Source organism: Spirosoma profusum, from assembly GCF_014699005.1.
GTDB lineage: Bacteria > Bacteroidota > Bacteroidia > Cytophagales > Spirosomataceae > Spirosoma > Spirosoma profusum.
Window position 1 is genome coordinate 114,994 of the sequence record NZ_JACWZY010000021.1, and the last position, 45,525, is coordinate 160,518.

Genomic DNA, 45,525 nt, shown 5'->3' on the forward strand with positions numbered 1-45,525 from the left:
TATCTTTTTGGATTACGACTTCCCAGATCGGTGGCAATTGCGGAAAAGGATGAGCCTTAGATAAGTTTGTATGGTAGTCTAAGTGTTCATACCACTTTCGCGTCTTTCCTCTGGCAGCATCCTGTTTATTAGTGGCATACTGCTGAATCTGACCAAGAACTTTTGTAAATAAATCCTCACGAATATGTCGGGCGCGCTCTTGCTCTTCGGCAGTAAGTACTAAAGCAGCAGCATTTGCTCCTTCAGCAGTTAATAAGATCGCTTTTCGCTGCCCCTCAGCTTGTCGATAACGGTACGTTTGAACAGGAACATTGTTACGCAGATGCAACTCCTGCCCAATCACAAAGCAAACAGGCGCTGGAGCGGCAACAAACAAATGAATCAAATCAATACTTGGTCGTTGAAGAATAAGTGCGGCTAAAGCTTGTCTGAACTCTTCCCGAATTCTTTGCACATCCTCAGCGGACCGTACCATGCTGGCAACCGACGGAGAACGATCGCCAGCAATTTGAATTCTGACATCAGCCAGTCGGTCTTTGCCAATAACAGCTTCGATACCTTCATCGCTGATCGGTGCCGAAATCTCTACTCGTATAATTGCAGCACCACTTTGGTTAACAGCTTCAGTAGGCAAGCCAACAGTTTTTACGTTTAAAGTCGCTTTAGAAGCGGGCCAAGCCCATTGGCTTTCGCTCACATCACGTTGAAAATCTTGAACTTCTATTCGACGCTGATCACTTATATAGGCCCCCAGCGCGATCACATGTGGAATCTCGGCAAGGCCTAAATAGAAAAGTTTGACAGCACCTTGCTCATCAGCTTTCTGCTTTATCTCTCTTGCCTTTTGAAGAATATATTGTTGAGAATCATCCCAAACTCCACCATCGATGGGAAAGGACCGCATATCAACATCAACAATCTCACGAGGCAGTTTGAATTCTTCTTCCGATAACACCGACAGTATTTCCGTATTATCAATTGCTCTAAGCGAAGATTGCTGTTTTATAAATAATATACTGGTGAAGGTTGCCATAATGAGTTTAAATTTTCTTCAATTTCTGGTAAGTAAATGGCTTATGTGTAGCTTCCCAAACAGCAATGTGTTGAGTACCGACAATGACAAAAAATAAGGAGATACCATCCTGAGCGAATTTAATTAATTGCTCTTTCCAACTATTTAGATCCCGTCCTGATGGGTTTGGATTTGGTTCTGGGTGGGTATGCCACTCACCAAGGTAGTTGCACGTACCATCAGAGCTAAACCATGAATCGTTTAAAGTTTTTTGATGAGGTGTTGCGGACCGCCAAAAGCCTGTTCGATGTCGCCTGTCCCCTGTTTTTGGTACTGTTACTTCATCAATCACAACGTCATCAGCCTCCACTATGAAGCGCCCCAGTAATATACCTCCAGCTTCAGCTTGCTGAGGTTTTAATTGAGCATAGGCAGTTATCTGTTGAAGGATAGCCGAAGTAATTTTCAGCTTCCCACAACCAGCTTTGCGTTGAAATAGTAGTGCTTCAGGTTCATTCATGATTTTGCCCACAAATAGGACAGTTATCTCGATGAAATTGGTTTTTTTGTTCGTCTAAGGCAGATTCCTCCAACGAATATCGATTCGTTAATTGATAACCAGCACTTAAAAAAGTGTGACTATCCCCTTTCCACGAAACAAGTAAATTAACAGATTGACCTTGGAGTGAATGGATGAGTAAACGCGAAGTAATTTCAGCGGTACGGGCCACATCTAATGAACCAAATGGTGTAAACAAGCTACCACAGCCTGCAATGTCTTTTAAAAATGATTGGCCAGGTGCAGCAAACGAAGCTCTATTTTCAATATTCCCATCGTCAGTAACCTGGTAAAGGCATTGTAGACAGCCAGGCTCACTTGGCTCGATGTGTGCTAAACAGTGGCCGCCAATGCCATAGGGTTCTAACCAGGTATATAAAACAGGGACGCTTGACTTTTGATGAAAAAGCCATTCGTTCATATATAAGTTGATCGTAGGTTCACCCGTAGCCATGACTATAGCATCGTAGTGAGATGGATCAAATTTTTGCGTTGTTAGTAAGGTTTCAATTCGTTTTGGGATGGCCTGAACATCAACATAAGGGATTCGTTTTTCAATGTCATTTTTCAACGCATCCACCTTGAATAATCCAACTGCATATTGACCGACCGCGTGGCGATAGACATTTTCATACGTAAGTACATCAGCATCAATCAAAGTAAACTTTCCAATACCAGCTCTTGCTAATTCAAGACCAATATAACTTCCTACTGACCCGCACCCAATCAAGGCAACGTGTTTTCCATTCAAAGAAGATAATCCCCCACTTCTGGGTGTTAAATAGGCCCGGTCTAGTCGTTCAATATCGACCGGAATAATTTGTTTAACAGTTGAGCCGCTAGTAAGTGGATAAGCATTTTGGATACCTGTAAATCGTAGCCCAAATAGCGCATAGCCGCCTTTGGGTCTTGGTAAGGCAAAAATTACCAGTTCAGCTGATTTAAATTTACGGACGGATTTTTTAACAAACTGTTGGGTATCTTGTGTTGTATACTGCTCAAAAGCCTCTATAATCTGGCTTAACGTCCAGCAGTCATCAAACCAGGGAGGAATGAGTTGGGTACCTTCCTTTAAAGGTATATATAAGGCTTTTTGAATCGTAAACGATTGTTTACGCACTTGTGGAATAAACTGGCGAAGGCTGGCTTCATCATCAGCAACGTAGCAAAACGCTTTTTTATCACTTGGTGGAACGATGGCATAAGCGATCTCTTTGGCCTCGTCACCGACTTCAATAACGCTCCTTAATTCAATTACTTTCTCAAGACGCCCCCAGTATTCGGCAAAACCGTTGGTAAAATCAACGACATTACTTTTTCGATAACCCTTCTCTAACGTATCAATCGCACGCTCCAATGCAGCTTCAATGACAGCGATCGGATCCTGGTAATTGATAAACTGGCCATCCCCTTTAATATAGCAGATATATCCATCATTTTCTAAATGAGGAATTCTGCCTAACGTTTTGGCTGGATTCAAGAAAATAAACGGCAAGTTCAGCGGAAACGAAGCCTGAAAACCAATATGAATATTGACCGTAGTTTCACCTGCAATTAAAACTTCGCCTGTTAATACTGCTTGAACTCCCCGTTTTTTATAGGCCTGTGGAACGGTGGTCAGTCGATTCCACAGGCCTGTTGGGGGAAGCTTTTGAATGGCTTCTTCAAGTAACGTAGTGAGCTGATCAGTTGAAGTATAAATCATTAATTAAGCTGATTCATGTGTACCAATGATGCCAGGAGCAGCCGTGCGTTGAGCGGTTTGAGCTTTTGCTGGGACTGGAAAATCCGAACCAAATGATTTATCTCGAAGTACTTCACAAGCGGTTACTGGATCAGCGTCCTTTTCTGCTTTTTCTAAGAAATCTCGTAGATCTTTCAGTTTCTGCTCAAACGCTTCCATTTGTTTGTCAGTCATTTTTTCAAACAAATCATTGTTCGGCTCAACAGGCAAGGGAAGTTTAATTCGCCGTATCTCTGGAAACCAACTGATCGTCGAGAAATTATTTAACAGATTATTTACTAAGGCTTTCAATGCCGCCAGGTCGTTGAATTTTTGGGAAAACCGATCCGTGTAAATGGGATAAAACCAACTATATGCGGCAATAGTAAGAGCGATCCCTCGCGGAGCACCATATCCATTTGAATCAAACTGAACGTCTTTCCATCGTTTCAGATAGCGAATAATCCTGTAAAACTGAGCCCGTTCTCCAGCGTCCTTGTATTTACCAATCAACAGATCAGCCAATCGTTTAGGATTTGAAACGATCCATAACCGAAACTCAGTGGTGGAATTTTCACGACCTGTAGCCAGGTAATCCTTTTGATCACTATTACTAACACAGGACGAATAAACAGCGATATCAACATGGTAAATAGGTTCATCATTCAGTTGATAGAAAACAGTAACACAAGGTCGCCGTATTCTTACGGCCTTGGTATGACCATCTAATGCCTCATGGACCCGTTTTTTTAGTACGACAGGATCTGGATAATCAGTCGTGCTTACCTCAAAATATAAACCTTGGTCAAGATCGTAGTCACCTTTTAGTGGTACTACGCCTGTGCCTAATTCATAAGACCCTTGGTCCCTGAACCAAAATGCTGGACACTCTTCACCATACTTCTCAAAAACTTTCGGAAGGTTGGCTCTTAGTTTATCTTGAATAATTTTACGTTTATCACGTAACGTCTGTTCTTCCTCGAAGCGACCTAAACAAATCGTTTTGTTGAACTGCTCGAATGGTTTTTGAATTTCTGCCATCGTTTTTTATGGGTAAAGACTAATGTGTAGGAAATAAGAAAGATTTTGATTTGTTTCGTCCGTGCAGAGAAACGTCTCACCTGTGCAACGATTGAGATAAAGAAATTAGTTTCACCTAAGAGAATATTTTTCATGAGTGTAACGTTTATATATATATGACTGCGACGCTAAATACCGAGTTATTAGCGAATATGCTCAGAGCTAAGAGGGGAAAGACCGGTTTACGTACAGTAGCTGAGGAAATGGGAGACGTTAGTGTGGCTACGTTATCCAGAATAGAACAGGGAAAAGTTCCGGATGTTGATACGTTTATAAAGATTTGTCGATGGTTAGATGTGCCGACAGATACATTTGTGGTCCGTAATGAAGGAGAGACCTTATCACAAACAGACAATCAACAAACAATTGTGGCTCATTTACGAGCGGAACGAGAGCTGGACCCAGAGACTATACAAATGTTGGTAAAACTGGTTAACTTGGCCTACACAACCAAGTCCCCACGCCCAGTCAGTGAAAAGCAAGAATAACCTGCTCCCTAGAGGATTTACAACAAAAGCTGAAAAAATTGCTGAAGCCTTTAGAATCGATTTAAAAATCCATCCGTGTGGTCACTTATGTGCCTTTAAGTTGGCATCTCATTTAGGCGTAAGTGTATGCGAAGCAACTGATTATGGCATTGATACAAGGTTAGTAGAACGATTGATTGGTTGGTCAGGCTTATATTTGGTGAATGATTTCGGAGAAAAAATAGTCATTCATAATACTAGCCATCCCCTAGGTCGTCAGCATAGCACAATAATGCATGAGTTGGCCCATTTGGTTTGTGAACACCCGTTACCCACGGAGGTAATTCTGCCTGAATTGCCTTTTCTAAGGAGATATGATCCTCAACATGAACAAGAGGCTGAATATTTGGGATCTACACTTCAAATGACTCGCAAAGGATTGGTATGGGCAATGCGGAGAAAAATGTCCATAACGCAGATAGCGGATTATTATAAGGCAAGTGAAGATATGGTTGATTATCGCTTACATATCTCTGGTGTTTCTAAACAGTTTTCTCGAAAGTAAATTAACCACCATTTACAATATTGTTTAATTAATTTAGCCATAATCTATAAATGAAAATTGAAATAAAATTATCTGCTAATACTAAGCTGCCTGATGTAGTGGCTTTGAATGAATATATTCGAGAGCATAATATAAAAGGTGTTATTAGCACAGTTGAGGAAGCAGAGCCAACTCAAGGGTCAATGAGCTTTGATGATTATTTACCTGCAATAAAATTGGTTTTAGGATCGACTGCCACAGTTGGGGGAATCAAAGGTATATTTGATATAATAAAAAGTTATTTCGATTTGGTTAAACAAAAGTATGTATCTAAAGCCGAAACAGATAAAGAGAATTTAAAGCAGAGCAAAGTTGAATTCACTTTTGAAGAATCTGGAAAAAAAGTGACCCTAAATTTTTCCTCATTTGATGAGACAGAACGTAAAAGTTTTTTTGAGACTGTAAATAAAGTTTTAGAAAAGGACGCTTGATGAGAAAACTTTCTTTTAATACGGAGAAAACTAAGGCGCTTTTAATAGGAGTCAGTGAATATGATTACCTTCCACAAATCGGTCCGGTAAAAAACAATTTGGTTGATTTTGCCAACATACTAGCTGATTCAGAAATTATAGGTTTGCCAGTCTCTAATATTATCTCACTTATTGATTTTAGGCATGACGAAATAATAAATGCGATTGACGATTTTTTATACGATGAAAATAATGTGGATATAGAAACGCTAATACTATATTACGCTGGACATGGATATCGAGATCCGAAAGATAAAATGTTTTATTTAACTGGAACTAATTCAAAAAAAGAATCTATTAGAGTTTCTGCCTTTCTATATAAGGAAATTAAAGATAGGATTGAAAGTTCTCAAATTCAAAATCGAATTATTTTTCTAGATGCTTGCTATTCTGGACTTGCTACTATGTCTGAAGAAATAGGTATTTTGCAAAAAGAAGAATTAGATATTAAAGGTACTTATACAATTGCATCTTCTTCTGGTGACGAAAAGTCTTATTTTAACCCCGTTGAAAAACATACCTTTTTTACCTCTACATTAATAAATACTTTAAATGAAGGATTTGTACTTTCACAACAGAATTTTGTAACGCTTGATGAGCTTTACGGTGAATTGAAAAAGAAATTGTATAATCTTTCAATGCCTGAACCAAAGCGAATGTCTAATTTAAATATAACAAATTATTATTTTTTTAAAAATAAGAAAAATTTTAATCTGATACAGAATAGTGGAGTTAAAATAAATAGTACTTTTAGCGATGTACAGGAATTTAATTTAGAAGCAAAGCAAAAGTTCTTGACCTCAGACGAATGGTTTTCTGAAGTAATCAAAAAGCTTGAACGCGCTACAAATGCACATATATATTTACGAGCCTTTCAGCATCCAAACGAAGCAAAAAAAGAAAGACAGGAGGAAATAGTAAATATGATGAAAAGCTTTGCAAGGATTATTTATGAACATCCAGCTCAAATAAAAATTGTTGCATACTCTACTAAAAGTGTACAGAGGGAGAGTGCAAAAAGCTGGTTATTCAAAGAAATTTCAAACAAATATGGAATTAAAATAACTCAAGCAAAAAATCAAGTTAATTCGGCTGTTACACTTATTAATCAGCCTTGCTTTGATGATATGTTCTCAATTTATATTATAAATGAAAGATATATATATTATGCTCAAAAAGCAGTTGAAAAATATGTATTTGCTTATTACGAGTTTGATAATAGAACTATACCAAATCTAATAAAAAAAGGATTTGATTTAACTATTTTAAACTAAATAGACATGGCAACTAAAGCTTTACTTAATATATCAGGTCATCCTTTGAGTAACATTGCTATCGATGTATTTAGACAAAAGTTTGATATTATTGAAGATGTAAAATTCAATCTTATCGATTTTAATGATGATATTATTTTTCAAATTGAAGCAATTGTTAATTTAATAAAAATTCCATTAGACGGTACAGTTGGTATTACTATAATACCTCCAAGCCAATCTTTTTTCGCAGTATTATTAACTATTTACATTGAAGGTTTACTAGGTAATTACCCAAGTATTTGTTTATTAGAACCAAATGAAGATGGTGTTTACGTCCCTAATTTTAACGCTCTTATTAATGGACATAATGTAAGAAAACAAGGGAGGGAAAAACGGTTGTTTAAATGGGCTAAGTAAAGTTATAAGCCAATGTTATTATTTCAAGAATACTCTTGTATTATGACATTGTTTTATAAAAAAATACTATTTTAATAACCAACATAATATTCAGGAATACAATTTTCTGGTAATAATTCAAGAAAAACACCCAATCCATACTTATATTCACCTTCTTGATGGGTGAAATCTTCTAGCTTAATAAAGTCTATTTCTCTTGGCTCAGAATTCCACCATCCTTTAATCTCAATTACGAGAATATTTTCATTGTTATTACCTCTACTGTGAATGATTAAATCGGGTCTTACTCCTTTGGGTCGTCTAGGTGTTCTTTTAGGGCTAACACCATTTTTATTATACTCAGCATCTAATTGTAGACCATTTAACCAGTCAACTTTAGTAATAGCTTCGTTAAGGTAAACTGCAAAGCGAAATGCGATACTTTGCTCCAGACCTTTTCTTCTAATAAGTTCATTGTCGTTTTGATATAATATAAGAAGACAACTTTTGATAATTTCTTTAAGTGTTTGAATTTGTTCTTTATCTAAAATCATTGTTTCGATGCTTATTTAATATAATAATAATTAATTCTTGAAGCTATCTATTTTAAACCTTTAATTGTTATAAAATATATGAAATAGCTTTCAGCTCATTTTCAGAATAGTATACTAAGATAAAACAGGTTTCCATTTAGCGCAGCCAGTAAGTTTCATAAAATCCGGCTCATGAAATCTTATGACACGAATAATATTTTCTGCTGGAATTTTATGCTGAGCGCGGTCTTCGTGTTCTATTGGGTTATCCGGTTTCAAACCTCGGTTTCGTAAGAAATGAGCAATTAATTTAAAGTCCAGTCCACCATGATAGGCTAATGATTCGATTGGAATGTAGGCTTCAATAAGACATGGCGTGCCGATTTTTGTAAGCATATGACCAGACAATTTATCGTCCTCATGACTGTTATACAGTGCTTCACCTCCCCACGATCGAAAAAACCGTTCAATGCCTAGTTGCCCCTCAACACGGGGTGGAAAAAAGCAGAACCATATCATTCCTGCACGGTTACTGTCATCAGCTTCATTTTTACTCAGTAGATAGTTGGCGGTGGGCGAATCAATTAGCCCATTTTGCCGTAAGTTCTCAATTCGTTCTCGCAACGTAGCCGCGCTTGGCAAAGACATTCCCTTTACAAGTATAGATTGAATTTCTTCTTCCGTTAACCGAGTGCAATGATACCCCTGTAAAGTATAATCGGAGTCTCTAAGAATTGCGCGAAGGTGAGTTATTGCTTTATCGTATTCTTTGGGGTCGATTGGCTTAAATCTGGTTTTCCAATTCCGAAATAACTCTTCATTTCTTTCAAGGAAAGCTACTACCTTGACCGGCCATGTTTTCTCATCCTCAAGCTGCATTTTGTGCATGGCAAATTCTGTGGTTATGGAAACCAACTTAAAATAAGGCAGTTATCTCCATGACATCGTTTTATTTCTAAGCTGCGTGGCATATGCCATTTGTAGATTAAGATCAAGGCACACCTTAAAAACTTCCTCTGCGAACGAATTTCGCACACCGCCATTGATATCTTTACAATACTTTTTAATGATAGGTACGGCATATTCTACAAAGTCGTCGTCGTATGAGTGGTCCATTTTCAAAGCAGCTAAATCAGCTTTTAACGATGATGGAAGAGCAGCTCCATAAATAAAGTACCTCAAATACGGTAAAAAATGAGGGTGGCTAAAGATTTCTTCGCCTTTTGTGCCATTGGATTCAAAAATAGCTTCATGAGATCTTCTTGTATTACTTAGATTGTATTCAGGCTTGGTAAAATAATTTAATCTCGTTTCAGGAATGGCCTTTCTATTCAACAACGAGCGTGCCAGAAGCGCTGCCGTATTGAGTTTTGCTATTCTTAATTCATAATCTTCATCAAGGCTAATTTCGAATGACCCTAGGGCCTTAGCCCATTTGACTTCCTCTGCTGTTAACTCTATCTTATTCATGTCTTTAAAAGCACTATTCATCTTTTTTACTCTTTCGATAAAGGCGGAATAATTCCCGGCCTTGTCATATTGTTTTCCTTGGTCATAGATAGCATCCCCATCACCCTGTTTGCCCTGTACATACAACAGATTTCCGTAGTTTATGTAGGCATCCAAGTAAGTTGGGTCTATTTCAATAGCTTTCTGGAAATATTTTATAGCGATGTCTTGGTTCGTTGAATCACTTCCTTCTCTCCGGTAAAGATTAGCCAGATTATTGTATGCTTTGACTTCCTTAGGATCAAGCTTGATAATGGTTTCGTATTGTTTTTTGGCTCCTTCTATATCATTAAAATGCGTTGTCAGTAAAAGAGCCAGATTAATTCTAGCAACAGTTAACTTAGGGTCAACTTCTAAAGCCGATTCATAATACTCTCTTGCTAGTTGAAATTCATGATAATGATGATCAAATAGAAGGCCTAAATTATTTAGCGCTTCTACGTTTTTACTATTCAATCGAATAGCTTGTAAATAATTTTGCTTAGCCTGATCAGGTCGGCCACTTTTAGTATTCGTTGATCCTTTGAGGGCATAATAATAGGAATTGGGCTGATGTTTTGCCGCATATTTATCCAAAGCGATTTCACGCTCCTCCACAGATTTTATGGCGATAATTTCTAATAAGTCGGTAGCCCAGTTTACATTCTCATAGCCCATTGCGGTTAATAAGGGCAGATAATGCTCATTTTTGAGTTCATTAAATTTAACAGTCAAAATGTTACTGATATCCCGTATGCTACTAGAATAGGTTTACAAAGAAGAACAAAACTGATTATCAGCTTGATATTGCACATTTCCGAACCGCACCTTTTTATACGGGTACCATTTCAGTGGTTGATGGCCTTGATCTTGGTGAGCCTGATTAGGCGTTTTGTAGCCTAAAGATGCATGTGGTCGTACTGAATTGTAAGCACCAATGGCCTGCTCGATAGCCGTTTCGGCCAGACCAAAACTAGGAAAGCCCCAAAGATGGAAGTCTTCTTTCAAGGTTCGAAAAACCCGCTCCGCTAATGCATTCTCGTTCGGGTCACCCGACTCGGTCATACTAATGGTAATCGTCGCTTGGCGTAGCCGATCCACATAAGCGCCAGAACAATACTGAACACCCCGATCGGAGTGATGAATAAGCGGTTGATCGACCTGGCCACGCATTTGTAAAGCCATCTCTAGGGCCGCTACTGGCCCTTTGGCTTCTAACGTTTTATGGAAGGACCAGCCCACAATTTTACGTGAGTACGCATCCATAATCACCGATAGATAAGCAAAGCCAATCCCCACCCGAATGTAACTCAAGTCACTCACCCAGAGCTGACCAACTCGAGCTGGTTTGAGCTCCTTCACCTGATTGGGGTACTTCTCTAAATCATGATCAGAGTCGGTCGTTTTGATTCTTGATCGTTTCTTAGTTAGCAACAAACCATTGTCTTTAAGTAAGTTATGCAACCTATCGCGTCCTAGCTTGATCTGATGAGAAGTCAAAAAGCCTTGCATCAATTCATACAGTTTAGTCGTTCCCAAACCCGCAACCTGTTTCCGCAATCGTCTAACTTCAGCCAAGTCAATGGCTGCCTGAAAGCCCAGTTTTTCCTGACGCCGGGTAGTCGCATACCAGGCTTGTCGTGTCAACCCAAACAATCCACATAACTGCTCCATGCCCACCAGGGGATAGCGACGAGTCAGTTGGTTGACTGTTTGGTACCAGACTTTTTTAGGATCGGGATTTGAAACTGCTTTTCGGCAATTTGAATGGCCGTTTCAAAGGCTTCAGCTTTGAGTTTAAGCAATTTATTTTCCTCTTCAGTCGCGGCCAGGCGTCGTTCGAGGGCTTTGACGTAGGCATCTTGGTTGTGCTTTTTCATGGATTTATAACAGCGATAAGGATATAAATAAGGGGCTAATCGGTGCTTGAAATACCATCGGTTCAGCTGCCTCAATTCGGTCAGGGAAATGTGCAGATATCGTTCAATGTCAGGGGCTTCGGCGATCTCGGCCCGAAAAACCTCAACGACCCTTCGCTTAAAATGAAGGGATTTTCTACTTTTCTTATTTCGTTGTAATACGCTAATATACATAAGCTTACCGATTTACTGTACACAGAAATCAGTAGCATACGATACGTTGTATGTTAAACTCAGCGAGACCGTCCCCGGCCCCGCTGGTCTTCAAAACCGTGCATGCCACTTTCGCGGCACACGGCTCCTCAGTGGGTTGGTAGTTGTCACCTACACCCGGTTCAACACCCCAAGTTCAGGATATTTCCCCAGACTTTGACCATGTGTGTTTGCCGCTCAAAGAACCGAAGTTCTTACAGTCCATCATCAGGGTTGCCCCTGTGATTTTAGCCATATACACGGCTACTAACTCCTAGTCACTCCAATTCACCGCGCCTACGTCAGCCTATCCCACCCATTACAGTGGGCCTTTGCTTCTTAGGCAATCCTGCCCCTTACTGGCTTGCGGTTAGCACCTACTTGACAATTTATATTGTCGAGAGCCAGTAAAGGGTTACCGCTCGGGCGGCCCCGTTCGTTCCTGATCATCGTTGGTCGAGTGGTTAGGATGATGCTATCTGCCGGGTTTGTCGGGGATGCAACTGACGGTCGGCCGCTGCCGTCGTAAGATTACCGCCAGCCCCTTATCCGTGCCATTTTGGCCACAGCCTGTTAACCTACACGGTCCGCCGTTGCGGTTGGCTGTTCCATATTAACGACAGTTGTTGTTTTACACATCTTTGCTTTCGCTATCCGTACACTCATGCTCGTCGGGGTTCGGCGTTAGGTTCACCGTTACCGTCTTTTCATCCCGCTTTACGGATTGAGGACTAGTCGCTACCGTAGGGATGACGCTGTTACTCCTGCATCTGGAGAGAGGGACTTACACCCTCACGACTATCAAGTTGTCAAAGAGGTTTCCCCTTTTGCCACCCGTCCCTGATTTCGCAATCATTTAGGGTGAACGAATCGCACAATCTCTTATATGTTAGCTAAGGTACGAAAATATTAAACTTATTACTCATGGATTATTTGTCTCAAGTAACCCTCCTGCATGAGACGATGGCATCTTCATGTATCTGCTGCAAGAAATGGGCGTGGCTGTTGCACAACTCTGCCTGTGCATAAAATGACTGAATGGGTTGAGTTTTTGTATCTTCACTTATGCAAGGCAGAAAAGACGACCACGAAAAACTCATCACCTCGTTTCAGCTCTCCGACTGTATCCCCAAGCATAACTTCTACCGTCGGCTCAAGGAGACGCTCGATCTGACGTTCCTCTATGAACATACCAAAGACTGCTATGGCTCAACAGGTAATCCCTCAATTGACCCCGTTGTCTTCTTCAAGTTTATGCTCATTGGCTACCTGGAGAATATCACCTCTGACAGAAAATTGATTCTGCATTGCTCCATGCGCATGGATATGTTGTTTTTCCTGGGTTATAACATCGATGAGCCATTGCCTTGGCATTCAACCCTGAGTCGGACCCGCCAACTTTATCCAGAAGCACTTTTTGAGTTACTATTTGACAAAGTATTCAGCCTCTGTGTGGCCCACAATATGGTAGCCGGTCGGCGGGTCGCTATCGACTCAGCTCCTGTCAAAGCGAACGCGTCGATGGAAACGCTCTTGGAAAAACACCCCCAAAGGCCAGGCCCTAAGCTGCTTCTACAGGCTGAAGATAAGAATGGGCCAGTACAACCGACCTCCAAAATTAGCCTCCGTCAGGCAGCCTCGGTGATCACGGCTGCTGATCATCAACTGAGGAGACTGGCCAAGCGCCAGCAGAATTTGCAAAGTGCGCCGACTACTCTTGGGGCCAGTAACGAAAAGGCTCAACTGCTGAGCAACAAAACCCACTACAGCCCCACCGATCCTGATGCCCGTATCTCCATCAAGCCTGGCAAAGTCCGAAAACTCAACTACAATTGTAGCCTGGCAGTGGATACGGCCGAAGGGGTTATCAGCCATGTGCAGGCCGATTTCGCCGACGGTCGCGACAGTCAGTCTCTTCCTGCTATTACCCTGAAGCTTCAGCAACGACTGATGCACAATGCGTTGCGCTTAGACGAATTATTGGCCGATACGGGCTACTCGAACGGCAGCAACTACGCCTTGCTGGAGCAGTGGAACATCACCGGCTGGATACCTGTGTTCGGTAAATATAAGCCACAGATTGACGGCTTTCCCTATGACCCAGCCACTGACCAGTTCCGTTGTCCGGCTGGGAAGCCACTGCCCTTTAAGAATTTTGATTCGCAGGCCGATGGCGGTTTGCTGAAAATCTACCGGGCGGCTTATCAGGACTGCCAACAGTGCCCGCTTAAACCCACGTGTATTCCCAACAGTAAATGCCGACAGATTACCCGCACGGCCTATGATCCCTTCTATCGCCGAGCTCTTGAGCGCCAGCAAAGTCGTCGGGGCAAGCGGATGAAACGGCTTCGCCAACAGACGGTGGAACCGGTCTTAGGCAGTTTAGTAGAGTACTATGGCTTACGAAAGATTAATGTACGGGGCAAAGCTGGAGCCCACAAGGCGATGCTGATGGCGGCTATTGCCTTCAACCTGAAGAAGTATATGAAGTTCACCCCCAAGTCCACTCTGGGCCAGGCCATAGCCCTAAAGGTGGAGGGTCATTGTCTTCTCCAGGCGCTTTTCTAGGCTTTTGCGTGCTTTTCTCAACTAAATAGGGCAGACGATGGTAGAAAATCTTATTTGCCGATCCAGATGTTGAAAAATAGGTGTGGGAAGCAGAGTTGTGCAACAGCCACGGGCGTTTAATGTGACTCAGTCTACCTTTCGTACGATTCTAGTAAATACGAAAATAAATCCATTACAAAACGACCAACTAGTAAGTTTCATGGGGGGAAAGGTCAATCAAGTACCGATTTTCGTGCTTTAAGAAGAAATGTACGATACGGCAGAAGGGCCATAAACAGTTAATATATAGAGTCTTAAACACATAACCATTTCTGTACGAGAAGATTGTCCACTCATACCTAACCAAAGTGCCAATCAATAGCAGCCCTCCACATACGAACAGTTGATCTCTGATGCAACTACAATAGTGTTGCTAATAGGCCACTGATTTTTGTAGCTTGTATGTAGTAAATAATTTATTTTCAGGATGTTACGAACGTAACTGCTGATAAGTTAGTTATCGGTCTGCAACCTAGCCAATCCTAGGGTCTTCTCCATCCCTGTCTTGCGTTCTTAGCTGTCGGTCAAGTTTTTACTTAATCCCAGCTTTGATGATCCACGTAGAGTAAAATACCTAAGTCCACCAGCAATTCGCTATGAATTGCCCTTCTCTAAAGCATAAGTTAAGCGACTGGCAAGCCAGCAATGAGCAATCATCCCGCCAACTGCTCCACGGCACTCGAAAAGGGAAAAACGGTTCGTCAGTGATGTATTAAGCTCCTGATCACCGCAATTCAGATGACGTATTTCTTTTTCCAAACAACACGATGAAACTGACGCTAAGCTTCGTTGACATTCCGTTTGCTGATCATAGCCTACTGGACTGAATGTATTCATCCGGCTAGCGACTTATAAAAGCAATCCATTTCCATTGCGTTTCGTAGTTTGGGAAGTAAAGTACGAAAATTGGATGGTGCCTGTAACAGACAAAGGCCGTTTGCCTTAATTCCATAAAATACTCCTTCTTGAGCGCTAGAAGCTTCCTGCATTGGCTTCTTTACTGTTGTGTTTCAAGGGATACAATCTATTGTCTCTATCCCATGTCTTGAATGAATGACAAAACGTATGACTAACGTCGTACCCTTGTTAACGATCATCCGTATTACAACCCTTTAGACTTATATATCATGGAAAAACTGTCATTACTGGCTCGTGTTCAAGCAAAACCTGGCCAAGAAGCTACTGTCGAGAACTTTTTGAAAGAAGCGCTGGCCCTGGCTCAACGGGAAGCGGGCACCCTTCGTTGGTATGCCTTCAAGATCAATGAGAATACGTTTGGTATTTTCGACACCTTTGCCACCGAAGACGACCGGCAAGCCCACCTGAGCGGTGAAATTGCGAAGGGGTTGCTGGCAAATGCTGACACGCTACTAAGTGTGCCCCCTGTGATCGAACACCTTGAATTGCTTGCTGTTAAGTAACTCTTATGACAGGGTGGTGACTTTCGAAGTTTGGGAAGTAAAGTATGAACGTCACTACCCTGTTACAAATCAAGCGACATGTATTTTACTCTCAAAATACCCTCGAACTTATCGTTGGTTTATCACATACTTGGCTTGATTTAAGTGAGCTTTACTAACAATCGAACACTACCTTAATCAAGAGTAAATTACTCTTGATTAAGGTAGTAGCCATATTGATCTACTTCAGGAATTGAGTAATAACCATGAATAAGGACAGCCGATTATATAGTGTTTTGTTCAACAAATGTCCCCGTTGTCACAAAGGAAATTTCTTTGTTAGCAATAGTGCTTTTTCTCGTCACTTTGATGATATGCATCCCAAATGTCCCAACTGTGGCTTCAACTTTATGCCTGAACCTGGTTTCTATTGGGCTTCTATGTTCGTTAGTTATGCCTTCTTTACCATCTGGACATTGCTGACCTTTTTAATTGTGGTTATCTGGCTCAAGGTAGATTTGAACTACTACCTGATTGGGCTAGTGCCTACCTTGATCTTATTAACACCTTTCTTCTTCCGTATGGCTCGTCGTATTTGGTTGACCATCTTTGCTTAGTATTTTCTTTGTTTAATTCAGGCCAATTCAAAAGACGCTTAAGAAGGTTTAGAAGATATAACTTTTACAAGGGTAATGTCTTGACCCCGATCATTATAGCGAGGGTTTTTATGGGGCGATTATTTTTTACTAACTATCAACACCAGTTAGTAGCATACGGCTTTATCCGTTGCCTGATTTTGGTACAGTCTTCATCTGAATGAAGTCAACCAGAAAGGAGAAGGCCATGGCAAAGTAGATATAGCCTTTAGGTATCTCGACATGCACCCCTTCGGCCACTAACGACATCCCAATAATCAGTAAAAAGCAAAGGGCCAAAATTTTGAACGATGGGTGCCGGGTAATGAACTCGCTGATGGGTTTGGCCGCCACCAGCATGATTCCAACCGACACGACAACTGCGGTGTACATTACCCAAAGCTGATCGATCATGCCCACAGCCGTAATGATAGAATCAAGGGAGAACACCAGATCCAGTAGTAGTACCTGTAGTAGTAAATCGCGAAATGACGCCTTCCTGGTATCGGGTGTGTTGGCACTATTGCCCACTTCGGCATTGTGATAAATCTCGGCGGTGCTTTTGTAGATCAGAAACAGGCCGCCAGCCAGCAGAATAAGCCCTTTCCCGTTCATATCGATGGCTGCCACCGTAAACAGGGTGGTGTTCAGTTGCATAATCCAGGCGATCAGGGTCAGCAGGCCGAGCCGCATGAGCATCGCCAGGCCAAGCCCCCAGTAGCGAAACCGGGCCTGCTGCCCAGCGGGTAATTTGCCGGCCAGAATCGAGATGAAAATAATGTTATCAATCCCCAGAATGGTTTCCAGCACTATTAGGGTCAGTAAGGGAATTAACTGGTTGATTATGTGCATGTTATGTAGTCAAGCAGGTTAGACCCAGATTGTTTTGTGACATCGAACTGAACAAGGCAGCGGCCCAACTGAAGGCGGGTAAATTACCCGCTCAGGTGCGTTGCAGTTCCCGCCAAAACTGACGAATGAAGACCCGTTCTTTCCGTGAAATCCCGTCGTGGGCCCGCGCTACGCGCAGCAGAAGACTGACGAACCGTTTTTTGGTATCCTTCGTGAGCTCGATTCGCTTGTCGGTTATCCGACACAGGCCAAAGGCAAGCGCTTCGTCGGCGGGTTCGCCCACATTGTCCCGCAGAAACAGGGCGCAAATCGCTAAATCATTATAGGGCGATTCGGCCAGCAGGTCACGAGCCACCTTCGTTTCCAGCTGGTGGAGTTGGCCGTCGAGTTTACAGAGAGCATAGACGATACTGCCTAAACCCATGGCTACATCAGGGGAATACATAATCGGTCGAGTTAAGTGGTTGGCTACTAGTCCGGATTCATCTTAGGTGGATGTTGTGCAGTGGGTTTATTAAGTTCAGGCGTAGGCCTGAGCCGTTAAGTGATGGAACACGTCGATACGGGCCGGAAACTGGAAGTTTGCTCAGTCTATCCTAAAGAGGCCAACGCTTGGCAAAACCAGATTCCCATTTTCGCATCCTTAGCCACTGCATTACTGTGCTGTAGTTGCAACACCCGAACCAGCCTGCCTACCCCGTTTGGTTCAGTGAACGTTCGAATCAACCAGCTCATCGACCAGCCTGAATCAGCCGGTGACTTTACCCGCTAAGTGAGCCGGACATTCGCCTTTTACCTGAAGTTTATCTCAATAACCGCTACAATAAGCCTGAATACCCTACTACTTGGCGTGCTGCTAGTTTATTTACAAATAGCTATGAGCGCATTAAGTTAGACCACTACCCCCCACCGTTAGCTTTTGCAACATCTCGTCGGTAACGGCATCGCTGGAGATGCCATAACCGTTGACGAGCAACCCTTTCAGGCCATAGCGTTCCGAAGAGATGGCGTACAGAATGGCCAGATCCGACGGGTCGCTGGGGCCTTCAAATCGATAGAAGCTGTCTACCGTGAACTCATCCGCAAATACTTTATACTGACCGTTGCGGCATTCAAGGCATTGTTGTAGCAAATTAAAATCTTCTACGTAGCCTTGCTTGCGTAGTTCATTCATGGTTCCTGAAAGGGTGACGTATGGGTTTTCTGCCGGGTTAAAATCTTCCATATCTGCGTACGTTTAGAGTAATCGACGGAGCAACTTGTTCAACGGATTTTCAGGCGTTTAAAAGCTGTTTTGAGTAAAAATTGGCTGTCCTATAACAAAGCAGTAACTCCTTAATTGGACGGGCACTGTACTATAGTCTAAATTGTAAAGGCAGCGTTTTTCCGGTCGCTCTCTAGTAGAAGTTAATCCCCGGCTTTCATGATGACAACGAGCGATGACGTTCTTATAAACGGATAAAAGTATGGTTTGATGAGCTTAATTAAACGATCCACAAGTTCGCTGCCGGTGTCCATCCAGATGATTTAGATAAATCATTATTTGATATCGGCTATGGGGGTTACCAGAAACTAACTTGGTAGCGAATAGACTTGTTGTGGCGTTGATTAGGGGGAAGTTGGCGCTGGCTTCAGGCTGTTCGCCAGGAAAGGTGCCGTGCGACTCGCCTTATTCCCGGCGATCTCGGCAGGTGTTCCTGCCCCAACGATCGTGCCGCCGTTATTCCCGGCTCCGGGCCCCACATCAATGACCCAATCGCACTGGGCGACCGTGCGCATATCATGCTCGACAACGATAACGGTATTACCGGCATCAACCAAGCGATTCAGCTGAACAAGAAGACGGTCGACATCACGCGGATGCAGGCCGGTGGTCGGCTCGTCCAACACGTAGAGGGTGGTGCCCCGTTGCGTACGTTGCAGTTCGGTGGCGAGCTTGATGCGCTGGGCCTCCCCACCGGAAAGCTCGGTCGCGCTTTGTCCCAGCTTGAGATAACCCAGGCCAATATCCCTCAGCGTCTCGAGGGACCGCAACACCAACGCTTCCTGGGCAAAAAACAGGCAGGCTTCGTCAACCGTCATGCCCAGCACATCCGCAATGGATTTGCCATTCCAGGTAATCGCCAGCGTCTTTTCGTTATAGCGGGTGCCATGACAGGTCGGACAGGGGGCATACACGCTCGGCATGAACAGCAGCTCAATGCTGACCTGGCCTTCTCCCTCACAGGTTGGGCACCGCCCTTTGGCGACGTTGAAGGAAAAGCGGCCGGCATCGAAGTGTCGCCTACGGGCCTCCGGCGTGGCGGCAAAGAGTTTTCTGACCTGATCAAAAAGGCCGGTATAGGTGGCCAGGTTAGAGCGTGGTGTTCGTCCGATTGGTTTTTGATCCACCTCAACAAGTCGCTGTATGGCCTCGACATCGCCCCCCAGTCGACCGATGGTTTTTTCGGCCGGGGCTTCGTCAAGCGCATCTTCCTCGGCCTCTTCCCGGCTCATACCCAGGTGCGCTGCCACCAGATCCAGCAGCGACTGGCTCACCAGACTGGATTTACCGGACCCCGAGACACCGGTCACGGCGGTAAAGCAACCCAGCGGAAACGAAACATGAACGCCCTTGAGATTATTTCGTCGGACTCCTTCCAGGCCTAGCCAGCCTTTTGGGGGACGGTTGGGGGATGCCAGCCGGGCTGTTTCCTCAAACAGGTAGGGCCTGGTGCGGGACTCGCTGACTTCCCTAAGGCCTTGTGGTTCTCCACTGTAGAGGATCCGTCCGCCCGCGCTGCCCGCTTCAGGACCAACATCAACGAGCCAATCGGCACGGCGCATCAGCTCCACGTCGTGTTCGACCACGAAAAGCGAGTTGCCCGACGCTTTGAGCCTGTCCAGTGCGTCGAAGAGCGCGTGGCCATCGGCCGGGTGTAGCCCGGCAGTCGGCTCGTCCAGCACATAGATGACCCCAAAGAGCTGGGAGCAGAGCTGAGTGGCCAGCCGCAGCCGCTGCAACTCACCGGATGAGCAGGTGGGGGTGCTGCGGTCAAGCGACAGGTAACCAAGGCCAAGCTCGATGAGCGTGGTCAGGCGATCCAGCAGATCACCGCACAGGCGCTGGGCAGCAATGCGCTTTTCAGGCGAGAGATCATCCGTACGGCGCACATCAGGAGCGCCCTTATGCGCCGAGCCACCTGCCTGCTGGCGCTTATCCAGCGCAGCTTTTGCCGCCTGGCGACTCACCAGCGACGTTGACGGATTTATGTCGGAGGCAAACTCGCCATTTGCTGCCGGCCGGATAACGGTTGCCAGTTGGTCCAGGGAGAGGTGCGAGAGATCGGCGATGTCGTAGCCGGCAAAGGTAACCGAAAGTGCCTCGGGCTTTAAGCGCTTGCCCTTGCATACCGGGCAGGGGCTACTGATCATAAACTGCAACACGCGTTTGCGCATGGCTGCACTTTCCGTATTGGCCAGCGTGTGCTCCAGATTTCGCCGGGCGCTGCTGAAGGTTCCCTGATAGCTCGGTTCCATCTTTAGTCGCTGAGCCTGACGCGTTTCGGCTGGGGTGAGGCCTGCATAGACAGGAACCGTCGGCTGCTCGTCCGTAAAGAGAATCCACTGTCGATCGGTTTTGGGCAGGTCTTTCCAGGGTAGGTCGATGTCATAGCCCAGTGAGACTAGAATGTCGCGCAGGTTCTGACCACCCCAGGCCGTGGGCCAGGCGGCAATGGCCCGCTGGCGGATGGTCAGCGACGGATCTGGCACCATCGACTCTTCCGTCATGGTGTGCACCCGGCCCATACCCTGACAGCGGGGACAAGCCCCTTGCGGGGTGTTGAAGGAAAAATCCTCGGCATAGAGCATCGTCTGGCGGGGGGGGTATGTACCCACGCGCGAGTAGAGCAGGCGCACCAGGCTCGACAGGGTCGTCAGACTACCTACCGTCGAGCGGGCATTGGGCGTGCCGCGTTGTTGCTGTAGGGCGACGGCGGGTGGCAGGCCGTCAATGGCATCGACATCCGGCACGCCGACCTGATCGATCAGCCGTCTGGCATACGGGGAAACCGATTCAAGATACCGTCGCTGTGCTTCGGCAAAGAGGGTGCCGAAGGCAAGGGACGACTTGCCCGAACCGGAGACACCGCTGAAAACCACCAGCTGATTTCGTGGTATTGAGACGTCGATATTTTTGAGGTTGTGCTCACGTGCCCCCCGTACGCGGACATATCCGGATGCGGCTTTATCGTCCTGGTCGTTGGCGTTTGTTCGTCGAGCCATGCTAAAAAAAAATACTTAAAGAGATTGCTATAAAATGGCAACATGTACACTTTTTCGTTAACCTCGTTAGGCAAACAAAGTTGGTTTTCTGCCCATGCGCCCACGTATTGAGCGAGGCTAACAACCCTACTGGGTACGCAGGTCTTTGCTACCAAACGGGCCACCGTGCGGTTCCCCGCGTCGCTCCGGCGCACCGGCGGCCGGGACATGGCCAAAGATAAAATAGGCGTCTTTAAGTCGCTTTTTTTGTTCAATTTCAACGCGGACAAGGATAGTCAGTGGGCAAGCAATTTTTATCTTGGTCTCCCTGAAGACAACTGAGTGACAAACTAGCCGGATTGACGAGCTGACAACAGTAGCCCGGTATTGATCCTGAACGAATCGCAGTGGCAGTCGTCTCCTTTGGAGGCATACTCAGGTTGTTACTAGCGGCTCCGCCGGTGAGTATTCGGGCCGTAGTTGACTTTGCGGGTGGAGCCATGAACTGAGACCAAGCCGAATCGTTGCGCCAGTGGCTGAAATAAGTCGTGGCTCTCTTACACAAGAAGAAAATAATACCATTTAAATAACAAATTCATGAGCATTCCTTCGTCTCATTTGGTACACTTTTTAAGATTGTATAAGTGATTGATCAAGTGCTGTTTACACGTTTTTAATACAAGCTAATAAGTAGGAGCTTTTTCCTGCTGCACTGGCGAACCGGTCAAGAGGACAAAGCCTGATCTTACTAAAAACGGTAAACAGCTTCGTGAGTTTAGACGTGAGGCTGGTCAAGCGGATGGAAACCCAACGTCTTGACCAGCCGTCCAATCCCCTATTGTGGCGCAAAAACAACCCGCATCGTTTCTTTCTTGTTGAATAGATCGTAGCCTTTCATGCCCTCATCGAGCGACATTTTGTGCGTCAGCATGAAGCCTGAATTTAGCTCCCCTTTTTGCAGATGTTCCAACAACCGGGGAATATACCGCTGCCCATGTTGCTGACCCATTCGGAAGGTCAGGGCTTTGTTCATGGCCGCACCCATCGGGATGCTGTCTACCAAGCCGCCATAAACGCCAATAATCGAGACGGTTCCGCCTTTCCGACAGGCCAGGATGGCTTCCCTCAGCACGATCGGCCGATCGGATTCCAGCCGGACAAACTGCTTGGTTTTGTCATAATAATAATCCAGCCCTTCGCTGACCGCTTCCATGCCCACGCAGTCGATGCAGCGGTCGGGGCCACGCCCGCCGGTCATCTCCCGCAACGCTTCCTGAATATCGACTTTCGAGAAATCCAGCACTTCGGCTCCGCTGATGTCTTTCGCCATTCGCAGCCGATCGGGTTCACGGTCGATGGCAATCACGCGGGACGCACCCAGCAGAAAAGCACTTTGAATGGCCATCTGACCAACCCCTCCGCATCCCCATATGGCCACTATGTTGCCCGGCTGGATGTCGGCTAAATCCGCAGCCATAAAGCCCGTCGGGAGGGCATCCGATGCAAACACAGCGGCTTCGTCAGCCAACCCTTCGGGAATGACAAAGCAGCCCCGGTCGGCATACGGTACGCGAATGAAGTCGGCATGCGAACCGGCATAACCGCCAAACGCGTGGGAGTACCCGAAGATCCCGGCCGGCGAATCGCCATACGCTTTTTCCGGTATCCAGGCGTTGGGATTGGAGTTGTCGCAGAGCGACCATTGCGTACTCTGGCAATATTGGCACTCGCCACAGCCCAGAATCGAGCACACCACGACGCGGTCGCCTTTTTTCAGCTTCTTTACCTCGGAGCCTATCTCGATGACTTCGCCCATAAACTCATGGCCAATGATGTCGCCTTCGCGCATGGTTGGCACGTAGCCGTTGAGCAGGTGCAGGTCGGAGCCACATACCGAGGACAGAATAACCCGCAGAATTGCATCTTTGGGGTTGATGATTGTCGGGTCGGCAACCCGCTCTGTGCGCAGGTCGCCAACACCGTTATAACATAGCGCTTTCATGTTTTTCGTCTGCTTTAGCGTGTTCAGATACAGGTTTCTTACCGGATTGTTGCTCACTTTTTCGACCGGACGGCTGCCCGTCGATGGTCGTGATTTCGCCGGTTTCCAGCAATTGCTTGAACCGGCGTAGATCCTGTTTGATCATCTCCTCAAAAGCTGGGTTAAACAGTTTCATGATCGCACTGCCCAGTTGCCCGGCTGGTGGCCGGTACTTGATCACCGCGTGAACTTCCGTACCCTGACCATTGGGCGCATCGATAAACCGGACTTCGCCCGCGTTGTCAATCCGGGCATCGGCGAGGGATTTCCAGACCAATCTTTCGTTTTTCACCTCCTCAAGAATCTGGGCATCCCACTCCACCGTTCCCAGCGTTTTAGCGAGGAGACCATCCGAGAGCTTCGCTACCCAATGCGACCGTTTGTTGTCAAGTTGTCGAACTTCGCTCAGATGAAACATAAACCGGGGCAGGTTCTCCAGTTGCCGCCAGTAGGCGTATACCACTTCGCGCGGTTTGTTGATCGTCAGGCTTTTGACGATTTCAACCGAATCCACCGCCCTATCTTCGGCCTTCGGCTCGGCCGTATTTCGCCCCAGCGCCTGGTTCATGGGGCAATAGCCCGACGCCCCCCGGTAGACCATAAATCCGCCCAGCGTGGCCAGTAATAGCCCGCCAAACGAACCCCGTCGTAAGCCGTACGTCGCTAACAGCGCTCCACCAGCCGCCGACCAGATTCGCTCCGTATCGTCAACATTAATTCGACTGGAACCGCTGACGTCCGGTTCAATGGGTCCCATGCCCAGTACACGCGACACGGGCTGCTTTTTGTTTGCCATAGTTTTAGGGAGATATAAGGTTTGTTAAGCAGGCAACTTCATTCGGTAAATGGCATAGGGTGTTGTTCGTTTGTTTTCGCCTTCGTTGTAATCGGGCTGCTTATTGATCTGGGAGCAACTGATGTACAAATAGTCGTCCGTCGAGATGGAATAACTATCCGGCCAGATCAGCCTTTCATCGGCCACGACGTCTTCCAGCTTGTGCGCAGGCGTTAGTCGGACCAGTTTGTAGTTTTGGTAATCGCCCAGGTAGAGGTTGCCGTTTGTGTCGAAGATCATCCCGTCCGTAACGGCAACCCTGCCCAAGTCTTCCACCGCAGCCTCCCGTTGATCGTCCGAAAAGGCTTCGTCACGCAAATAATCCGTTCGAATGCGGTAGAGGTTATTGTCGGTGAGCGGTTTATAATACAGCCATTCGCCATCCGGCGTTAAGGCAATGCCATCGGATTGAAGGTGTACCGGCTGCCCCTGCTTTTTAAATTCCTTCCCGTCTACGATCAGAGTAAAGGAAGGGTCGTGTTTCACCGAAGGATGATGGTGCAATACCTGCCGGCTAGTTCCTGTTTCCAGATTAACCACCACAATGCCCCCTTCATTGGAATTGGTTAAATACGCTACTCTTCTACGGGTATCGACCCGCACATCGTTGATATAGCTTTTGTTACTCAGTATGCCCTCAAACCGGTACACGTCTTCGATGGTATCGGTGGCCAGGTTGAACTTGACTAGCTTAAAACTAGTATCATACACCTGTTCCATGTTCGGGCAGGCCGGGTCCACCACCCACAGGTAGTTCTCCGCATCAACGTACACGGCCTGCACACAAACCCATTTATTTTTTCCATTATCCCCTTCCTGCCAGCTGTTCCATTGTTCGTCCGGATACGGTTTCACCCGGTTATTGGGGAAGATTTCGACTACACTGTATTGGTGTGGTCCGGGCCATAACGGATAACAGCTAAACAAACGCCCGTCTTTTGCGATCGCCACACCGGTTAACTGGTAGGTATCGTCTGAAAACACTTCGTCAAGTTGATTGTTGCGTGTACTCATGATCGGTAAGTTTAAATGCGTTGCCAATAAATGCGTTCCTACCCCTGCTTTTTCTTACTTACTTTTTGCCTTTTTCTCACTTGCCCGTGGTAAGGCAAAATAGATGTATAGCAGTAAAACAGGCACAATGCTAAAGGGTACACTCCACCAACAAATGAGTAAGGCAACCAGGTGCAGCGCAGGGGCAATGGCATATTCCTTGGTTAACCGACGAATGAGCCGTCTATCTGTACCTTCTTCTAGAAGTTCGGGCTTTTTAATAGCGTACCACCAGGTGCAGTTATAAAAAAGTGTCATCAACACCAAGGTCGCATGATAGATCAAGGCTGCCGTTTGCTCGTCTGGTTTGCCAACATGCCTGGCCAACAAGCCGGTGGTAAACGACTGAAGTGTTACGAAGATTAAAAACAAACTATTTAGAATCAGGAGGTACTGGTCCGTCTGCTTTAAATAAATAAACATGTTGTGATGGTTGGACCAGGCAATGCATATAAACAGGAAGGAAGCAGCGAATGCAGCATAATGAGGCCACTGGTTGGCGATGGCTTGCAGCAAACCTGTATCGGTCTCTGGTTTGGGCAGTTCGGTAGCTAGTAATGTTGCTGCAATCGCTAAGACAGCGTCACTAAAATATTCAAGCCGATCGGTTGGCCGATGATTGTGCATAAGACGGGTTTAAAATCACTTTCCTTTGTAATAGAAGCCATCAAAAATGGATCAACCCAAACGTTGTTCAGGTACTACCAACTTTCGGGTTGATACAATCAAGGCTACCCTCTAGGTAAAAACTATTTACGCTTGTTTTTCTTTTTCAGCAGCAGCAGGCCAGCCGTGATCAGCAAGGCCGTAGTCGCGGCCTTGCTGATAAACGCAGGGCGGTTGTGTTTCCATTCCGCTCGCCAGCCCCTCTCAATCCAGGGGTTGGGAAGAATGCCGTGCGTTAAGTCACTCAGCTTTCCCTCAATGACGTTGATCCGGTCGGCTAGTATCAGCGTCATCCAGTGCGTGGCGGTCGCTTCACTAAACTGATAGGCATAACGACGGACAGCCCCGCTGAGACCGGAAGGCGGTGTTGAGTTGCCAAAGACCCGGGTAATGCCTGGTCGCTCCACCGAATGCAAGACCTCCATGTCGATGGGCTGCTGGGGGGCTTTTTCATAATTGAGTCGCTCGTGGTCCGCACCGTTCCAATGCTTCATGGGGTAGGTGGGGTCATTTTCCGGATCGGCATCCATGCCCCAGCCGGGTATGTCTTTGGTGCGGGTATCCAGGTTTCGATCCGCAATAATCCGGTCCTGAAATTCGGCTATTGTGTTTTCTAATTCGTTTTGCATATAAGAGTAAGATTTTAAGCCGCATGGGCACGTGGCGGAATGAGTAAGGGTTTGATAATGTGGTCGAGCTTACTGGAAAACATGCGGTAGGCATCGGACACGTCTTCCAGCGGTATCCGGTGGGTAATCATTTCCTTTGGATTGATTCGGCCGCTCATGATGTGATCAATCAGCTTGGGCAGCAGCCGTTTCACCGAGGCCTGATTGGCCCGTATGGTAATCCCTTTGTTCATCAGACTGCCAATGGGTGCCAGGTTCCAGGGAGGACCGTATACGCCAATGATGGAAACAATGCCACCTTTCTTGACCGAGTTGATCGCCCAGTGCAGGGCGGTGGCACTGCCGGCTTGCAGGAGTAGTCCTTTACCGGTAATGTCCTGCAGAAGACTGCCTGAAGCATCGCAGCCCACCGCATCGATACAGACATCCGCGCCAAAGTAATCGGTGGCTTTTTTTACGAACAACACCGGATCTTTCATGTCCCGGTAGTTGTAAGCTTCGGCAAAGGCAAACTTGCGGGCGAACTCCAGCCGGTAGTCTACATGGTCAATCACAATGACCCGGGCCGCCCCGAAAAACCAGGCAAAGCGGGCCGCCATCAGACCCACCGGGCCAGCCCCAAACACCACCACGGTATCGCCTTTCTGGATGCCGCCCTGCTCGGCAGCCTGATAGCCCGTGGGCACCACATCGGTCAGCAGGACGGCGTTTTCCAAATCCATTCCTTCGGGGATTTTGGTGGGACTCACATCGGCGTAGGGTACCCGAACGTATTCGGCCTGACCGCCATCATACCCTCCTCCCGTGTGGGCGTAGCCAAAAAAGCCGCCGACGGCTGTGGCTTGCGGATTGGACTCATTGCAGTTGCCGTAGAGCTCCTGCTTACAATGCGGGCAGCTGCCGCAGGCCACGTTAAACGGCACGAGCACGTGGTCACCCACGTTGAGTTTTTGCACGCCCGAGCCTACCGCTTCCACAACGCCGGTAAACTCATGGCCAAAGGTCATACCCACCCGGGTATCGGGCACACGACCGTGATACAGGTGCAGGTCGGAGCCGCAAATCAGGGATCGGGTGACCCGGACAATGGCATCGTAGGGATGCTTGATCTCCGGCTCGGGCTTGTTCCGGTCTAGCCTGATTTGACGGGGACCGCGAAAATTCATTGCTAACATAGCTTCCTGTCGTTAAAGGTGATTGAACTACTCTTCTGGAGACGTCAAGCTGTCATGCCGCCTTGACGCTAGCTTAAGCGTTTGCCCTAACGGCAAAACGGGTCCAGCCGCGACAAGGACGGGTTTAGATACCTACCTAAGCGGTAGGTTAATTAGGCGCAACATCAACTGGTTCTTCCAAGATAAGACCCACGCTTACCAAGTGAAGCGTTTAGGTTAGCAGCAGGGCGTGTCGTGTGGATCGGGCAAGCCCGTCAACACGATCTGTATCGTTTTTTCCTTTGGACTGAGCAACAACAGACCATTGTAGCCTTGGTTAACAGACAGATAGTGTCTGCTGTAGACAAGCCCATTCACCTTGTCGCCACACTGCAGAAGGACCATTCTGCGGTGTGGTCGTGCGTTGTTATTCTGATAACCACCGCTATCAGCATATTCTGGGCTTTACTCGCAAGTCCTGGTACCGATTTACGTAGCGTGAGATCCACCCACCTTTGTCAAACCGTCGACTCGTCTGGACACTACCTTTGTTTAACAAAAAAGTTAAAATAGAATCGAAAAAATGAGGGTACGGGCGCAGCTAAAAAAATGGACCGTGCCGTTGGGGTCCCTGGAGTAGTCTGTCCACCGGTTATTAAGAACTACAGCGAATTACTGTTAGGCAAACAGCAGCCGTTCCCAGCCTGGTCCCGTCCGTTAATGTAGCTGATGTGGGCCCGGCCTATTAGCAGGGAGCGTGCGTTTACAGGATCAAGTCCCAGTCATTACCCGTTAACTAAGGCTAACTCAAAGCCTGCTTAAGGGCTGGAAGAAACAGGAAGGGCTATCCCTACGTGGTTTGAAGGTTCACCTACCTGGTAGGGCAGCGGTGGCCTTCAAAGCTGCTTCTGAATGGACAGCCGTATCCGAAACAGGGTGCCTACGCCTGGCCTGCTGTCGATCTCCAAACTAGCCCGTAACAGTTCACACAAGCCCTTGACGATGGATAAGCCCACGCCTTCCCCTTGGTGGGCAAGCCCGGAGCGGGAGGAAAGGGCGGTAGCCGCTTGCTTAGCATCGGCGATATCAACGGCCGCGGTGGTTTCGAGGGAGGGGACTCCCAAGTGGGGGCGTGAACCCGCCTGTGTAGCGGTGGGCAGGCCCGGTCCCGAATCCTGCACGCTGACTATCCAGCGAGTCTCATTCTCTCGACTCCAGCAGACCGATACCCAACCGGTAGGCGTATGCTTAAGCGCGTTGAGCACCAGGTTCTGAATAATGCGCTGAAGCTGAAGGGGGTCACACGCGACCGGCAAGCTGGCCGGCCCGTCCGCTTTGAGTAAAAGACCCCGCTCGATGGCCAGCGGCTGGTAGCTCGCTACAAGATTGGTCAACAACTGACCCGCATCCAGGGGCTGAATATGCAGGGCTTCCTGGCCGGCCTCTAGGCGGGCCAGGTCCATCAACTGGGTAACCAGCGAGCGGCAAATAGTCAGGTTTCGCAGCAACATGTCCAATATCTTTTTACACTCCTGTTGGGAGTCCATCACCAGTTCCAGTAAAGAAGCGGCACTCAGAATAACCCCGAAGCTACCCCTGAGGTCATGGGAGGAATGGCGCAGGATCTGTGCGCGTTGCTGGCCGAGTTCCTGAAGTTCCGCCAGAGCTGTTTCCAGTACGTTGACCCGGCTGGCCGCCGCCGTGCGTTGTAAGTCGGTAAACTGGCTCACACAACCGGTGTTGATCTGATTGGCAAACGCAAAGTAGTGCTCATAGGCCTGGGTGATCATTGGGCAATCGGTTGAGGGGTAGAGTTGCCAGAAGGCCCGCAGTTCGGCCAACATGAACTGGTCTAAATAGTGCATCTCAGCCAATAGTTCGGCCAGGACATAGCCCTTATGCCAGCGAAGCAGGCCATGGTCAGCGGCTAAGCGGTCCACCTGGGCTTCTTCATCCTGCTGCTGCAACTGCTGCTGGAGCACATTGAGCATGAATGGGACTTTGTTAGTGAACTCGTCCCGGCTTAAGCCGTTGACGCTTCTCAGGTCCGGATCGGTCTCACAAGCGGTTCGCCAGTTAGTCAGCAGCGCTTGGCGCCGGGCGACCAGAAAGGAAGCGAGTTGGCCTAGTGGAGCTGACTCTGAATAGGCAGGGGACATCATGGTTGAGCAGGCAAGATCTCTACGTCCGGCAGGAGCGGTCCGTCCGGAGGAAATGATCCCAACTGGGCAACCAGGCGAAGGGAACGTATACGTAAAACCGGTATTCGTTCTGTTGGGGTAACATTTGTTTAAGGTTATTGTTTAGAAAATTAGATTTTCTTTTCGTACGGCCCTTGTCCGTTGCAGGCTATGAGCGACCCGCCAGGCGAATCGACGAATCCCCTTTCCCTACTTCGGGTATGACCACGTTCATTTAGAAGCCTTTATTCGCTCTAGCTTGACCAAACCGTACGAGTTACTCGTCCGCCCACGGATAAATTTAGGTTACGGTTAGAGCGGAGAGCCGATAGTTGCGGGAAGCTATTTCGTCCTGAGTAACAACCAGCATTAACCCGTATACGGCTTGTGCCCACCCTGGTTCTCTGGTGTGTACCCTCACCGCGGAGAGTGGCACCAATTGCCATTGCAGTTTTTAGGTAATTTCGTCTTATCCTCAAGCTATTAAAGGCGTTTATCGAGTGAACTAAAAGCCTAGAAAACAATGCCGAATGGAAAGTCAATCGTTACCGATAGGGGGTACATCGACAAAAAGGCACGGCGCAGGCCTCGCAGTGGCGCCCCACTTCTGAAAAATCACAGACCGTCCTGGATCGGCACCGCCAGGGCAAACCCAATCGATTGTGCATGGCCACAGGAGGGGTCACGGCTTCGCTATACGGCTCTTTTTCTGATAACATACCCTAGCGACCGGTACGCCGGAGCGGGACCGCAGCTCATGGTATAAACAGATTCGTATCCCATTGAGAGATAGTTGAAATAGGATGTTTGGAACCGTATCCCATTGGTTACTCCCACTGTGTTAGCTACCCCATCCATGCAACGCATCTGAACAGCAGCACACTCGCTAGCAGACCAAATCGAAAGAGCTGGTTTTTCGTCTGAACATAAAGAGCGAGAACATGAATAAGCGGGGGCCGTCTTTGGCCAAGAGCGTCGGCGTTCGAATCAAGTTTTTAAGCTTATTAAAGCGGACCAATTAACTCGATGAACGTACCGTCGGGATCCTGCACAAAAACAAAGTGCGCTTTGGCATTCAGGGGTGTAGGGGTGCTACCCAGAAACGACACTTTCAGTTGCCTAAGCCGGTCGATGATGGGTTGCAGCGCTTTCACCTGAATGGTGATATACTGCATGCCCGTGTCGTCCTGAATATGTTTGGGCTTCGGATGTGCCGGTTTACTTCCCAAACTCATCAACTTCCAGTCGGTAGCTTCAGGACTGTTTTCGAGCTTCAGTATGGTTACGTTCGTGGCTGCACCATTGGTCAGACCGGAACGTTTGCCGAACTCTTCATTGATGGTAAAGCTGCCGGTTTTGACCATACCGATGCCATTTACGTAAAAGTCCAGCGAGCGTTCGAGGTCGGCAACTACCACCCCTACGCCAATTGTTTTGCTGGCAAAATTGGACTGTCCCAGCGCGCTTAGTGCACCCCCAAGTATCATTAGTGTTATTTTGACACATTTGTAGAAAGACACCCTGGTTTTGTTCTTCTTGAAAAGAATCATTGGTTACTTCGTTATAGGTCTGATTTGATGTAAGCCAGGAGTGACCGTCCCGTTGCTAGCTATGAATTTTAGAGTAATCGCTTCATTGTCATCTGCTTTCAATCGGATCGTTTTTCCCTCGACAAAAAGAATCCCGGCTGGTTTTTCGTTGCTCAGCAAGCTCACGGTCTCCGGCTTTATCGTATCCAAAGTCCGACTATCAATATTCCTACCCGACTGGACTTGTTACCTTTTACTGGACACTACCTTACGATCGTTACTGTAGATTTCAGTAAAAGGCAGTAAATGTAATCTAGGTAATGTACCATATGAGTAGTAAAAGTTTCAACAATTAACTCAGCTATATTTATATCTTTAGTGCAAATAACGGATCAGCCATTTTCGTTCACGAAAACGCTTGGCCAACTGGCCGCAATTTGTTGAGCAAAGGAAAGTTCTTACTATTGTTTTTAGCACTTAAAAGCGTTCACGAAACCATTTCCTTTTCTGAATGATTACTATAAAAAGTACAAACGGTATTATGCAGACAGTTGTCAGTTTTATAGTCGCTGTAGCAATAAAGTGCAATTTTTAGAAAATAACGGAATAGGCGACACCTAATACTATAGCGCCTATGTTCACTGGCAAACGAACGTGTATAGTCGGGCAAGATGAGCAAAGCAAACGCCCCATAAGAGTCTTCCGTAAAATGGCTAATCGACTCGGGTGACGGAGCCAATACGTATAGTAGCGCCATCAATCCTGACCGATGGATGGCTACTCTAAATCCAAGAAACCAAACGTAGAGGGTCCTATCGTTGCTCGTAGGCTGGAAAGCGGCATTCACCTTACAGCCAACCCCTAACACTGCTGAACGCAATCAATCTGTTTGGGTCGGAAGGGGAAGGCGGACCATTATGATTAGGAGTACTAGTCACCGTGGTCCCCTTTACTACGGGAAATCCAAGCCTGGGCTTTGCTCCATCCAGACTGACTTCCCCGTAGATTGGCTCACCCGGTAATATGGAAGATACGCTCAGCGTTGCCATACGCCACTTTTTCCCGCTCCTGGTCGGAGAGTGGTGCTGAATCGATAAAGGAAACGGCGGGGGCGGTGGGTTGGAAGGGGTAATCAATCGCCCACATCAGCGAGTCAATCCCCAGCTTATCGATGCAGAAACGAAGGGCAAGGGGGTCTTCCACCCCACTCGTGGTGATGGCGAAATTGCGTTGAAGGTATTCACTGGGTTTGAGTTGGTTCCCTCTACCGGCGCGAGCGCCCGGCGCGGCCATGAAGTCTAATCGCCACAGCCAAAAAGGAAGCGCCTCGCCCATGTGTCCCAGGATAATTTTCAGGCGGGGAAAGCGATCCAGTACACCACTGAGCATTAACCGCAGCGCATGCGTACCGGCTTCAATGCCGTAGCCCCAGATAGCCCCTTCCAGCCGGTAGTCCTGGAAGGGAGCCGCCATGCCATCCGACGGAGCGCGGGGGTGAATGTAGAGGGGCGCTCCCAGGGCTTCAGCCGCTTCCAGGATGGGCCAGAACCGCTCTTGATCCAGGTAGCCGTTTCCCGTGTGCGAATTGACCAGAAACCCATTTAGCTCAAGCGTACGGATCGATCGCTCCATTTCCTTGGCGGCCTCCGACGGGTTTTGGGGGGCAAAGCAGGCCAGACCGGCAAATCGCTTCGGATGACGACGGATGGCCTCGGCCAACCGGTCATTGGCCAGGCGGGCCAGGGCTTTGGCCTGATCCGCTTCGAACATCTGAACGCCCGGTAACCCCAGGGAGAGCAGGTGCATAGTCACGCCATGGGCGTCCATGTCGGCCAGACGGCCCGCATCCAGGTCCAGCAGTTTGGGCAGTAACAGCCGGGCGCTGGCATCCCGGTTGGATACCGGCGGAGGGGCCTGTGAGGGCTCGCGGGACGCCACAACCGCCGGGGCGTCATAAACGGTAGTCAGGAGTTTGAGATCCAGATTCGATCCACCCCGTCGGGCCAGCTCGCGGATGGCAGTGGCCACCTCGGGAATCATAAAGGCTTCCTCGGTGGCAATTTTTCGCACCCGCTTCTGGCTGGCGGGTAGCGTACCCGGGCTGGCCTGAACTGGAACGGTCCCGGCTTGAGGCGGCCACCCCGCAGCGGTGGCCAGGGCAGACAGGTGGGCTAAGGCGGTTCGGCGATTCACCGGCGCATTCTGCGCATAAAACGGGGTAGATTCAGGACGTTTAGAATCAGACATACGAGTAGTTGGGCTTGTGTTGGTTCAATGCCCAAACCTACGATCGGTCACCGAGTCAGCGGGAGAACAAATCGGCCGCGATTCAGCAATTACAGACCAGGGTCGGAATTTGTAGAAAAAGGGGAGAATTTTGCTATACGATGCCGGTCTGGCGGCAGGTGGCTTTAGACGTGGATTACTTCGCTATCCCGGAAGCCGCCTGACGGCGGGCATACTCGGTGGGGGTACACTCGAACTGATCCCGAAAGCATTTGGTGAAATAGTTGGGGTTACTAAAGCCCACCAGGAAGGCAATTTCACTCACGTTGCCGTGTTGCTGATCCAGCAGACTGGCGGCCCGCTTCAGGCGGAAACTCCGAACCAATTCGTTGGCCGACTGCCCCAGTAGGGCGATTAATTTACGGTGCAGGTGGGTGGGGCTCATCCCAATCTCCTGGCTGAATGTCGTTACCGTAAAGGCCGCGTTGGACAGGTTGGCCTCCAGCAGGGCAATGACTTTTTGCAGAAATTTTTCGTCGATGGACGTAACGGCTACCCCGGTTGGTTGCGCGACCAGTTGTCGGCTAAACCGCTCGCGTAGTTGTTGCCGGTTCTCCAGCAGGTTCCTGGCCCGAACCAGCAATTCCTCCCGGTGAAACGGTTTGGTCATATACTCATCCGCTCCGGTCTCCAATCCGGCCAGTTTACTGTCCAGGTCCACCTTCGCCGTTAGCAAAACAATCGGAATGTGGCTCGTACGCTCATCCGTTTTGAGGCGACGGCAGAGGTCTACCCCATTCATTCCCGGCATCATGACATCACTGATGATCAGGTCAGGTAGATGCTCCACGGCTTGACGAAGACCCGCTGTCCCGCTGCCGGCTTCCAGAGTTTGGTAGTTTTGGGCGAAACAATCCACCAGGAAGCTCCGCAGATCGGCATTATCGTCGATGATCAGCACCTGGAGTTTCGTTCCGGTTTGCTTGGGCGCTTTAGCGGGTAGTAGGGTAGGGGGTGTTGCCTGTTGCCCCCTGGTTTGTCCGCTTCGGGGGGCTGGGTGGCCGGGGAAAAGGGCAGTTGCAGGGTAAACGTAGTACCCTTTTCTTCCCGGCTTTCAACGGTTATGACTCCCCCGTGAAGTTCCACCAGTTCCTTCACCAGGGCTAACCCGATACCAGTTCCCTCATGCGTTCGGGTCTGGGTGCTATCCACCTGGAAGAAACGGTCAAATATATGGGGCAACTGGTGAGCCGGAACCCCAATACCGGTATCCTGGACCACCACCCGCAAAAACAGGTTACCGGGTTGCCCCTCTTCCACATAAGCCGAAAACTGGACCTGGCCCCCAGCGGGTGTAAACTTGGCCGCGTTGGTCAGCAGATTCGATAGGATACGGGTCAGTTTGTCTGGGTCTGCCGCCACCCAAACCGGCTGCATCGGCACTGTGTAGCGGTAGGTCAGCTGGCGACTCTCAAATAAAGCCACAAAGGAGCCAGTTAGCTCCTTCAGGTAACGGCTTAAGTCGGTCGGTTTCGGAGTGAGGGCTAATTTACCTGCCTCCAGTTTAGACAGATCCAGCAACTGATTAATCATGTCTAATAGTTGACTTGCCTGGCGGTCAATGAGCTGGTAATCGGCGTGCTGGCGGGTTGCCTGCCCGGCTTGCAATTTCTCCACCGTTCCCCGAATTAACGACAACGGCGTACGAAATTCGTGCGACAGATTGGCAAAGAAACCCGATTTGAGCGCATCAATTTCCTGCCACTTCTCCGAGGTCAGTCGCTCGAACCTTAACTCATTTCGAAGTCGCTCCCGGTTGATCAGGTGCTGACGGGCCAGCAGTATTACTACTACTACTATCACGGCATACAGCCCACACGCCCACCCGGTTTGCCACCAGGGCGGATGAATAATGACCTTCAGGGATGTGCCTGCCTGGTTCCAGACCCCGTCGTTGTTGGAGGCCTTGACCCGGAAGGTATACTCGCCCGGCCGCAGATCCGTATAGCGGGCAAAGCGCCGGTTGCCCGCGTCAATCCAGTCCTTGTCGAGTCCCACTAACTGGAAGGCGTACTGATTCTTTTCAGAAGCCTCGTAGTTGAGCGCGACAAACTCGAAGGAAAGAAAGTTCTCCTGATGGGGCAGCTCCAGTGATTCCGCCGGGAGGGGCCGACTTTTTTCCAGTACGGTCAAGCCGGTCAGATGCACCGCCGGTAAGACCGCGTTTTGCCGGATCTGGCGGGCCTCAAAACCGACCGCTCCGTTCACTGTACCGAACAGCAACCGCCCCTGCCGACTGTGCACGCTACCCAGGTTACATTCGTTGTCGGGCAGCCCGTCCCGGACATCGAAATTGCGAAATTTACCCGTAGGGGGGTTGAACCGGCTGATGCCGTAGCCTGTACCGAGCCAGAGGTCCCCCCCCGTATCCGGGGCAATGCTGACCACCTGGTTGGATGGTAAGCCGTCGCGGGTGGTGAAATACGAAAACCGCTTTGTGCGGGGATCAAAGCGATTCAGCCCACCGTGGTGGGTGCCCACCCAGAGGATACCCTGTGGGTCTTCGTGGAGGGCTCGTACCCAGTTATCGGTCAGTTGGCCTGATGAATGAACCCGGTCGGCCTGGTAGTAGCTGAACGTCCCCGTCGCCGGATCCAGTCGGTTGAGTCCCTGCGCTGTGGCGACCCAGATAGCACCCGATCGACTTACCAGCAGGTCCAGTACCAGAAAATGGTTTAGGGTCCGATTGGGCGGCAGGGCCGCTTCACTCCTGGGTTGCAGGACGTCCCGCGTATAGTACTGGCACTGCCCCGTCATGGGGTCCAAGCGGGCAATAGCTCCTTTCACGCCCACCGACCCGCCGATCCAAAGATTACCGTCCCGGTCCTCATCAATGCACATGGTGGGGATCTGCGTGGGGTAACGGGTAAACGTCCCACTGGCCCGATCCAGCCGGTGCAGGGCCTCTTTGGTGCTGACCCATAGCTGACCGGTATGGTCTTCAAAAAGGGTCGAAACCCCTTCACTCGTCAGCCGTTGCGGATCGGCCGGATTAGCCCGAATGTGGTCAAGCTGGCCGGTCTTGGGTTGCCAGCGGAACAGTCCTTTCTGTAGACTACCCAGCCAAATCGTTCCGGTATGATCTTCCAGTACCGCCTGGAAGTTATAGTCGGGCCGTCGAACCGGCCCGGAAAGCAGGTGCCTCGGATAGGTACGGAAGGGTTTAGGATGTGCCAGGAGCTGATCCAGGCCGTTGTCGGTGCCGACCCAGACGGAGCCGGTCCGGTCCCGCAGGACGGCTCTTACATCGTTGCTACTTAAACTCCCTGGCTGCGCTGGATTGGATTGATACGTTATGACCTCATCCGTTTTGGGATTGATCCGTTGCAGTCCGTGGGGCGAGGAAACCCACAGGAATCCGGCACTATCCTCGAAAAGGCCGCTTTCGTAGATGGCCTGGCATACTAGTCCATTCGGATTATAAGCGACTGGCGTTAGCGAATCACCGGTTAGGTTGCCGCGAAACAACCCGTTGCCCTCCGTACCGATCCATAACTGGCCGGTCCTGTCAAGCCGAAAGGCGTACGGACTCACCGGCTTAGCCGCTTGATAGGGCAAGGCAAACTGCCGCCCACTGGGGGCCCGGCGCCATACACTGGGGTTGTGAGTTAGTTTTGGTAACTGGATTCGAATGGGCGTAAACCGGCCCGTTTGCGGATCGAAGCGAAAAAGCTGCCCCCGGGATTTGACTTCAATCAGAAGGTGTCCCCGGGCGTCCTGACCGATGGCGTGAATGATCCGCTCCATGGGGTAGCGGGTAAAGGTTTTTGTCGTTGGATCAAAGCGCAGTAGTCCCAGGGGGGTACCCAGCCATAACACGCCCTGACGGTCCTCGAACAGATTAAAGTGCACGTTCCAGTAGTAGGACAGCCCCGGGTGGTGGGTAAAGGCCGTCACCTTACCGGTCCGCTTATCGACCTGGTGCAGGCCGCCCCCCATCGTCGTTACCCATAGGCGGCCCGTCCGATCCTCGTGGACATCGGTCACAATGGTATGCTGCAAGGTATGGCTACCCGACTTGGGCTCAAAGTGAAAAGCCGTATATTGGTAGCCGTCGAATTTATTCAGGCCGTCGGCCGTACCCATCCACAGAAACCCCTGCCGGTCCTGACAAATGGCGGTAATAAAGTTGTTGGAAAGCCCCGGCCGGGTCGATACGTGTTCAAAGCGGGTTGGATAAGGCTGGGCCACATTCCTGCCAGCGGTGAGCAGCCAGAGAAGTAGCCAAAGGCCTTTCAGCTTTTTCATAGGTAGCACTTGGCAGGCTGCTTCGAATAAGGTGGTTAATGACTTTTGTACCTGACTGGATTCTACTCAAAAGTACGATATGTTTTAAATACGTCGGCTACCGATTTACTGTACACCCAAATTTGTAGCCTGCGCAGGGGCCATCTGCGGATTTCAATAACTTAATCAATGCTTTTCTTTAACAGTAAGCGAAGGGTTGTTGTCGAGCGTTATTGCCTTCGAGCACAAAAATAGTTGGCCTGTCGCACTCACAAACCCTAATGCCGTAGTATGATTTTTTAGCCGTTGTTAAACTGGATTAAACCCCTAACACTGGGGCTTTACTGGGTCTGTACGTGATAGAGCATGGCCTATTTTAGGTGCTCTATGGTACACGCGACTAAAAGTGTGACTATCCGCTCGAAATTGTCCTTGGGTTGCCGATCCTGGCCGTATGTCTGAGGGGCATTGAGTAATTCGACGCCTGATGTAGTCTACTACTCACCCCATCTGGATCATTGAATCGATCCTAGTGGGGCTTGTCCTATACGGTTTACATCAGTCGTATAAGCGAGTATCACCGCCATGTGTGTCCGGGTGCTAGGTAAAAACGTTGGCAGCTATTGGGCTAATGCTATGGTTGACATGAAATATACGTCGAACGACACCTGGGGGATAGACTTACTGAATAAATAAGTCTATCTTTAGATAATAATACTTTGGGGAGTTATAAAATTGCAATATATACCGCTCTCTTTATTGTTAAAGTACAAATACCCCACAATATTTATTCGTCCACGAAAAGGCTTCTATAACCAAACTGCTTTTTGCCAATAGGATACTATAAATTTATGAAATAATCAGTGGAAAATCGGCTTTACAAAGATTAGCTGTACTGGACGTAAACATTGAAAAATACAATATTTAATAAAATCAACTTTGCTTCTCTTTAAAAGGCATCGTATTGATAAAATACTATTATCGAAATAATAATTTAGGCAATTTAAAGGCGGGTATCCCTTAGTCTCATTGATTCATAAAGTTTATGACTGGCCTCCCCGTCAGACACGCCACGTATTGTTTACCGGATGAACAGGTAGGAGCTGACCACAGGCCCGTTTTTCTTTTCATCATGCTTCGACGAGGTCATTGGATACCGAATCAGCGGAGCTATCTGCTGGTTTCTTGTCGCGAATAGCTCACTCAGCTTTGCCTTTTGTGTTAGTAACGACTATAAAACTAACCCGTCAATGGCCTAACGCTTCTCCTCGATAAGAAATAAAACTTCTCCCGTATCTTGTCCCTTTAATTGACCATAAGCGGCCCACAACCACACTTGATTTAGGCACACGTTGATTGACATCCAATAGGTTGACTATCTATATAAGAATAAGACTATATGCTGACTGCTTCGAGCTTATCGCCAACGAGCAATCAAGGCTTTTTATCCGGGGGAGGAGAACTGGGCCAATTGATTCGTTCCTTTGACTGGTCCCAAACGCCCTTAGGGGCAGTCGACAGCTGGCCGCAAAGCCTTCGCTCGGCCTTAAGTATCTGCCTTAATTCTAACTTCCCCATTGCTATTTACTGGGGGAAAGAGCTGCATTTGCTGTATAACGATGCCTGGAGTCCCATTCCGGGTAATAAACACCCATGGGCCCTGGGGCGAACCGCTCGCCAGGTATGGCCCGAAATCTGGGAGCAGATTGAGCCGCAATTTGCCTTGGCTTTCAGCGGGCAGCCCGGTGGATCTAAAGATGCCTTACTGCCCATGCAGCGGCACGGCTACACCGAAGAATGTTACTTCGATTTTACCTTCACCCCTATTTATGGGGAAGCGGGTACTGTCGAAGGCGTTTTTAATGCGGTGATCGAAACGACTTACCGAGTCATTAGTGAACGGCGTACGACGTTCCTCAAACAGTTGGCTATTCAATTGGCCAGGGCCACTACCTCGACCGACGTTTATCAGCAAGCGATCCATGATCTCAAAACCATCAATAAAGATATAGCGTTTGCTTGTCTGTATACCCAGAAAGGCTCGGAAGCACCCCTACTTTTTGCTTCGACTGACGACTCATTAGCGATGAGCAATTCGCTACTTAAATCACTGCCTTTTGAGGAGGTTAGCCAAGCTGGGCATTCGGTTCTCATCCCCGACTTAACCGAATACCTTTCGGGTATACCCAGGGGCTTTTGGGCCGAATTACCCATGACGGGTATCCTGGTTCCCCTCAAAAGCAGTATGGGTAGCGTGGAGGGATTTCTCTTCTGTGGGTTGAGCCCGCGCCTGAGCTTCGATGAAGACTATGCATTATTCATTGAGAGTGTCGCCAGTGCCATGGCTACGGTCGTCTCGAACATTGCCTCCCTGGAAGCCGAACGAAAACGAGCCGAAGCCTTAGCGGAGATCGACCGGACCAAAACAACCTTTTTCGCCAATATCAGCCACGAATTCAGAACGCCGCTGACTCTGCTGCTGGGGCCGATTGAAGACATGCTGACGGCTCCCCAGCTCGACCCAGCTTATAAAAGCGGCCTGGAAGTCATGCATCGCAATGCGCTGCGCATGCAGAAGCTGGTCAATACGTTGCTCGATTTTTCTAAAATCGAAGCGGGCCGGGCTAAAGCCTCCTTTCAAGCGGTGGCTATTGGCGCCTTGACGGCCGAACTAGCCAGTAGCTTTCGTTCGGCCATTGAGAAAGCGGGCATGCAACTGCTGATCCATAGTGAGCCGATTCTAGGGGAGGTGTATCTGGATGTGGATATGTGGGAGAAAATCGTGCTGAACCTAGTCTCGAATGCCTTTAAGTACACCCAGCAGGGCCATATTACCCTGACGATACGAGCCGTGACTCAGTCGGTTGAAGTAGTGGTTGCCGATACAGGGGTTGGGATTGCACAGGATCAGTTGGATAACGTATTCAACCGCTTCTACCGGATCGAAAACGGCCCTAGTCGAAGTCAGGAAGGAACCGGTATTGGGTTGGCGATGGTCAAAGAACTCGTCAAACTCCACGGGGGAAGCATTCACGTGAGCAGTCAACCCGGTAAGGGATCGGTATTCACCATTACCCTGCCCATGGGGAAAGCCCATTTGCCCCTCGATCAACTGGCCCCGCCAACCGCCCGCTCCTCATCAACCCAATCGGCGGCTTATGTGCAGGAAGCCCTGCGATGGAACGGGTCACAAACGCTCCAGGAGCCAATAGGGATTGAAAGGGTGGGTACCGATCAATCGCATCAGTATCCAGTAGCCAAGCCAACCGTGTTGCTGGCCGATGATAATGCGGACATGCGAGACTATATCGAGCGGTTGCTAGGGGAACAGTTTGTGGTCCTAACCGCAATGGATGGCCAGGATGCGCTGACCAAGCTGCTACAGCATAAGCCGGACCTATTGATTACCGACGTTATGATGCCGAACCTGGATGGGTTCGGCTTATTAAACCAGGTTCGAGCGCATCCTGAACTCAAATCAACGCCCGTCATCTTCTTATCGGCCCGGGCGGGCGATGAAGCGAAAGTCGAAGGACTCAATGCCGGGGCGGATGATTACCTGGTCAAGCCGTTTTCGGCCAAGGAACTCATCGTACGGGTGGCCAACCACATCCGCATCAATCAAATCCGACGGGCCACCGAGCAGCAATTTTACCAGTTGTTTTTGCAAGCCCCCACGCTTATCAATGTCTTTAAAGGACCCGACCATCGGTATGAAATTTTCCATCCGTTGAATAAGGCCATTTTCGGCGAGGTTGATTTTACGGGCATGACCATTCGGGAGGCTCTGCCTGAACTGGAAGGCCAGGGCATCGTTGAACTACTGGATGAGGTGTACCAAACGGGAAAACGGGTCGAACAACAGGAACGAGCGATTGAATTTCTGAATAAAGACGGCAAAAAGGAGCTACGGATATTGACTTTTAGCTATCAACCCTGGTATGATCTGAAGGGCCATATTCAGGGGGTTCTCAATGTCGCCATCGACGTAACCCGGCAGGTGACCGCCCAGCAGACAATCGAAAAGAGTGCGCAAAACCTGCGGGCCATTTTTGCCCAGTCCCCCGTGGCCATGACTCTGTTTCGGGGTAGCACCCAGGTAGTCGACATCGTCAATGAGCGCATGCTCACCTTTTGGGGAAAGACCAAAGAAGACGTACTGGGTAAATCCGTTTTTGCCGGCTTACCCGAACTAAAAGGGCAGGGGTTTGAGGCTATTTTAGACCATGTGTATACGACGGGGGAACCGTATTCGGCGATTGAGCATCCAGTGATTTTGGTTCGGAATGGCCAGCCCGAAACCGTCTACGTAAACTTTGCCTACGAAGCGTTGCGGGAACCCGAGGGCACCATATCCGGCGTGATGGCCGTGGCCCTGGAGGTAACCGAGCAGGTGCTGGCTCGTAAAACGGTGGAAGAAGCCGAAACAAAAGCCCGGTTAGCCATTGAATCGGCCGAGCTAGGCACCTATGAGCTGAACCTTCGAACGAATGAATTAACGGGCACTGATCGTTTTTATCAGATTTGGGGGGCTAGCCGGTCAGCCTCCCGCCAGCAACTAGCGACTCAGATACATCCGGCTGACCAATCGATTCGCCAGCAGGCGCATCAGGCGTTAGCCCGTACGGGTAAGCTGCACTACGAGATCCGGGTTCAGGGCGAAGATGGGCAGCAGCGGTGGGTTCGCCTGACGGGCAAGCAACTCTACGATCCTCCGGGCAATCCGGTTACGTTGCTGGGCGTGGTTCAGGACATTACCGAGCAAAAACAATTCGCTCAGCTTCTGAGCCAGCAAGTCCAGCAACGAACCCTCGAACTGCAACAGTCGAATGAGGACCTGCAACAGTTTGCCCACGTAGCCAGCCACGATCTAAAAGAACCGGTTCGTAAAGTAAAACTGTTCAGTACTCGGCTTGAGGAGGAGTATGGAGACCTACTACCCCAGAAAGCGCAGCTGTTTGTGGAGAAGATTCAGCGGTCAGCCGACCGGATGTTAGCCATGATCCAGGGGGTTTTGAGCTACTCCTCGCTAACAGGACTATCCCAGCAACCCGAACAAATCGATCTGATGCTTCTTTTGGAGCAGATTGAAACGGATTTAGAAGTCCTGATGCTGGATAAACAGGCGCAAATCAACAAGCAGGCAATACCAGACATTGAGGGAACGCCTGTGTTAATCTATCAACTGTTTTACAATTTGATCAATAACGCGCTGAAATTCGCCAAAGCGACGGAGCCACCCATCATCACGATTTCAACGGTCGAAGCCGATGAACAGCTGGTGAAAATCCTGGTCGCTGACAATGGCATCGGCTTTGACCAGCAGCACGCGGGCAGAGTATTTGAGACGTTCACCCGACTGCATGCTAAGGATGCCTATGAAGGGACCGGCCTAGGATTAGCCCTGTGCAAAAAAATTGTGGAACGCCACAGGGGAACGATCACGGTGCAGAGTGTGATCAAGCAGGGAAGCACCTTTATCATTACACTTCCCAGGAAACAAACCTTTTTCAATAAACCGGAATAACGGTATGTCTAAACGCCTACTGCTGATCGACGATGACAGCGACGATCGCGATTTATTTTATGAAGTCCTCCAGGACATTGACACCACGCTGGATTGTCAGCTGGAAGATAGTTGCCAGGAAGCCCTCCAAAAACTAGAAAAGCGGCAAATTGCCCATCCTGATCTTATTTTTTTGGATATCAACATGCCCATCATGAACGGCTGGGAATGCCTGACCCAATTAAAAAAAGAAAGGAACCATGAGTCCATTCCCGTCATCATGTATTCCACTTCTGATCATATAGCAGACCAGGATAAAGCCCATCAATTAGGAGCCTTGGGCCTGGTGACAAAACCGAGTGAGTATAAAAAACTTAAAACATTGCTTAACCGTATTCTGCATCATCTGGAAACCGATACGCTTACCCGGCAGGTGATCAGAAGCATTGTGTAGGCTATAACACGAATGTTTTTTTTGCCCGGTTTAAGGAGCCTTGTTTGCCAATAAGTGAATGATACTTACAATTTTATTGCACCACAACCTTTTGAGCTACTTATTAACAGATTTTGTAATGACATCCATTCATGTCTACAGTGCGCTAAGTCCATAGTTCGATCAAATGGGCCATCGCACCAGCGCACCCGCCGAAATCACCTGGTCTGTGTTTGTGAAATCGGTAGCGGGATTATCCATTGCTAAAATCGATTAACTTTACTGAGTATCGGTTGAGCGAGACGCCAACACGACTTGCTTGCGGGCAGGTCCGAGTTCTTTATTTAACGTTTGCCAATTGCCAATGCCTATCAATGACCATTTGCTGCTTCAACACATACCCCAAACGCTTATTCAACTTGATCCAGACGGGTATATCACCTTTGCCAATCCAGCAGCGGCTAGCTTGCCAACTAATTTTAATTAAAAGCTGGGAGTCATAGGTCAAACCGGAAGGGAGATCGCTTAGGATTACACAACATTAAACAGCAGGCCATAACTTAAAATAATCTAATTTAAAGAAATCTTTTTTAGCTAAAATCCACCTTGTGAAATAGCAGAGAAATACAATTTTGAATATTGTCGATTTCGTTCACGAAAAACCTCATTTTGGATTTGCGAATAGCCATCTGGCAACAAGTCGGACATAACGCGGCATAATAACAAAGGTCATTAGACTCACAATGATCCCACTCGTTAGAAAAGCCTTGACTAAAGGGATAGCCAAAAAAGGAACCGCCCAAAAAATAGGGGAGAGCAGCCAGGGGACAAGGATACTTAGCGGAAAAATAGCAGACAACGTGATAAGAAACTGTTTATAAGCAGGCGCTGATTTTCTAGTTTGGGGTGGAGTAAACCAAAATTCTAGACCCGTTTTTACCTCAATCGTTTCTTCCGAGTTAAGCAATGGACGTACTTTTTCAACCAGTTGCTGGCGAGTATCCGACTCAAGCCAGGCCCGCAGATTCGCTTCGGAATCGAAGTGGATGACAATGGTGTAGGGCTGAGAAGCCTCATGTGGTCGAATGATATTAACGCCACGATGCCCGGCCGCTGCTTGGGCTATTGGAACAATTTCGGTTAACCAGTTTTCATAAGCTTGAATCTGTTCCTTGGTAGGGTGTTGCAAGATGATGGTCGTAACAGCACTGTCGATTTCGATAGGTGTATTGGTTGGCATAATAGGATTTGTGGGGTAGCTTAAACTTTGCGGTTACAACAGGAGTAGGTAGCTGGTAGGTCAGTCAGCCTAGGCTCAAGCACGGATACTCATTTTAAATCAACTGGGTTAGGGGCGGGGTGAGGTTACCGAACTTGCCATAATTGCCCAGGCAAATATGACCTAGTTTTTTGTCCAGTAAAAGATAGTAAGTCCATAAGGTCACGACGTGGTTGAGCTGGACAATGTCGATACTCGCTGGTACTACGTTGCAGGCCCACACGGTGGGATCGTTCCAGTTACCGGCTTTGAGGGAAGTGACCAGTCCC

At 48.3% G+C, this 45,525-nt stretch carries 38 protein-coding genes (1 of these 38 only partly in view); 12 read left to right on the plus strand and 26 right to left on the minus strand.

Features of this window, described 5'->3' with window-relative positions:
• The 4 genes in view from IC229_RS22395 to IC229_RS22410 are tightly spaced (at most 7 nt apart) and all read right to left on the minus strand, a layout consistent with a single transcriptional unit that may run on beyond the window.
• Positions 1–1,033, minus strand: the 5' portion of a protein-coding gene (locus tag IC229_RS22395; protein WP_190889256.1) for an SAVED domain-containing protein. 758 nt of this gene lie to the left of the window's left edge; 1,033 of the gene's 1,791 nt are visible here — the first part of the coding sequence; it begins with the start codon at positions 1,031–1,033; the stop codon falls past the left edge of the window.
• Positions 1,034–1,040: 7 nt separating this feature from the next.
• On the minus strand, positions 1,041–1,532 hold the full coding sequence (locus tag IC229_RS22400) for a Mov34/MPN/PAD-1 family protein (protein ID WP_190889257.1): 492 nt from the start codon (positions 1,530–1,532) through the stop codon (positions 1,041–1,043).
• On the minus strand, positions 1,525–3,276 hold the full coding sequence (locus IC229_RS22405) for a ThiF family adenylyltransferase (protein WP_190889258.1): 1,752 nt from the start codon (positions 3,274–3,276) through the stop codon (positions 1,525–1,527). Before IC229_RS22405 ends, IC229_RS22400 begins: the two co-directional genes overlap by 8 nt.
• A 3-nt stretch (positions 3,277–3,279) precedes the next feature.
• Positions 3,280–4,335 (minus strand): nucleotidyltransferase domain-containing protein, encoded by a 1,056-nt coding sequence (locus IC229_RS22410; protein ID WP_190889259.1) that lies wholly within the window; start codon positions 4,333–4,335, stop codon positions 3,280–3,282.
• 155 nt (positions 4,336–4,490) lie between these two features.
• On the opposite strand from IC229_RS22410, the gene IC229_RS22415 reads away from it, so the two are divergent.
• Genes IC229_RS22415 through csx15 form a run of 5 tightly spaced genes read left to right on the plus strand, consistent with a single transcriptional unit; the run spans position 4,491 to position 7,588 of the window.
• Positions 4,491–4,862 (plus strand): helix-turn-helix domain-containing protein, encoded by a 372-nt coding sequence (locus tag IC229_RS22415; RefSeq protein ID WP_223834130.1) that lies wholly within the window; start codon positions 4,491–4,493, stop codon positions 4,860–4,862.
• A complete protein-coding gene (locus IC229_RS35945; RefSeq protein ID WP_190889260.1) occupies positions 4,846–5,406 on the plus strand; it encodes an ImmA/IrrE family metallo-endopeptidase in 561 nt (186 codons plus the stop codon). Before IC229_RS22415 ends, IC229_RS35945 begins: the two co-directional genes overlap by 17 nt.
• 50 nt (positions 5,407–5,456) lie before the next feature.
• Positions 5,457–5,876 (plus strand): hypothetical protein, encoded by a 420-nt coding sequence (locus IC229_RS22425; protein WP_190889261.1) that lies wholly within the window; start codon positions 5,457–5,459, stop codon positions 5,874–5,876.
• Positions 5,876–7,189 carry a caspase family protein gene (locus IC229_RS22430; protein WP_190889262.1) on the plus strand — a complete coding sequence of 438 codons (1,314 nt, stop codon included), beginning with the start codon at positions 5,876–5,878 and terminating at the stop codon, positions 7,187–7,189. Before IC229_RS22425 ends, IC229_RS22430 begins: the two co-directional genes overlap by 1 nt.
• Positions 7,190–7,195: 6 nt before the next feature.
• On the plus strand, positions 7,196–7,588 hold the full coding sequence (gene csx15, locus IC229_RS22435; RefSeq protein ID WP_190889263.1) for a CRISPR-associated protein Csx15: 393 nt from the start codon (positions 7,196–7,198) through the stop codon (positions 7,586–7,588).
• 71 nt (positions 7,589–7,659) lie between these two features.
• Here csx15 and IC229_RS22440 read toward each other — a convergent pair whose 3' ends face one another.
• The 5 genes from IC229_RS22440 to IC229_RS35410 form a co-directional block, all read right to left on the minus strand.
• Positions 7,660–8,121, minus strand: a complete 462-nt coding sequence (locus tag IC229_RS22440) for a hypothetical protein (RefSeq protein ID WP_190889264.1) — start codon at positions 8,119–8,121, stop codon at positions 7,660–7,662.
• A gap of 114 nt (positions 8,122–8,235) precedes the next feature.
• The gene (locus IC229_RS22445; RefSeq protein WP_190889265.1) at positions 8,236–8,988 is read right to left on the minus strand and encodes a hypothetical protein; all 753 of its coding nucleotides are present in this window, start codon (positions 8,986–8,988) and stop codon (positions 8,236–8,238) included.
• Between the two features lie 42 nt (positions 8,989–9,030).
• A complete protein-coding gene (locus IC229_RS22450) occupies positions 9,031–10,323 on the minus strand; it encodes a tetratricopeptide repeat protein (protein WP_190889266.1) in 1,293 nt (430 codons plus the stop codon).
• A gap of 36 nt (positions 10,324–10,359) precedes the next feature.
• Positions 10,360–11,268: an IS3 family transposase gene (locus IC229_RS22455; RefSeq protein WP_317171616.1), complete on the minus strand. Its 909-nt coding sequence runs from the start codon at positions 11,266–11,268 to the stop codon at positions 10,360–10,362.
• A gap of 17 nt (positions 11,269–11,285) precedes the next feature.
• Positions 11,286–11,468 carry a hypothetical protein gene (locus tag IC229_RS35410; RefSeq protein WP_190890048.1) on the minus strand — a complete coding sequence of 61 codons (183 nt, stop codon included), beginning with the start codon at positions 11,466–11,468 and terminating at the stop codon, positions 11,286–11,288.
• Positions 11,469–12,764: 1,296 nt separating this feature from the next.
• Here IC229_RS35410 and IC229_RS22465 point away from each other — a divergent pair.
• From IC229_RS22465 to IC229_RS22475, 3 genes are all read left to right on the plus strand, one after another.
• On the plus strand, positions 12,765–14,267 hold the full coding sequence (locus IC229_RS22465; protein ID WP_190889269.1) for an IS1182 family transposase: 1,503 nt from the start codon (positions 12,765–12,767) through the stop codon (positions 14,265–14,267).
• Positions 14,268–15,433: 1,166 nt separating this feature from the next.
• Entirely contained in the window at positions 15,434–15,727 is a 294-nt protein-coding gene (locus tag IC229_RS22470) for a putative quinol monooxygenase (protein WP_190889270.1), read from the plus strand.
• Positions 15,728–15,972: 245 nt separating this feature from the next.
• Positions 15,973–16,323: a DUF983 domain-containing protein gene (locus IC229_RS22475; RefSeq protein WP_190889271.1), complete on the plus strand. Its 351-nt coding sequence runs from the start codon at positions 15,973–15,975 to the stop codon at positions 16,321–16,323.
• A 162-nt stretch (positions 16,324–16,485) separates the two neighbouring features.
• On the opposite strand, the gene IC229_RS22480 is transcribed toward IC229_RS22475, so the two are convergent.
• Both IC229_RS22480 and IC229_RS22485 read right to left on the minus strand, forming a co-directional pair.
• Positions 16,486–17,193 carry a TerC family protein gene (locus IC229_RS22480; protein ID WP_190889272.1) on the minus strand — a complete coding sequence of 236 codons (708 nt, stop codon included), beginning with the start codon at positions 17,191–17,193 and terminating at the stop codon, positions 16,486–16,488.
• A gap of 91 nt (positions 17,194–17,284) precedes the next feature.
• The gene (locus IC229_RS22485; protein WP_190889273.1) at positions 17,285–17,638 is read right to left on the minus strand and encodes a TerB family tellurite resistance protein; all 354 of its coding nucleotides are present in this window, start codon (positions 17,636–17,638) and stop codon (positions 17,285–17,287) included.
• 102 nt (positions 17,639–17,740) lie between these two features.
• On the opposite strand from IC229_RS22485, the gene IC229_RS22490 reads away from it, so the two are divergent.
• Positions 17,741–17,965: a hypothetical protein gene (locus IC229_RS22490; protein ID WP_190889274.1), complete on the plus strand. Its 225-nt coding sequence runs from the start codon at positions 17,741–17,743 to the stop codon at positions 17,963–17,965.
• Positions 17,966–18,079: 114 nt separating this feature from the next.
• On the opposite strand, the gene IC229_RS22495 is transcribed toward IC229_RS22490, so the two are convergent.
• From IC229_RS22495 to IC229_RS22555, 13 genes are all read right to left on the minus strand, one after another.
• Positions 18,080–18,418 (minus strand): phosphoribosylpyrophosphate synthetase, encoded by a 339-nt coding sequence (locus IC229_RS22495; protein WP_190889275.1) that lies wholly within the window; start codon positions 18,416–18,418, stop codon positions 18,080–18,082.
• A 383-nt stretch (positions 18,419–18,801) separates the two neighbouring features.
• Positions 18,802–21,459 (minus strand): excinuclease ABC subunit UvrA, encoded by a 2,658-nt coding sequence (locus tag IC229_RS22500; protein WP_190889276.1) that lies wholly within the window; start codon positions 21,457–21,459, stop codon positions 18,802–18,804.
• An 814-nt stretch (positions 21,460–22,273) separates the two neighbouring features.
• Positions 22,274–23,440 carry a zinc-dependent alcohol dehydrogenase gene (locus tag IC229_RS22505; RefSeq protein ID WP_190889277.1) on the minus strand — a complete coding sequence of 389 codons (1,167 nt, stop codon included), beginning with the start codon at positions 23,438–23,440 and terminating at the stop codon, positions 22,274–22,276.
• Positions 23,421–24,275, minus strand: a complete 855-nt coding sequence (locus tag IC229_RS22510) for an SRPBCC family protein (protein WP_190889278.1) — start codon at positions 24,273–24,275, stop codon at positions 23,421–23,423. Before IC229_RS22510 ends, IC229_RS22505 begins: the two co-directional genes overlap by 20 nt.
• Positions 24,276–24,299: 24 nt before the next feature.
• Complete coding sequence (locus IC229_RS22515) at positions 24,300–25,328, minus strand: L-dopachrome tautomerase-related protein (protein ID WP_190889279.1); 1,029 nt, start codon at positions 25,326–25,328, stop codon at positions 24,300–24,302.
• A gap of 54 nt (positions 25,329–25,382) precedes the next feature.
• Entirely contained in the window at positions 25,383–25,994 is a 612-nt protein-coding gene (locus IC229_RS22520; RefSeq protein ID WP_190889280.1) for a TMEM175 family protein, read from the minus strand.
• A 122-nt stretch (positions 25,995–26,116) separates the two neighbouring features.
• Positions 26,117–26,662 (minus strand): hypothetical protein, encoded by a 546-nt coding sequence (locus IC229_RS22525; RefSeq protein WP_190889281.1) that lies wholly within the window; start codon positions 26,660–26,662, stop codon positions 26,117–26,119.
• Between the two features lie 14 nt (positions 26,663–26,676).
• Positions 26,677–27,837 (minus strand): zinc-dependent alcohol dehydrogenase, encoded by a 1,161-nt coding sequence (locus tag IC229_RS22530; protein ID WP_190889282.1) that lies wholly within the window; start codon positions 27,835–27,837, stop codon positions 26,677–26,679.
• Positions 27,838–28,712: 875 nt separating this feature from the next.
• Complete coding sequence (locus IC229_RS22535) at positions 28,713–29,807, minus strand: sensor histidine kinase (RefSeq protein WP_190889283.1); 1,095 nt, start codon at positions 29,805–29,807, stop codon at positions 28,713–28,715.
• A 1,193-nt stretch (positions 29,808–31,000) separates the two neighbouring features.
• A complete protein-coding gene (locus IC229_RS22540; protein ID WP_190889284.1) occupies positions 31,001–31,483 on the minus strand; it encodes a VOC family protein in 483 nt (160 codons plus the stop codon).
• A 1,053-nt stretch (positions 31,484–32,536) separates the two neighbouring features.
• The gene (locus IC229_RS22545) at positions 32,537–33,772 is read right to left on the minus strand and encodes an amidohydrolase family protein (RefSeq protein WP_223834131.1); all 1,236 of its coding nucleotides are present in this window, start codon (positions 33,770–33,772) and stop codon (positions 32,537–32,539) included.
• Positions 33,773–33,947: 175 nt separating this feature from the next.
• On the minus strand, positions 33,948–34,712 hold the full coding sequence (locus IC229_RS22550; RefSeq protein WP_190889285.1) for a response regulator transcription factor: 765 nt from the start codon (positions 34,710–34,712) through the stop codon (positions 33,948–33,950).
• Complete coding sequence (locus IC229_RS22555) at positions 34,706–38,059, minus strand: ligand-binding sensor domain-containing protein (protein WP_190889286.1); 3,354 nt, start codon at positions 38,057–38,059, stop codon at positions 34,706–34,708. The genes IC229_RS22550 and IC229_RS22555 overlap by 7 nt, the downstream gene beginning before the upstream one ends.
• Before the next feature lie 1,378 nt (positions 38,060–39,437).
• On the opposite strand from IC229_RS22555, the gene IC229_RS22560 reads away from it, so the two are divergent.
• The 3 genes from IC229_RS22560 to IC229_RS35415 all read left to right on the plus strand — a co-directional run bounded on the left by IC229_RS22560 (position 39,438) and on the right by IC229_RS35415 (position 44,464).
• Complete coding sequence (locus tag IC229_RS22560; RefSeq protein ID WP_190889287.1) at positions 39,438–43,565, plus strand: ATP-binding protein; 4,128 nt, start codon at positions 39,438–39,440, stop codon at positions 43,563–43,565.
• Between the two features lie 4 nt (positions 43,566–43,569).
• Positions 43,570–43,998, plus strand: coding sequence for a response regulator (locus IC229_RS22565; RefSeq protein ID WP_190889288.1), 429 nt, complete (start codon positions 43,570–43,572; stop codon positions 43,996–43,998).
• A 343-nt stretch (positions 43,999–44,341) separates the two neighbouring features.
• Positions 44,342–44,464: a PAS domain-containing protein gene (locus IC229_RS35415; protein WP_223834132.1), complete on the plus strand. Its 123-nt coding sequence runs from the start codon at positions 44,342–44,344 to the stop codon at positions 44,462–44,464.
• 177 nt (positions 44,465–44,641) lie between these two features.
• Here IC229_RS35415 and IC229_RS22570 read toward each other — a convergent pair whose 3' ends face one another.
• Together IC229_RS22570 and IC229_RS22575 are read right to left on the minus strand one after the other, a co-directional pair.
• Positions 44,642–45,217 (minus strand): antibiotic biosynthesis monooxygenase, encoded by a 576-nt coding sequence (locus IC229_RS22570; protein ID WP_190889289.1) that lies wholly within the window; start codon positions 45,215–45,217, stop codon positions 44,642–44,644.
• Positions 45,218–45,311: 94 nt separating this feature from the next.
• Positions 45,312–45,525 (minus strand): hypothetical protein (locus tag IC229_RS22575; RefSeq protein WP_190889290.1); only part of this gene is annotated, 214 nt, incomplete at its 5' end.

What these genes read in the sequence shown, in the direction of transcription:
- IC229_RS22400 (WP_190889257.1), bottom strand. Translation starts at nt 1,532, where the DNA reads ATGAATGAACCTGAAGCACTACTATTTCAACGCAAAGCTGGTTGTGGG.
- IC229_RS22405 (WP_190889258.1), bottom strand. Translation starts at nt 3,276, where the DNA reads ATGATTTATACTTCAACTGATCAGCTCACTACGTTACTTGAAGAAGCC.
- IC229_RS22410 (WP_190889259.1), bottom strand. Translation starts at nt 4,335, where the DNA reads ATGGCAGAAATTCAAAAACCATTCGAGCAGTTCAACAAAACGATTTGT.
- IC229_RS22415 (WP_223834130.1), top strand. Translation starts at nt 4,491, where the DNA reads ATGACTGCGACGCTAAATACCGAGTTATTAGCGAATATGCTCAGAGCT.
- IC229_RS22425 (WP_190889261.1), top strand. Translation starts at nt 5,457, where the DNA reads ATGAAAATTGAAATAAAATTATCTGCTAATACTAAGCTGCCTGATGTA.
- IC229_RS22430 (WP_190889262.1), top strand. Translation starts at nt 5,876, where the DNA reads ATGAGAAAACTTTCTTTTAATACGGAGAAAACTAAGGCGCTTTTAATA.
- csx15 (WP_190889263.1), top strand. Translation starts at nt 7,196, where the DNA reads ATGGCAACTAAAGCTTTACTTAATATATCAGGTCATCCTTTGAGTAAC.
- IC229_RS22440 (WP_190889264.1), bottom strand. Translation starts at nt 8,121, where the DNA reads ATGATTTTAGATAAAGAACAAATTCAAACACTTAAAGAAATTATCAAA.
- IC229_RS22445 (WP_190889265.1), bottom strand. Translation starts at nt 8,988, where the DNA reads ATGCACAAAATGCAGCTTGAGGATGAGAAAACATGGCCGGTCAAGGTA.
- IC229_RS35410 (WP_190890048.1), bottom strand. Translation starts at nt 11,468, where the DNA reads ATGAAAAAGCACAACCAAGATGCCTACGTCAAAGCCCTCGAACGACGC.
- IC229_RS22465 (WP_190889269.1), top strand. Translation starts at nt 12,765, where the DNA reads ATGCAAGGCAGAAAAGACGACCACGAAAAACTCATCACCTCGTTTCAG.
- IC229_RS22470 (WP_190889270.1), top strand. Translation starts at nt 15,434, where the DNA reads ATGGAAAAACTGTCATTACTGGCTCGTGTTCAAGCAAAACCTGGCCAA.
- IC229_RS22475 (WP_190889271.1), top strand. Translation starts at nt 15,973, where the DNA reads ATGAATAAGGACAGCCGATTATATAGTGTTTTGTTCAACAAATGTCCC.
- IC229_RS22480 (WP_190889272.1), bottom strand. Translation starts at nt 17,193, where the DNA reads ATGCACATAATCAACCAGTTAATTCCCTTACTGACCCTAATAGTGCTG.
- IC229_RS22485 (WP_190889273.1), bottom strand. Translation starts at nt 17,638, where the DNA reads ATGTATTCCCCTGATGTAGCCATGGGTTTAGGCAGTATCGTCTATGCT.
- IC229_RS22490 (WP_190889274.1), top strand. Translation starts at nt 17,741, where the DNA reads ATGGAACACGTCGATACGGGCCGGAAACTGGAAGTTTGCTCAGTCTAT.
- IC229_RS22495 (WP_190889275.1), bottom strand. Translation starts at nt 18,418, where the DNA reads ATGGAAGATTTTAACCCGGCAGAAAACCCATACGTCACCCTTTCAGGA.
- IC229_RS22500 (WP_190889276.1), bottom strand. Translation starts at nt 21,459, where the DNA reads ATGGCTCGACGAACAAACGCCAACGACCAGGACGATAAAGCCGCATCC.
- IC229_RS22505 (WP_190889277.1), bottom strand. Translation starts at nt 23,440, where the DNA reads ATGAAAGCGCTATGTTATAACGGTGTTGGCGACCTGCGCACAGAGCGG.
- IC229_RS22510 (WP_190889278.1), bottom strand. Translation starts at nt 24,275, where the DNA reads ATGGCAAACAAAAAGCAGCCCGTGTCGCGTGTACTGGGCATGGGACCC.
- IC229_RS22515 (WP_190889279.1), bottom strand. Translation starts at nt 25,328, where the DNA reads ATGAGTACACGCAACAATCAACTTGACGAAGTGTTTTCAGACGATACC.
- IC229_RS22520 (WP_190889280.1), bottom strand. Translation starts at nt 25,994, where the DNA reads ATGCACAATCATCGGCCAACCGATCGGCTTGAATATTTTAGTGACGCT.
- IC229_RS22525 (WP_190889281.1), bottom strand. Translation starts at nt 26,662, where the DNA reads ATGCAAAACGAATTAGAAAACACAATAGCCGAATTTCAGGACCGGATT.
- IC229_RS22530 (WP_190889282.1), bottom strand. Translation starts at nt 27,837, where the DNA reads ATGTTAGCAATGAATTTTCGCGGTCCCCGTCAAATCAGGCTAGACCGG.
- IC229_RS22535 (WP_190889283.1), bottom strand. Translation starts at nt 29,807, where the DNA reads ATGCTCAATGTGCTCCAGCAGCAGTTGCAGCAGCAGGATGAAGAAGCC.
- IC229_RS22540 (WP_190889284.1), bottom strand. Translation starts at nt 31,483, where the DNA reads ATGATACTTGGGGGTGCACTAAGCGCGCTGGGACAGTCCAATTTTGCC.
- IC229_RS22545 (WP_223834131.1), bottom strand. Translation starts at nt 33,772, where the DNA reads ATGTCTGATTCTAAACGTCCTGAATCTACCCCGTTTTATGCGCAGAAT.
- IC229_RS22555 (WP_190889286.1), bottom strand. Translation starts at nt 38,059, where the DNA reads ATGAAAAAGCTGAAAGGCCTTTGGCTACTTCTCTGGCTGCTCACCGCT.
- IC229_RS22560 (WP_190889287.1), top strand. Translation starts at nt 39,438, where the DNA reads ATGCTGACTGCTTCGAGCTTATCGCCAACGAGCAATCAAGGCTTTTTA.
- IC229_RS22565 (WP_190889288.1), top strand. Translation starts at nt 43,570, where the DNA reads ATGTCTAAACGCCTACTGCTGATCGACGATGACAGCGACGATCGCGAT.
- IC229_RS35415 (WP_223834132.1), top strand. Translation starts at nt 44,342, where the DNA reads ATGCCTATCAATGACCATTTGCTGCTTCAACACATACCCCAAACGCTT.
- IC229_RS22570 (WP_190889289.1), bottom strand. Translation starts at nt 45,217, where the DNA reads ATGCCAACCAATACACCTATCGAAATCGACAGTGCTGTTACGACCATC.